This is a genomic window from Blautia massiliensis (ex Liu et al. 2021) (genome assembly GCF_052064225.1).
In the GTDB taxonomy this organism is placed as follows: Bacteria; Bacillota; Clostridia; order Lachnospirales; family Lachnospiraceae; genus Blautia_A; species Blautia_A fusiformis.
In genome coordinates this window covers 1-46,605 of the sequence record NZ_JBQHWA010000025.1, presented here as the reverse complement: position 1 = coordinate 46,605, position 46,605 = coordinate 1, and the positions used below count along the sequence as shown (strand labels likewise).

At 45.8% G+C, this 46,605-nt stretch carries 39 protein-coding genes; 34 read left to right on the top strand and 5 right to left on the bottom strand.

Annotated features, from left to right (window positions below; all coding sequences use genetic code 11):
- Positions 1-59 precede the first annotated feature (59 nt).
- A complete protein-coding gene (locus tag ACTNDQ_RS11085; protein ID WP_441064616.1) occupies positions 60-407 on the bottom strand; it encodes a hypothetical protein in 348 nt (115 codons plus the stop codon).
- Between the two features lie 603 nt (positions 408-1,010).
- Between ACTNDQ_RS11085 and ACTNDQ_RS11080 the strand changes: the two genes are divergently transcribed.
- The 14 genes from ACTNDQ_RS11080 to ACTNDQ_RS11015 all read left to right on the top strand — a co-directional run bounded on the left by ACTNDQ_RS11080 (position 1,011) and on the right by ACTNDQ_RS11015 (position 18,590).
- Positions 1,011-3,269, top strand: coding sequence for a hydratase (locus tag ACTNDQ_RS11080; protein WP_118608884.1), 2,259 nt, complete (start codon positions 1,011-1,013; stop codon positions 3,267-3,269).
- Between the two features lie 2,229 nt (positions 3,270-5,498).
- Complete coding sequence (locus tag ACTNDQ_RS11075; protein ID WP_441064615.1) at positions 5,499-6,197, top strand: RluA family pseudouridine synthase; 699 nt, start codon at positions 5,499-5,501, stop codon at positions 6,195-6,197.
- Positions 6,198-6,337: 140 nt separating this feature from the next.
- Entirely contained in the window at positions 6,338-7,435 is a 1,098-nt protein-coding gene (locus tag ACTNDQ_RS11070; protein WP_278794915.1) for a substrate-binding domain-containing protein, read from the top strand.
- A 278-nt stretch (positions 7,436-7,713) separates the two neighbouring features.
- On the top strand, positions 7,714-8,049 hold the full coding sequence (locus tag ACTNDQ_RS11065) for a hypothetical protein (protein WP_441064614.1): 336 nt from the start codon (positions 7,714-7,716) through the stop codon (positions 8,047-8,049).
- Between the two features lie 16 nt (positions 8,050-8,065).
- Complete coding sequence (locus ACTNDQ_RS11060; protein WP_278603467.1) at positions 8,066-10,072, top strand: V-type ATP synthase subunit I; 2,007 nt, start codon at positions 8,066-8,068, stop codon at positions 10,070-10,072.
- A 4-nt stretch (positions 10,073-10,076) separates the two neighbouring features.
- Entirely contained in the window at positions 10,077-10,547 is a 471-nt protein-coding gene (locus ACTNDQ_RS11055; RefSeq protein ID WP_015526259.1) for a V-type ATP synthase subunit K, read from the top strand.
- 19 nt (positions 10,548-10,566) lie between these two features.
- Entirely contained in the window at positions 10,567-11,160 is a 594-nt protein-coding gene (locus ACTNDQ_RS11050; protein ID WP_015526258.1) for a V-type ATP synthase subunit E, read from the top strand.
- A 30-nt stretch (positions 11,161-11,190) separates the two neighbouring features.
- On the top strand, positions 11,191-12,162 hold the full coding sequence (locus ACTNDQ_RS11045; RefSeq protein ID WP_015526257.1) for a V0D/AC39 family V-type ATPase subunit: 972 nt from the start codon (positions 11,191-11,193) through the stop codon (positions 12,160-12,162).
- Complete coding sequence (locus ACTNDQ_RS11040) at positions 12,155-12,475, top strand: V-type ATP synthase subunit F (protein ID WP_441064613.1); 321 nt, start codon at positions 12,155-12,157, stop codon at positions 12,473-12,475. Before ACTNDQ_RS11045 ends, ACTNDQ_RS11040 begins: the two co-directional genes overlap by 8 nt.
- 24 nt (positions 12,476-12,499) lie before the next feature.
- Positions 12,500-14,269, top strand: coding sequence for a V-type ATP synthase subunit A (locus tag ACTNDQ_RS11035; RefSeq protein ID WP_278794927.1), 1,770 nt, complete (start codon positions 12,500-12,502; stop codon positions 14,267-14,269).
- Between the two features lies 1 nt (position 14,270).
- Positions 14,271-15,644: a V-type ATP synthase subunit B gene (locus tag ACTNDQ_RS11030; RefSeq protein ID WP_278794930.1), complete on the top strand. Its 1,374-nt coding sequence runs from the start codon at positions 14,271-14,273 to the stop codon at positions 15,642-15,644.
- A 14-nt stretch (positions 15,645-15,658) separates the two neighbouring features.
- A complete protein-coding gene (locus tag ACTNDQ_RS11025) occupies positions 15,659-16,333 on the top strand; it encodes a V-type ATP synthase subunit D (protein WP_022427340.1) in 675 nt (224 codons plus the stop codon).
- A gap of 354 nt (positions 16,334-16,687) precedes the next feature.
- Entirely contained in the window at positions 16,688-17,242 is a 555-nt protein-coding gene (locus tag ACTNDQ_RS11020; RefSeq protein ID WP_021652681.1) for a phosphatase PAP2 family protein, read from the top strand.
- A 157-nt stretch (positions 17,243-17,399) separates the two neighbouring features.
- Positions 17,400-18,590 (top strand): pyridoxal phosphate-dependent aminotransferase, encoded by a 1,191-nt coding sequence (locus ACTNDQ_RS11015; protein WP_092069757.1) that lies wholly within the window; start codon positions 17,400-17,402, stop codon positions 18,588-18,590.
- Between the two features lie 155 nt (positions 18,591-18,745).
- Here the strand turns inward: ACTNDQ_RS11015 and adhE are convergent, their stop codons facing one another.
- Both adhE and typA read right to left on the bottom strand, forming a co-directional pair.
- Complete coding sequence (gene adhE, locus ACTNDQ_RS11010) at positions 18,746-21,382, bottom strand: bifunctional acetaldehyde-CoA/alcohol dehydrogenase (RefSeq protein WP_288788217.1); 2,637 nt, start codon at positions 21,380-21,382, stop codon at positions 18,746-18,748.
- Between the two features lie 788 nt (positions 21,383-22,170).
- Positions 22,171-24,003, bottom strand: coding sequence for a translational GTPase TypA (typA, locus tag ACTNDQ_RS11005; protein WP_278794972.1), 1,833 nt, complete (start codon positions 24,001-24,003; stop codon positions 22,171-22,173).
- 201 nt (positions 24,004-24,204) lie between these two features.
- Here typA and ACTNDQ_RS11000 point away from each other — a divergent pair, with 201 nt between their 5' ends.
- The 17 genes from ACTNDQ_RS11000 (at position 24,205) to ACTNDQ_RS10920 (ending at position 41,427) form a co-directional block, all read left to right on the top strand.
- Positions 24,205-24,831: a single-stranded DNA-binding protein gene (locus ACTNDQ_RS11000; RefSeq protein WP_278794936.1), complete on the top strand. Its 627-nt coding sequence runs from the start codon at positions 24,205-24,207 to the stop codon at positions 24,829-24,831.
- 131 nt (positions 24,832-24,962) lie between these two features.
- A complete protein-coding gene (locus ACTNDQ_RS10995) occupies positions 24,963-25,469 on the top strand; it encodes a cob(I)yrinic acid a,c-diamide adenosyltransferase (RefSeq protein ID WP_015526247.1) in 507 nt (168 codons plus the stop codon).
- 35 nt (positions 25,470-25,504) lie between these two features.
- The gene (gene dapA / locus ACTNDQ_RS10990; protein ID WP_227588624.1) at positions 25,505-26,401 is read left to right on the top strand and encodes a 4-hydroxy-tetrahydrodipicolinate synthase; all 897 of its coding nucleotides are present in this window, start codon (positions 25,505-25,507) and stop codon (positions 26,399-26,401) included.
- A gap of 35 nt (positions 26,402-26,436) precedes the next feature.
- On the top strand, positions 26,437-27,192 hold the full coding sequence (gene dapB, locus ACTNDQ_RS10985) for a 4-hydroxy-tetrahydrodipicolinate reductase (protein ID WP_015526245.1): 756 nt from the start codon (positions 26,437-26,439) through the stop codon (positions 27,190-27,192).
- A gap of 178 nt (positions 27,193-27,370) precedes the next feature.
- Positions 27,371-27,829, top strand: a complete 459-nt coding sequence (locus ACTNDQ_RS10980) for a hypothetical protein (protein ID WP_278794939.1) — start codon at positions 27,371-27,373, stop codon at positions 27,827-27,829.
- Positions 27,830-27,909: 80 nt separating this feature from the next.
- Positions 27,910-28,680, top strand: coding sequence for a phosphoribosylformimino-5-aminoimidazole carboxamide ribotide isomerase (gene hisA / locus ACTNDQ_RS10975; protein ID WP_015526243.1), 771 nt, complete (start codon positions 27,910-27,912; stop codon positions 28,678-28,680).
- Between the two features lie 247 nt (positions 28,681-28,927).
- Positions 28,928-29,455, top strand: a complete 528-nt coding sequence (gene hpf, locus ACTNDQ_RS10970; RefSeq protein WP_015526242.1) for a ribosome hibernation-promoting factor, HPF/YfiA family — start codon at positions 28,928-28,930, stop codon at positions 29,453-29,455.
- A 201-nt stretch (positions 29,456-29,656) separates the two neighbouring features.
- Entirely contained in the window at positions 29,657-30,505 is an 849-nt protein-coding gene (locus ACTNDQ_RS10965; RefSeq protein WP_441064612.1) for a hypothetical protein, read from the top strand.
- A 138-nt stretch (positions 30,506-30,643) separates the two neighbouring features.
- Positions 30,644-31,912, top strand: a complete 1,269-nt coding sequence (locus tag ACTNDQ_RS10960; RefSeq protein ID WP_441064611.1) for a hypothetical protein — start codon at positions 30,644-30,646, stop codon at positions 31,910-31,912.
- Between the two features lie 103 nt (positions 31,913-32,015).
- Positions 32,016-32,375 (top strand): fibronectin type III domain-containing protein, encoded by a 360-nt coding sequence (locus tag ACTNDQ_RS10955; protein WP_441064617.1) that lies wholly within the window; start codon positions 32,016-32,018, stop codon positions 32,373-32,375.
- A 232-nt stretch (positions 32,376-32,607) separates the two neighbouring features.
- Positions 32,608-35,187 (top strand): preprotein translocase subunit SecA, encoded by a 2,580-nt coding sequence (gene secA, locus ACTNDQ_RS10950; protein ID WP_278794948.1) that lies wholly within the window; start codon positions 32,608-32,610, stop codon positions 35,185-35,187.
- A 254-nt stretch (positions 35,188-35,441) separates the two neighbouring features.
- On the top strand, positions 35,442-36,275 hold the full coding sequence (locus tag ACTNDQ_RS10945; protein ID WP_278654890.1) for a carbon-nitrogen hydrolase family protein: 834 nt from the start codon (positions 35,442-35,444) through the stop codon (positions 36,273-36,275).
- Between the two features lie 73 nt (positions 36,276-36,348).
- Positions 36,349-37,468, top strand: a protein-coding gene (gene prfB / locus ACTNDQ_RS10940) for a peptide chain release factor 2 (protein ID WP_110104007.1) whose coding sequence is annotated in 2 segments (ribosomal slippage) — positions 36,349-36,423 and positions 36,425-37,468 — 1,119 coding nt in all. Because the reading frame shifts where the segments join, the coding sequence is not laid out codon by codon here.
- A 171-nt stretch (positions 37,469-37,639) separates the two neighbouring features.
- Positions 37,640-38,092, top strand: a complete 453-nt coding sequence (locus ACTNDQ_RS10935; protein WP_118168718.1) for an ACT domain-containing protein — start codon at positions 37,640-37,642, stop codon at positions 38,090-38,092.
- A gap of 4 nt (positions 38,093-38,096) precedes the next feature.
- Positions 38,097-39,308 (top strand): homoserine dehydrogenase, encoded by a 1,212-nt coding sequence (locus tag ACTNDQ_RS10930; protein ID WP_441064610.1) that lies wholly within the window; start codon positions 38,097-38,099, stop codon positions 39,306-39,308.
- Between the two features lie 21 nt (positions 39,309-39,329).
- The gene (locus ACTNDQ_RS10925) at positions 39,330-40,538 is read left to right on the top strand and encodes an aspartate kinase (RefSeq protein WP_173733504.1); all 1,209 of its coding nucleotides are present in this window, start codon (positions 39,330-39,332) and stop codon (positions 40,536-40,538) included.
- Between the two features lie 100 nt (positions 40,539-40,638).
- A complete protein-coding gene (locus tag ACTNDQ_RS10920) occupies positions 40,639-41,427 on the top strand; it encodes a DUF975 family protein (protein ID WP_287084544.1) in 789 nt (262 codons plus the stop codon).
- Between the two features lie 1,057 nt (positions 41,428-42,484).
- Here the strand turns inward: ACTNDQ_RS10920 and ACTNDQ_RS10915 are convergent.
- Complete coding sequence (locus tag ACTNDQ_RS10915) at positions 42,485-42,973, bottom strand: Gx transporter family protein (protein ID WP_022426176.1); 489 nt, start codon at positions 42,971-42,973, stop codon at positions 42,485-42,487.
- Positions 42,974-43,088: 115 nt separating this feature from the next.
- On the bottom strand, positions 43,089-43,463 hold the full coding sequence (locus tag ACTNDQ_RS10910; RefSeq protein WP_279201203.1) for a NusG domain II-containing protein: 375 nt from the start codon (positions 43,461-43,463) through the stop codon (positions 43,089-43,091).
- 446 nt (positions 43,464-43,909) lie between these two features.
- On the opposite strand from ACTNDQ_RS10910, the gene ACTNDQ_RS10905 reads away from it, so the two are divergent.
- Genes ACTNDQ_RS10905 through ACTNDQ_RS10895 form a run of 3 tightly spaced genes read left to right on the top strand, consistent with a single transcriptional unit; the run spans position 43,910 to position 46,350 of the window.
- Complete coding sequence (locus tag ACTNDQ_RS10905; RefSeq protein ID WP_441064609.1) at positions 43,910-44,512, top strand: FMN-binding protein; 603 nt, start codon at positions 43,910-43,912, stop codon at positions 44,510-44,512.
- The gene (locus tag ACTNDQ_RS10900) at positions 44,509-45,282 is read left to right on the top strand and encodes a 4Fe-4S binding protein (protein WP_279201206.1); all 774 of its coding nucleotides are present in this window, start codon (positions 44,509-44,511) and stop codon (positions 45,280-45,282) included. The genes ACTNDQ_RS10905 and ACTNDQ_RS10900 overlap by 4 nt, the downstream gene beginning before the upstream one ends.
- 3 nt (positions 45,283-45,285) lie before the next feature.
- Positions 45,286-46,350, top strand: a complete 1,065-nt coding sequence (locus tag ACTNDQ_RS10895; protein ID WP_441064608.1) for an FAD:protein FMN transferase — start codon at positions 45,286-45,288, stop codon at positions 46,348-46,350.
- Positions 46,351-46,605: the final 255 nt, after the last annotated feature.

Sequence of the window (46,605 nt, the reverse complement as noted above, 5' to 3'; positions counted from 1 at the left end):
AATACGAAATAAAAAGTGCTTCAAATGAATCTGTAGTGAGTATAACAAAAAAACTTCTGTTATGCACTACGCCCTCTTTTGAAGCACTTACATTCTGGATTACCGCTTACATCAAGACAGCCGTTTATAGTAGCTCCCTTCGAATTCAGAGTTCCACCATCCAGATAAAGATTTCCATTTACGACTGCACCTTTTTCCAAGTTAAATACATCATCCGGCTGAAAATATGTAAGGGTATTCACATTTAATGTACCGCCATTTTTTACTGTCAGGTTATCAAAAGTAACCGATTGACTAGGTGCATCATTTTTATCTATCGTCAGCGCACCGCCCTTTTCTACGACTACAGTGCTGTAGGAACCGCCGCCGGAATTCCATTTACCCTGAATATCCAGGTCCATCTCCATATGCCGAAACTGCAATTTATTAGGATTATAATTATAATTTATTGTGATCTGAGATGGAATTTTCCAGGTTATATGATCATCATTCCTAAGCTCCGGTAAAACATTCACCGTGGTTGCTGTTTTTGGCCAGCCAAAATTAGCTGCCGGGCTGAAATAAGCCAGACCACCCGGATGATTCTTCTACTCCTGATAAGTCTGAATATGTGACATATCAGCAGAAACCGTTACTGGCGATATCAGCATCGCTACGACAGATATCGCGGCCGTTAATTTGGCCCATATTTTTTTCTTTTTCATAAGCAAAAATCCTCCCTGCCTTTTCTTTTAATGTTACTTTGAAAATAATGGAAAGTCGATTAAAATAATCCAGATCTCAATCAAATCAAGGAAGTTCTCGTTATTGTTCACTGGCAATATCCTTGCGAGGCTGCGAATATCCGCTTGGCCCTGATGAATTACAAAATAGAAAAAAATTCATACGCCCGGATTTTGTACATAAAACAATGCATCAGCCCACCTCACTTTTATTGACTAATGTGTAAAAATCCTCTATAATAAACGAAATTATGAAAAAAAGAATCATTACAGATTGGAGGAACCGAAATGAAACTTTACGATACCGGCGTTTATCTTCAGAACGGACAGGAAATCATTCCCGAGAACCAGGCTGATCTGCCTGTAGCGAAAGAAGAGGCTGCTAAGAATACCATCGCATATTCTATTCTCAAGGCTCATAATAAATCCGATAACATGGAGAAACTTCAGATCAAATTCGATAAACTGACTTCCCATGATATTACATTTGTGGGAATCATCCAGACTGCAAGAGCTTCAGGACTTGAGAAGTTCCCAGTACCATATGTACTGACCAACTGCCATAACTCCCTCTGTGCAGTAGGCGGAACCATCAATGAAGATGACCACATGTTTGGTCTCACCTGTGCCAAAAAGTACGGCGGAGTTTATGTACCGCCTCATCAGGCAGTTATCCATCAGTTTGCAAGAGAAATGCTTGCAGGCGGCGGAAAGATGATCCTCGGTTCCGACAGTCATACAAGATACGGAGCACTTGGAACCATGGCTATGGGAGAGGGCGGACCGGAGCTTGTAAAACAGCTTCTCTGCCAGACATACGATATTAATATGCCAGGAGTAGTTGCTATTTATCTGAAAGGTGCTCCACGTCCGGGTGTAGGACCGCAGGATGTTGCGCTTGCCATCATCGGCGAGGTTTTTGCCAACGGCTATGTGAAGAATAAGGTTATGGAGTTCGTTGGACCAGGCGTTGCCAGCTTAAGCGCAGATTTCCGTATCGGTGTTGATGTTATGACAACAGAAACCACATGTCTTTCCTCCATCTGGCAGACAGATGCGAAGATCGAGGAATTCTATGCGATCCACGGAAGACCGGAGGATTACAAAGAACTGAAACCGGGCAACGTTGCATACTATGACGGCTGTGTAGAGATCGACCTCAGTGAGATCAAACCAATGATCGCAATGCCGTTCCACCCAAGTAACACCTACACCATCGATGAGCTGAAGGCAAACCTTGACGATATCCTTGCAGATGTGGAGAAGAGAGCACAGGTAAGCCTTGACGGAAAGATTCCGTTCACATTGAGAGACAAGGTAGTTGATGGCAAGCTTTATGTTGAGCAGGGAATCATCGCCGGCTGTGCAGGCGGTGGATTCGAGAATATCTGCGCTGCAGCAGATATCCTCAAGGGCAAAAATATCGGCCATGATGCCTTCACCTTAAGTGTATACCCGGCAAGTACTCCAATCTACATGGAACTGGCTAAGAATGGTGTTCTTGCAGAACTGATCGGAACAGGCGCAGTTGTGAAAACTGCATTCTGCGGACCGTGCTTCGGCGCCGGAGATACACCTGCAAACAATGCATTCAGTATCCGTCATACAACCAGAAACTTCCCGAACCGTGAAGGCTCCAAGATCCAGAACGGTCAGATCTCTTCGGTTGCACTTATGGATGCACGTTCCATTGCAGCTACAGCAGCAAACAAGGGATTCCTTACCTCAGCAGAGGAGTTTGACGGAAGCTATTCCGAGCATAAATACTACTTCGATAAGTCTATCTACGAGAACCGTGTATTTGACAGCAAGGGCGTGGCAGATCCAAGCGTTGAGATCCAGTTTGGCCCGAACATCAAAGACTGGCCGGAGATGGCTGCACTTGCAGATAACCTGATCCTGAAGGTTGTTTCCGAGATCCACGATCCGGTTACTACCACTGACGAGCTGATCCCGTCCGGTGAGACATCCTCCTACCGTTCCAATCCGCTTGGACTTGCAGAGTTCACACTGTCCAGAAAGGATCCGGCTTATGTTGGCCGTGCAAAAGAGATCCAGGCAGCACAGAAGGCAATCCAGGCAGGTAACTGCCCGGCAGAGGCTGTTCCGGAACTGAAACCGGTTATTAAAACCATCAACAAGACTTATCCGGATGTAGATAAGACCAACCTTGGCGTAGGAAGTACTATCTTTGCAGTGAAACCGGGCGATGGCTCTGCCAGAGAGCAGGCTGCATCCTGCCAGAAGGTACTTGGCGGATGGGCAAACATTGCCAATGAGTATGCAACCAAGAGGTATCGTTCCAATCTGATCAACTGGGGTATGCTTCCATTCCTGATCCCGTCCGGAGATCTTCCGTTCAAGAACGGTGATTATCTGTTCTTCCCGGGAATCCGCAAGGCGGTTGAGGAAAAAGCAGACGTGATCAAGGGATATACTGTTGAAGGTGACGCTCTGAAGGAGTTCGATGTAACTCTGGGTGAGTTGACAGATGATGAGAGAGAGATCATCCTTAAGGGTTGTCTGATCAATTATAATCGTAAATAGATGCAGGGATTGAACACATATAGAGCGTGAAGGTGATGGAAGTGTGTTCATGAATATGCTGCAGAGCGGAATATAGTAATTTAAGAATTTCCGTGTTGTTTTGCAGACTGGTGACCGTTTTGATCGAGGTTGCCGGTCTGCTTTTTGTTTTTGGGGTGTGGTTTTGGGAAGTTTTTAGGGTTATGGATACTTATTTATGGGATGTGGATGATGCGGACGCGTGAGGTGTCCTGTGGTGAGCAGAGGCTGTCGTTTCGCCTGGTCATACTAAGCGTCTGAGGCAACCTGTGAAAAGGCCGGCCCATAACTCGCCATGTACGCTGATGCGTACCTGGCTCAGACAGATGGGCCTTATTCTGCGGCCTGTATCCGCAGAATACCTTTCCACAGGTCACCTCAGCCGCCAAGTATGACCAAAGGCTCACTCCGAAGCCTCTGCTCACCACAGGACACCTCACGCTGACATTCCCAGAGACAAACCCCAGCCCCGGTAAAAATATCAAGAAAAGCTCAACAACATCTCAATCCCCTGCAAACATTGCAATGTTTGCAGGGCCAATACAGTCACACAGAAACTTTTCTAACTAACTTTCCATGTTCGAAAGTCAGGCCGGGAAGGACGGGCGGGGCGGGTGACTCTGCAGGAGTCGTAGTACTTCTTAGGCCGCGGGGAGGCTGCGTTGCTGGAAAAATCCCAGCTGTTTGAGCGTTAGCGAGTTCTGGGATTTTTTCAGCGGTTTTAGCAGAATCCCTGCAGCCTCAGAAGCACTAGACCTCCGAAGCCTCACTCGCCCCGCCCGTCCTTCCCGGCCGTCCGTTCGCGACATACCCTACCTTCACAACTTCACAATAGTATAAATTAACAGAAAATAATAAAAAATACAAACAAATTATAAAATATAAACACCTAATAAAACAAATAAATAAAAATAATAGCATAAAAACACAAAAATGTATTGACAAATACCCGCAACGATGTTATTATAAGACCATCAAAAACAACAAGAGAAAAACAAAAAACAAAAAAGAAAATCATTCAATTCATAGCATAGATGCACATGAAGGATGAAGAAAGGAAAAGGTGATTCCAGTGGGAACATAAACAAACACCATCATCAATATGAGAGTGACAGGAACCGGATTTCCTGCAAGAAAGACCTGATACAGATCACATATGATACACCTTAAGAAAACAGAAGTTTCTTTTATGAAATATAAATAAGATCCTCTTAAATCTTACTTATATTTTAAGAAATCAGAAACAAAAGGAAATCAGTATTTCAGGTAATATAGAATCGGTAACTCATATTGAACAACTGTCACACACCTGATACAAAGATTTCAGGAAATATGTAAAGAAATATTTCCCGAAAGAGTAAAACCCTCAACTCACCGGTTCGTTGGAAAGAAGAGATTCCAAGAACAAACGTGAAGATGAGAACGATACTTTGAAATGCATATCAGAACCATTAGGATATGGATTGAAGCTTTGCATCAGAAGAATATCTGAGAGGATATTAAAAACAGAAGAATCGGGCAGGAACTTTTTTTCAGGATACTTTAAAGAACTGCAGAGGAGAAAATCCCAATAGGTCGATTTGAATCAGCAGATCGCAAAGTACAGAGATGACAAATGGTTTTGAATTTAAGAAGTTAAGTCCAGAATTGTTTAGTGAACAGGAAAAAGTATAACCACCGAAATTCTTCAGATAAACAGGAAATCAAACATCGTAAAAAATGATTTCTGATCTATAAAACTTTCTAAATAATCGAAGAGATATACTTACATATATCAGTCGTTTATGAGCAGGAAATAAAAAAGAAGAGAGAATCTGAAAAAGAAAAATTTCAAAATTGAATAAAGAGAATCGAAATTATTTTATAAAGTATATAAAATCAAAGATTTCGATTGATAAGTATAATAAGTATAACAAGAAAACTTTATTCGAAAGAACGAAGAGGAAGAAAAATTGAATAACGAAGAGTGTTGAGACGGTCATCATTTTTGGAAACTGTAAAAGTAAAAAAAGTGATGACCGTCTCGTTGTGTATATAAGATTGCATATATTAAGTATATAACCGTTCCGAAAAGCCCTGGATAAAATAATATGATCCGAGCAGAGAGCAAAATTTTCAATCAGAGATTTTTACGGACAGTTATATTTATCAGTTGCCATCAAAAACATCATCAGTTATACTTCTGTGAGAAAGGAAGTAAGATGAGAAAATATGTGGAATTATCAGATTGAAGAAAATATTTTATATGAAGACAAAGAGATCCTTGTGTGCAGAAAAACAGCAGGAATGCCGGTGCAGGCAGCAAAAATAGGAACAATGGATATGGAAAGTGCCCTGAAAAATTATCTGGCACAAAAAACACCGGGAAAGATTCCATATCTGGGAGTAGTACATCGCCTTGATCAGCCGGTAGAAGGCATTCTTGTATTTGCGAAAACATTCGAAGCAGCAGGAAATTTGAGTAAACAGATGATGGCAGGAGGCGCCGGAAAATATTACCTGGCAGTAACAGAGGGAAAAGCAAAGAGCTCAGAAGGGACTCTTACAGACTATCTGAAAAAAAATGGAAAAGCCAACATGTCTCAGGTGGTGTCTGCCAATACACCGGGAGCAAAAAAAGCGATCCTTCACTATAAAGTTCTGGATCAGCAGGAGATAAACGGAAAATCCCGGACACTTCTTAAGATCAGGCTGGAAACAGGTCGGCATCATCAGATCCGTGTGCAGCTTTCTCATGAGGGACTGCCCCTTCTCGGAGACCAGAAATATAATCCTTCGGGAGAAAAAGGTACATCACTGGGACTTTGTTCCAGTTGTCTGGAATTCAAACACCCCAGAACAGGAAAAATGATGAAGTTTGAAACAGAGCCACAGGGAAGCGCGTTTCTGGATTTTGTGAAAAAAGTGTAAAAACTCTGGACGGAAATACGAAAAAGTGTATAATGTAAAAAGCAAGTAACCAAATGTAAGATTTTTGTAAAGTATAAGTTACTGTGGACGGACAAGGCAGACGATAAAGAACAGTAACCAGCGAGGAAGAGGAGATTACAATGAAAAGAGCTGCAGTAGCGTCAGCAGCCTTGTTGGCTGTGGCAACCCTGCTGACAGGCTGTCAGAAAGAAGAAGTAGAAAAGCTTGTTGCACCGATTGTAGCAGATGTCCAGGAAACCCCTGAAGCAACCGAAGTGGAAGAAGAAAAAAGCCCGCTGATCCCTGAGATCGATGACACTCTTTCTATTGAAGAAGGTGCCAGAATAGCTGTTGTCAGCAAAAGCAAAAAAGGCGAGTTCTGGAATAAAGTAAAAGAAGGAATGGAAGCTGCTGTCAAGGACGTAAATGAAGCGTATGGTTTCAAAAAAGACAAGCAGATCACGATGACCTTTGAGGGTCCGGATGATGAAGAGGACGTAGAAAGTCAGATTAATACTCTTGATGCAGTGATCGCTGAGAATCCATCTGTAGTGTGTCTTTCTGCCGGAGATATGGATTCCTGTCAGGCACAGCTGGAAGCAGCGAAAGAGAACGGAATTCCGGTGGTCGCATTTGATTCCAATGTCAGTGATACGAAGCTGGTCAGAGCTTTCCGTGGAACAGACAATACACAGATCGGCAAATATGCGGCATATAAGCTTGGCAGCGCCATTGGAAAAATGGGAAATGTGGCTGTTTTTTCCGCACAGGAGAAAACACAGAGCGCGCAGGAGCGTGTAAAGGGATTTCTGGATAATATTGCAAATTATACGGATATTAAAGTGGTGGAAACAGTATATTCTGACCAGGTTGATGATATGAAGGAAGCCATGAAGGAAGTTCTGGATAAATATCCGGCATTGGATGGCGTTTTCTGCACCAATGCCGAGGTTTCTGAAATGTTTCTGGAGGTAAATAAGGACACAGGAGAAAATAAAGTTGCTATGGTAGGCGTAGATGCAACCAGCAAACAGCAGGAAGCGATCCAGAAAGGGGAAGAGCTGGGAGTGCTTTCCCAGAATCCTTATGCGATGGGATATCAGACAATGTGGGCGGCTATTCAGTCTACTGCACCGAAGAAGGAAACAAAGATTGATAAGAAGGTTTTACTTGATCCGGTATGGATCGATGCTGAGAATATTAAAAGCGAAGACATTACAAATTATCTGTATAATTAACAGATAGCGGTTGTAATTTGGTCGGATGAGGCAGTTCACATTTATTGCCTGTTCATAACTGAAAGCCATCAGCCCGATGAAGATGTAAAAAACATTTTCATCGGGCTGATGGCTTTTTTGAATAAAAATAAAAAATATGAATAGAATAAACAAATAAAAAGTGTGCGAAAAAATGGCAAAAAATATAACATATATGACGACTTTTTGACACAATACAAATAAATTTATCGTTAAATTGCATAATAAACATTGTTTTGAAAAAGCGATTGTGGTACAATTTGGATATGCAGAGAGGCGGTGATCAGATGATCCAGGAAACGATCAAGGCAGTGAAAGAGGCGGAGGCAAAAGCACAGCAGAAGATAAAGGATGCATCCGTCCGTGCACAGAGTATCATCAGCGAAGCTGAGAAAGAGGCAGAGAATATTATCAGAAAGGCGGAAACAGCCGCCGGCGAACAGGCGGCATCTGATATGAAAGCAGCCGAAGAACGTGCACACAGTACAGAGAACACTGTCGTTGGACAAGTAGAGGAGGAGCTTGCAGCTTTGAAAAAGAAAGCGGAGTCGAAGCACGAGCAGGCGATACAGGCAGTAATGGACAGTTTGTTCTGAGAGGGGGAGTGCGAAAATGGCAGTATTGCAGATGCAGCGAATCAGTATCTGCGCAATGAAAAAGAACCGTAAGGCCATATTGGAAGAACTGCAGTCACTTGGAGTATTGGAGATCGATGCAGCGGAATTGGATCCGGAGCTTAAGACGATGGATACTATGAATGCCCGGCTGATCTTTGAGAAGAACGCATCCCTTTGTGATCAGGCAATCGAAATACTGGATGAATTTTCGAAGGAAAAGCAATCCATGCTGGCATCCCTGGCAGGGAAACCGCTGATCGGAAGGAAGCAGGAGGAAGAAGCTATCCGGGATCAGGAAGAGATCCTGAGAACAGCCAGAGAAATCCAGGGATACCGGAAAAAGCTTACAGAGAACAGTGCGGCGGCAGTTAAGCTAGAACAGCAGGAAGCAGCTCTTGCTCCATGGCTGAAGCTGGATATTCCGATGAACTTCAGCGGTACAGCGAAAGCAGCGGTACTTGTGGGAAGTATTGACGGAAATATAACTCTGGATCAGGTATACAGTCAGCTGGCAGCGGATGCACCACAGCTTGAAGCCTTTGACATTCGGGAAATCTCAAATGACGCCGGTAAGCTGAGCCTGGTGGTTGTCTGCCTGAAAGCACAGGCACAGGAACTGGAAGAAGCGCTTCGGATGCAGGGATTTGCAAGACCGGCACAGCTGGTATCAGAGGTTCCGGCACAGGAGCTGGAGAACCTTAAGAATGAAGTGGTACGCATTCAGGAAGAGTCCGAACAGATCCGGGAACAGATACGCGCTCTTCATGACAGGAAGAGCTCTCTTCAGCTTTTGTCCGATTATTTCCGGATCCGTGCACAGAAATATGAGGTATTAGGACAGCTCCGCCAGTCGGAGAGCACTTTTTTTGTGACAGGATATCTTCCGAAGAAACAGGTTTCTGCAATGGAGAAACGGCTTACGGAGAAGTACGATATTGTTTTTGAAGCAGAAGATGCTGAGGGAGAAAATGTTCCGGTTGCCCTTCAGAACGGTAAATTCGGAGCAGCAGGAGAGGGAGTTCTGGCAGCGTTTGGTCTTCCCGGAAAGGGAGAGATCGATCCTTCCACGATCATGACAGCCTGCTATGTATTTCTTTTCGGACTGATGCTGTCAGACGCAGCATATGGACTGATCGTCTTTGCAGTCTGTCTGGGAGTACTTCTGAAGTTCCCCAGGATGGAGAGCGGAATGCAGAAATCCATCCGGCTTTTTATGTACTGTGGATTGTCCACTTTGTTCTGGGGCGTGATGTTTGGCGGATATTTCGGAGATTTTATCGATGTATTTTCGAAGGTATATCTGCACAGGCCGGTCACGGTGAAGCCGGTATGGTTTGCACCGTTAAATGAGCCAATGCGACTTCTGGTGTTCTCCATGCTGTTTGGCCTGATCCATATGTTTCTGGGAATGGGTCTTAAGGGCTACATGTTGTTACGTGACAGAAAATATCTCGACTTTTTCTGTGACGTAGTACTCTGGTTCCTGCTTCTTATGGGACTGATCCTGATCTTTATCCCAAGCAGCATGTTCCGTTCTATTTCTCAGATGGATCTGAACCTTTCACCGGCAGTGATACAGGTCGGAAAATGGATGGCGATCATCGGTGCGGTGGGAATTCTCTTTATGTCAGGAAGAGATAAGAAGAATCCATTCCTGAGGCTGGCGCTTGGAGCCTACGATCTTTATAATATCACGGGATGGGTCAGTGATATCCTTTCCTATTCCAGACTTCTGGCCCTGGGACTTGCCACCGGAGTTATCGCATCAGTTATGAACCAGATGGGAAGTATGCTGGGAGACAGTATTCTGGGATGGATCGTATTTATCCTTGTATTTGTGATTGGTCATATCTTTAACCTTCTGATCAATCTTCTGGGTGCATACGTGCACACCTGCCGATTACAGTACGTAGAGTTTTTCGGCAAATTCTTTGAGGGCGGAGGAAAAGAGTTCCACCCCTTCCGCGAAAATACAAAATATGTAGATATTAAGGAGGATTAATATTATGAGTGGTATCGTTTGGGCATTATTGGGAGCAGCAATTTCCGTAGCTCTTGCAGGTATAGGTTCCGCCATCGGTGTTGGTACAGCCGGCCGTGCAGCAGCAGGTGTTGTAACAGAAGACCCGGACAAATTTGCTAAGGTTCTGCTTCTTCAGCTTCTTCCCGGTACTCAGGGTATTTACGGACTGCTGGTAGCATTCCTTGCACTTTCCAAGGTTGGTATCCTGGGCGGCGGTGTTGCTGATATTTCCCTGGAAACCGGTCTTATGATCTTTGTGGCTTGTCTTCCGATCGCTATCGCAGGTCTTCTTTCTGCAATCCATCAGGGAAAAACTTCCGTAGCTTCCATCGGTATCGTAGCCAAGAAGCCGGAGCAGTTCGGTAAAGCCATGCTTTTCCCTGCAATGGTTGAGACATATGCGATTCTGGCTCTTCTGATCTCCATTCTTGCAGTCAGCGGAATTCAGGTTTGATTCATCAGGAGGGCAGAGCATGACAGGATTAGAGAAGATGGTAAGCCAGATTCTTGAAGAGGCCGATGCTTCTGCAGCCGTTACGATCAGTGATGCGGAAAAAAAAGCCGCAGAGATCCTCAGGGAAGCCGGAGAAAAGGCAGATAAGATCCGGCAGCAGAGAGAAGAACAGTCCAGGGCAAAGGTGAAAAGCTATGAAGAGCGGACAGCTTCCGCTGCAGATATGAAGAAGCGTACCGCAGTTCTTGCAGCCAAGCAGGAGCTGATCGGAAATGTGATCGCAGATGCCTGTGACCGTGTGAAGAATCTGGATGAAGAAAAATATTTTGGGATCCTTAAGAATATGGCTGAGAAATATCTTCTTCCAAGAGAAGGAGAGATCTGTTTTTCAAAAAAGGATCTGGAACGTATGCCGGCAGGTTTCCGTGAGGAAATAAAGAGCCTGGCACAGAAAAAGGGTGGTGTGCTGGAAATTTCCGGTGAAACCCGAAACATAGACGGAGGTTTTATCCTGATATACGGCGGCATTGAGGAAAACTGTTCCATTGATGCCATGTTCGCAGAGAAGCGGGATGAGCTTCTGGATCAGGTAAGAAAGATTTTGTTTGCGTAAAACACCATCGCAAAAAGGAGGGCGTGAATGATGTTTGGTGAAGATTATGCCTATGCGGTGGCGCGGATACGTGTTCTGGAGACCGGACTTCTGAATCAGGCAGCGATTGAGCAGCTTCTGGCATGTCAGGATGAGCAGCAGTGCCTTCAGATCCTTACAGAGAAGGGCTGGGGAAACGGTGATCCTGCAGCCGGTGCGGATGCCATTCTTTCCCGGGAGAGAGAAAAGATCTGGGAGATCATGGATTCGCTGGTAGCGGACCGATCTGTGTTTTCTGTTCTTTCTTATCAGGATCTTTTCCATAACCTGAAAGCGGCTGTGAAGGCAAGCATCCTGCAAGGGGCAGCGCCGAATATTTTTTTCAGCGACTGTTCCATTGACGGAGAGGATATGGTGAAATTCCTGAAGGATAAGGAATATGATCGTTTTCCTGAGGATATGCGGGAAGCGGCAAGAGAAGCCTATGAGACCTTTTTGCACACAAGAGACGGACAGCTTGCGGATATTATCGTAGACAGGGCAGCACTGGATGCCATAAAAAAAGCCGGAGAACGGTCAAAAGAAGAGATCGTCCGGCAGTATGCGGAATCCACGGTAGCGGTAGCAGATATCCGGATCGCAGTCCGTGCCTGCAAAACAGGAAAAAGTTCGGACTTTATGAAAAAAGCCATGGCAGAATGTGACACACTGGATAAGGAGAGACTGATCCACGCGGCAGTAAGCGGAATGGATCAGATCATGGGTTATCTGGCAGAAACGAAATATGGGGACGGAGCTCTGGCACTGGCGGAATCAGCTTCCGCTTTTGAGAGATGGTGTGATAACCAGATCATGGAGACCATCCGCCCTCAGCTGTACAATTCATTTTCACTGGGACCGCTGGTAGCCTATGTGCTTGCCCGTGAAAATGAGATCAAGACGGTGCGGATCATTCTCACCGGAAAGCGCAGCGGCCTTCCGGAAGAGTTTATCCGGGAAAGGGCAAGGGAAATGTATGTATAAGATCGCAGTTTTAGGTGATTATAACAGCATTTACGGGTTTGCGGCTCTTGGCCTTGATACTTTTCCGGTGGAGGATCCCGCAGAAGGTAAAGAGAAGCTTAACCGTCTGGCGACCGGTGAATATGCGGTTATTTATATTACGGAACAGCTGGCGGCCCAGCTTTCCGCAGAGATCAATAAATACAGTGAGGAGCTGATGCCTGCGATCATTCAGATTCCCGGAATTTCCGGAAATACAGGTGCAGGTATCGAAAATGTAAAGAAATCCGTGGAGACGGCAGTTGGCTCCGATATTCTTTTCAGTAATGAGTGACAAGAAAGCAGGTGATTGGTTCAGATGAGCAGAGGAACCATTAAGAAGGTGGCAGGACCGCTGGTAATTGCCAAGGGTATGCGGGATGCAAATATGTATGACGTGGTTCGTGTAAGCAGCCAGCGTCTGATCGGTGAGATCATTGAGATGCATGAAGATGAGGCTTCCATACAGGTATATGAGGAGACTTCAGGACTTCGTCCGGGAGAACCGGTAGAGTCCATGGAGGTGCCCCTTTCCGTGGAGCTTGGTCCTGGCCTTATTACAAGCATTTACGATGGAATCCAGCGTCCGCTGGATGACATCATGAAGGTAGCAGGCAGCAACAACCTGAAACGAGGCGTTGAGGTTCCTGCCCTGAAGCGGGACAAAAAATGGAATTTTATTCCGGTTGCGAAGGTGGGAGATCAGCTGGAGGGCGGCGATGTTCTTGGAACCGTTCAGGAGACTATCGTTGTTACACAGAAGATTATGGTACCTCCCAATATGAAAGGTACTCTGAAGGAAATTAAATCCGGCGAGTTTACCGTGGATGAGACCGTTGCAGTTCTTTCCACAGCAGACGGCGATAAAGAGCTGACCCTGATGCAGCACTGGCCGGTACGACGTGGCCGTCCATATAAGAAGAAACTTCCGCCAGCCAAGCCTCTGGTAACAGGACAGCGTGTTATTGATACCATGTTCCCTATTGCCAAGGGTGGTGTGGCAGCAGTTCCCGGCCCGTTCGGAAGCGGCAAGACGGTTATCCAGCATCAGCTTGCAAAATGGGCTGAGGCAGATATCGTGGTCTATATCGGCTGCGGTGAGCGTGGAAATGAGATGACAGACGTTCTGAACGAGTTCCCGGAGCTGAAGGATCCGAAAACAGGACAGTCTCTGATGGAGCGTACGGTTCTGATCGCCAATACCTCAGATATGCCGGTTGCAGCTCGTGAGGCGTCGATCTATACAGGTATTACAATTGCGGAGTATTTCCGTGATATGGGATATTCCGTAGCATTGATGGCAGATTCTACTTCCAGATGGGCTGAGGCTCTCCGTGAGATGTCCGGACGACTGGAGGAGATGCCAGGTGAGGAAGGTTATCCTGCATATCTTGGTTCCCGTCTTGCACAGTTCTATGAGCGTGCCGGACATGTGATCTGCAGTGGAAAAGACGGAAGAGAGGGTGCCCTGACAGCAATCGGCGCCGTATCTCCTCCAGGTGGTGATATCTCCGAGCCGGTTTCCCAGGCGACACTTCGAATCGTAAAGGTATTCTGGGGATTGGACGCAAACCTTGCATACAAACGTCATTTCCCGGCGATCAACTGGCTGACCAGCTATTCTCTGTATCTGGACAGCGTTGGCGGATGGTTTGACGAAAATGTAGCGAATGACTGGATGAAGCTCCGTCAGAGAATGATGACCCTTCTTCAGGAAGAGGCAGAGCTGGAAGAAATCGTAAAGATGGTAGGTATGGATGCGCTTTCTCCGGGTGACCGCCTGAAAATGGAAGCAGCCCGTTCTATCCGAGAGGATTTCCTCCACCAGAACTCTTTCCACGAGATCGATACCTACACATCTCTGGAAAAACAGCACAATATGATGCGTCTGGTACTTGCATTTTATGATGCGGGTCTGGATGTGCTGAAACAGGGCGCAGATATTAATGATATCGTAAAGCTTCCGGTACGTGAGCAGATCGGTCGTTATAAATATACAAAAGAAGATCAGCTGGCAGCAGAATATGAGAAAGTAACCCGCCAGCTGGCAGCAGAGACTGCAGAACTTCTGGGAAAGGAGGGCCTGTAAAATGCCAAAAGAATATAGGACCATACAGGAAGTTGCCGGCCCTTTGATGCTGGTACGGGGCGTTGAAGATGTAGCATTTGACGAGCTTGGTGAGATCGAGCTTGCCGATGGCGAAACAAGAAGATGCCGTGTTCTGGAGATCGACGGAAGCAATGCTCTGGTGCAGCTGTTTGAGAGCTCTACAGGTATCAATCTTTCCAACAGCAAGGTACGTTTCCTGGGACGGAGCATGGAGCTTGGTGTATCCGGCGATATGCTGGGTCGTGTTTTTGACGGACTGGGACGTCCCATTGATGACGGCCCGGAGATCCTTCCGGAGGAAAGAAGAGATATCAACGGACTTCCCATGAATCCGGCGGCCAGAAGCTATCCGGAGGAGTTTATCCAGACGGGTGTATCTGCGATTGACGGCCTGAACACCCTGGTACGCGGACAGAAGCTTCCGATCTTCTCCGCATCCGGTCTTCCCCATGCACAGCTTGCGGCACAGATCGCAAGACAGGCGAAGGTTCGCGGAAAAGATGAGCAGTTTGCCGTTGTATTTGCAGCCATGGGTATCACTTTCGAGGAGTCAAACTTCTTTGTAGAGAGCTTTAAGGAAACCGGAGCTATAGATCGTACTGTTCTGTTTGTGAACCTGGCAAATGACCCGGCTGTTGAGCGTATCGCTACTCCGCGAATGGCACTGACAGCGGCTGAATATCTTGCTTTCGAAAAAGACATGCACGTATTGGTAATCCTTACGGATATCACAAACTATGCGGATGCGCTCCGTGAGGTTTCCGCGGCTCGTAAGGAGGTTCCGGGACGTCGTGGATATCCCGGATATATGTACACAGATCTTGCTTCTCTTTATGAGCGTGCAGGCCGTCAGAAAGGAAAATCAGGAAGTATCACCATGGTTCCGATCCTGACTATGCCTGAGGATGATAAGACCCATCCGATCCCGGACCTTACCGGTTACATCACAGAGGGACAGATCATCCTGAGCCGTGAGCTTTACCGTAAGGGAATCACACCGCCCATCGATGTTCTTCCGTCTCTGTCACGACTGAAGGATAAGGGTATCGGTGAAGGCAAGACAAGAGCAGACCATGCAAACACCATGAACCAGCTGTTTGCTGCATATGCCCGTGGTAAAGAGGCCAAAGAGCTGATGACCATTCTTGGTGAGGCAGCTCTCTCCGATATTGACCTGATCTATGCAAAATTTGCGGATGCTTTCGAGAAGGAATATGTTTCCCAGGGCTATCAGGCTAACCGTGATATTGAGGAAACACTGGCCATCGGCTGGAAGTTGCTTTCCATTCTTCCGAGAAGCGAGCTGAAACGTATCGATGACAAATTCCTTGATCAGTATTACGGAAAATTATAAAGGGGGGATGATTTGTGGCATCAACACAGGTGAATCCTACCCGTATGGAGCTTACGAAGCAGAAAAAGAAGCTGGTGACTGCAGTACGTGGCCATAAGCTTCTGAAGGATAAGCGGGACGAGCTGATGAGACAGTTCCTGGATCTGGTACGGGAGAATATGGAGCTGCGAAAAAAAGTAGAAGCCGGTATCCGAAGCGCCAACACCAATTTTGTCATTGCAAAAGCAGGAATGTCGGAGGAGACGCTGAATACGGCACTGATGGCTCCCAAGCAGGAAGTTTATCTGGAAACCGGAAAAAAGAATGTCATGAGTGTGGATATTCCTGTTTTTGAATACAAAACAAGAACACCGGATGCTAACGATATCTATTCCTATGGCTTTGCTTTTACATCCAGTGATTTGGACGGAGCGGTAAAATCCCTGGCAGATATCCTGCCGGATATGCTTCGTCTGGCAGAAGTGGAAAAGGCCTGTCAGCTTATGGCTTCCGAGATCGAAAAAACAAGGCGTCGTGTAAATGCCCTGGAGCATGTCATCATACCGGAAGCCCGGGCAAACATTAAATACATCACCATGAAGCTGGATGAGAACGAGAGAAGTACTCAGATCCGACTGATGAAGGTGAAAGATATGATGCTGGAGGAGGCACATCATTATAAGGAGCGGGAGGCAGAGCGCGGAGCGTAAAGCGCAGCCATCCTGAAAGAAAAAGAAAAGTTTATATAGAAAGTTTTAAGTAACGGGAAGGAGATGTCCCTGTACTGTGTGAAATTTCGGCAGTGCAGGGGCGTTTTATTTATAAAATATTTAGCTTTTGTTATCAGAAAATCAAGAAAAATACAGTATAATAGATAATAAGTAAATCAGACAGCTGCAGATGCAGAAATATAAAAGAAAGCTGCTCTGTCTGCTGAAAAATAAAGAAATGAAAAATAAAGAAAGAGGAGAAAGCTGATCTGACCAGGTAAACTGCCGGGCAGCTGCATGGCTATGAACAGCTGGCAAAGCAGATTGCGGTAGCGTCTGATCAGTAAGAGGTATATGAATATTTTACAGTCAATACAACAGCTGGACGGAGAAATCCTTCTCCTGATCCAGCGATATTTAAGAACGGATATGCTGACACCATTTATGAAATCTGTTACATTTCTGGGAAACGGAGGATGGTTCTGGATCCTCTGTGCAGTTGTTCTTCTTGCTGTTCCAAAGACAAGAAAAACAGGCTATGCGGCAGCCTTGTCCCTGATCTTCGGGGCGATCGTTACCAACCTGCTTCTCAAAAATATAGTGGCAAGACCAAGGCCTTTTGCGGAAATTGAAGCTCTCATCCCTATGATCACCAAACCGAAGGATTTCTCTTTTCCGTCAGGTCACACCACAGCATCCTTTGCCGTTGCTCTGGTAATGCTTCGGATGCTTCCGAAGAAATTCGGAATCCCGGCAGTAGTCCTGGCAGCACTGGTGGCATTTTCCAGACTGTATCTTGGTGTCCATTATCCGACAGATGTTCTGGCCGGATTCGTGATCGCGCTGGTGGGAAGCACGTTGTCAGTATGGATCGTGCGAACGAAACCGGAAGATAAACAGGTACACTAGCATTGTCCATAGGAAAATATGAAGCACTTTACCTGGACAAAGTATTGACACGCTGAAGCAAGACGGGGTAAAATTGTAGACAGTACAACAGATTCTGACTATGGTAGAAATAATGATATGAAACCCTGTAAAATCGGATAAAAGGAGAGAGCACAAAATGATATCAGAAAAAATGAAACCCTACGTAAAAAATAATTCCGCCATCCGTATGATGTTTGAGGAAGGAAACCGCCTCCGTGCGAAATACGGCGCAGACAAGGTTTTTGATTTCAGTCTCGGAAATCCAAGTGTACCGGCACCGGACAGCGTCCGCGAAGCAATTATCGAGCTTGTAAACACTACTGATCCGACAGTTCTTCACGGATATATGAGCAACGCAGGCTTTGAGGATGTACGCCAGACCATCGCAGAATCCCTCAACAGACGTTTCGATACGAAATTTTCCGCAAAGAATCTGATCATGACTGTCGGTGCTGCAAGCGGACTGAATGTGATCCTGAAAACAATCCTGAATCCTGGAGAAGAGGTGATCGTTTTTGCGCCATATTTTCTGGAATACGGTGCATATGTCCGCAATTATGATGGTGTCCTTGTGGAAATCTCTCCGGATACCACAACCTTCCAGCCAAATCTCGCTGAGTTTGAGCAGAAGATCACACCGAAGACAAGAGCGGTTATCGTAAACACCCCACACAATCCTACCGGAGTTGTATATTCAGAAGAAACGATCAAGAAGCTTTCCGCAATCCTGGAAGCAAAACAGAAAGAGTTCGGAACCGTGATCTACCTGATTTCCGATGAGCCATACCGTGAGCTGGCTTATGATGGCGTGGAGGTCCCATACCTGACAAAATATTATAACAATACTGTTGTGGGCTATTCCTACAGCAAATCTCTTTCCCTTCCGGGTGAACGTATCGGATATCTGGTGATCCCTGATGAGGCAGACGGAAGCGAAGAGCTGATCTCTGCAGCAACCATTGCAAACCGTACACTTGGCTGTGTAAATGCACCGTCCCTGATCCAGAAGGTAGTTGCAAAATGTGTAGACGCCAAGACGGATCTTGCAGCTTATGATAAAAATCGGCAGGCACTTTATAATGGCCTGAAAGAATGCGGATTTGAGTGTATCAAACCACAGGGTGCATTCTATCTCTTTGTAAAATCTCCGGTTGAAGACGAAAAAGCCTTCTGTGAAGCCGGTAAGAAATATAACATCCTTATGGTACCGGGAAGCTCCTTCGCATGCCCCGGTTATGTGAGACTTGCATATTGTGTATCCTATGAGACAATTGTGAATTCTCTTCCTGAATTTAAAAAACTTGCAGCAGAGTATGGCTTGAAATAAACGATCATTACAAAGCAGTTGAATAAAGGATCCCCGGTACAGTCTGTTCATGCAGCCCTGTATCGGGGATCTTTTGCAAGAGGGAATAAGCAAATGAAACGTAGCCGGGAGTGAATAGACTCCCGACTGTGTTTCATTAAAAGGATGTTCCACATTTATTTGGCTTTTTTCTTTTCTTTATTTGGCATTTCTCCGTAATAAGCTTTCAGATAGATATCTTTCAGCTCGGATACAAGCGGATATCTCGGGTTGGCACCGGTACACTGGTCATTGAAGGCCTGCTCGGACATCTCATCCAGAGTTTCCAGGAAATGCTTCTCATCTACGCCGTAATCACGAATCGTCGGCAGGATCTCGATAGTTCTCATAAGCTCATCCAGTTTAGTAAGAAGTTTTTCGAATACTTCTGCATCGTTCTTGCCTGTAAGACCTACAGAACGTCCAATCTCAGCGTAGCGTGCAAGTGTCTTCGGATACTGATACTGTGGGAAAGTACCCATCTTAGTCGGAACCTCAGCACTGTTGTAACGCATAACATCCAGAAGAACAACTGCATTTGCGATACCGTGTGGCAGGTGGTGGAAAGCACCGAGCTTGTGAGCGAGAGAGTGGTTAACGCCGAGGAATGCATTGGCGAATGCAAGACCTGCCATGCAGGAAGCGTTAGCCATATGATCTCTGGCCTCTACGTCATTGCCATCTTTATATGCACGCGGCAGATACTCAAATACAAGCTTGATCGCTTTCAGTGCAAGACCATCGGTGTAATCGGAAGCCATCATGGAAACATAAGCCTCAATGGCATGTGTCATAACATCGATACCGGAAGCACGGGTAAGTCCCTTCGGTGCGCTCATCATGTTATTGGTATCTACGATCGCCATATCCGGGAGAAGCTCGTAATCAGCCAGCGGCCATTTAACGCCGGTATCCTGATCTGTGATGATGGCGAAAGGAGTAACCTCGGAGCCTGTACCGGAAGAGGTCGGGATCGCTACGAAGTAAGCTTTTTTACCCATCTTCGGGAATGTATAAACTCTCTTACGGATATCCATGAAGTCCATGGACATATCGGAAAAGTCAGCGTCCGGATTCTCATAAAGCATCCACATAACCTTGCCGGCATCCATTGCGGAACCGCCGCCAAGAGCGATGATGCAGTCTGGCTCAAAGGCTGTCATAGCCTTGGCACCGGCTTTGGCGGAAGCGAGAGACGGGTCAGGAGCTACATCAGAGAAGCATGTATGAACGATGCCCATCTGATCCAGTTTATCTTCGATCGGTTTGGTGTAGCCATTCTTGTAGAGGAAGGAGTCTGTTACGATGAAGCAGCGTTTCTTGCCCATAACAGTACCGAGCTCATCAAGAGCAACCGGCATACAGCCCTTCTTAAAGTAAACCTTTTCCGGTGTTCTCATCCAGAGCATATTCTCTCTCCTTTCAGCAACAGTCTTGGTATTGAGAAGGTGTTTGACACCAACGTTCTCGGATACGGAGTTACCGCCCCAGGAACCGCAGCCAAGAGTAAGGGATGGAGCAAGCTTGAAGTTGTAAAGGTCACCGATACCACCCTGGGAAGAAGGGGTATTGATAAGGATACGGCAGGTTTTCATAGCTGCTTCGAATTTATCCATCTTCTCTGTTTCATTTACGTTGATGTAGAGGGAAGAGGTATGACCATAGCCGCCGTCTGCAACGAGCTGCGCAGCCTTTGCAACAGCATCGTCAAAATTCTTGGCCTTGTACATGGCAAGTACAGGGGAAAGCTTCTCGTGTGCGAATTCTTCGCTGATATCAACGGACTCAACCTCACCGATCAGGATCTTGGTCTCAGCCGGTACAGTAACGCCTGCCATTTCAGCGATAGTAGCAGCCTTCTGTCCTACGATCTTGGCATTCAGTGCGCCGTTGATAAGGATGGTCTTTCTGACTTTCTCGATCTCGTCTTTTTTAAGGAAGTAGCATCCTCTGTAAAGGAACTCTTCCTTCACTTCTTTATAAATGCTCTCCAGAACAGTTACGGACTGCTCGGAAGCACAGATCATACCATTGTCAAAGGTCTTGGAGTGGATGATGGAGTTAACTGCAAGACGGATATCTGCGCTGTCATCAATAATGGCAGGTGTATTTCCGGGTCCTACACCAACAGCCGGTTTACCGGAGGAGTAAGCTGCTTTGACCATTCCGGGACCACCGGTGGCAAGGATGATATCTGCATTCTGCATTACCATGTTGGTAAGGTCAAGGCTTGGGATATCGATCCATCCGATGATTCCTTCCGGCGCACCTGCGGCAACAGCTGCTTCCAGAACAACTTTTGCAGCTTCAATAGTGGATTTCTTAGCACGCGGATGCGGGCTGATGATGATCGCATTACGGGTTTTCAGGGAAATAAGAGATTTATAGATTGCTGTGGAGGTCGGGTTGGTTGTAGGGATAACTGCAGCGATCAGTCCTACAGGTTCCAGGATCTTCTTGAGTCCGTATGCCTTGTCTTCTTCTACAACACCACATGTCTGAGTGTTCTTATATGCATTGTAAACATACTCTGCTGCGTAATGGTTCTTGATAACCTTGTCTTCCATGATACCCATGCCTGTTTCCTCAACAGCCATTTTGGCAAGTGGGATACGCATCTTGTCAGCAGCAGTAGCAGCTGCCTTAAAGATCTTGTCGACCTGCTCCTGTGTGTAGGTAGCAAAGATCTTCTGTGCCTCTTTCATTGCAGCCATTTTCGCGGTCAGGGCTTCTGGAGTGTCGATGATGGTAGGGATAGTTTCTTTCTTTGCCATGTGGAATCCTCCTGTTTTCATATGATAATGGTCTGTGGTCCTGCGGGCTTATCCTTTTTTCGCCGGCAGATGCTGCAGAGTTTTTGTAAGTCCCCGCGCTGCGTTTCGTTGTTGATTCAATCTGATTGAATTTTCAGTTTCGATACTGATATGGTATCAAAATTCTGAAAAAAACGCAAATTCTGAATTTTGCCACTATGTGCAAAATGACGAATAGAAAATTCGGGGAAAATACTGTAAATTTTACTTTGCAGAACGCTGAATTATTGGAAAAATCTTAAAAAAAATTTTTGAAATTCAGCACTGTGCACAAAAAACATGTTAAAAAATTGTCAGCACTGACAAAAAACATGCACACATATGAAGGGTGGGCAAAAGATAAAACGCAACATGTGGTTAAAACATTAACGTTAAACTTTTGTCAAACGATCATGTACACATTATAATTTAACTGATTTCAGACGTCAATAGAGAATTCGATAAATAATTCACAAAAATACGGAGCAATTTTGATAAAAAAATCACAAAAATATTGTGGCAAAGTAAAGCGTGATAACATAAGAAATCAAAAAACTTGAAATTATTTAAATTTTCAGAATAATTAGGCGGAAATTATCGTGATTTTTTTCAGAAATGCAGAAAAAAACTGCCATACAGGAAATGCTTCCCATATGGCAGTTTATATAAATATAGGTCAGGCGGATAAAAGCATCCGCATTCACTATGCGGCTTTGCGCCGAATTACTGTAAAAGGTTTCTGCTCAACAGTAAATGATAGCCAGGTTCGATCAGCTCTTGCGGAATGCGGCACGTTTTCTGTCTCTGGAGTCCAGAATACGTTTACGGATACGAAGGCTTGTCGGTGTTACCTCAAGAAGCTCATCCTGGTCGATGAACTCAATGGCCTGCTCAAGACTTAAGATCTTTGGCGGAACAAGCTTCAGTGCATCGTCAGCGGAAGAGGAACGAGTATTGGTAAGGTGCTTGGTCTTGCAGACATTCAGTTCGATATCCTCGGCCTTTCCGTTCTGTCCGATGACCATACCGCTGTAAACCTTCTCGCCAGGTCCGACAAAGAGAGTACCACGCTCCTGAGCAGAGAAAAGACCGTAGGTAACAGTTTCGCCTGCCTCGAATGCGATGAGGGAACCCTGTTTACGGTACGGGAAGTCTCCCTTGTATGGTGCATATCCGTCAAACATGGTATTCAGGATACCGGTACCCTTGGTGGAGGTAAGGAATTCATTACGGAATCCGATCAATCCACGGGAAGGGATGGAGAATTCGAGACGTACACTTCCGTCGCTTGCTGTGCTCATACCCTGAAGTTCTCCCTTACGCTCGCTGAGCTTCTGAATGATAGTACCGGAAAATTCCTCCGGAACGTCAACGTATGCGATCTCGATCGGCTCAAGCTTACGTCCGCGATCATCTGTGTGATAAAGTACCTCCGGTTTGCTGACTGCAAACTCATAGCCTTCACGGCGCATATTTTCGATAAGAACGGAGAGATGAAGCTCACCACGTCCGGAAACCTTGAAGCACTCGGTTGTGTCTGTGTCTTCCACACGAAGGCTGACATCGGTGTTCAGCTCACGGTAGAGACGGTCACGAAGGTGACGGGAAGTAATGTATTTACCTTCCTGTCCTGCAAGAGGGCTGTCATTTACGAGGAAGTTCATGGAGAGTGTCGGCTCGGAGATCTTCTGGAACGGGATTGCTTCCGGATTGTCTCCTGCGCAGAGAGTATCACCGATGTGGATATCCGCAATACCTGAGATCGCAACGATAGCACCGATGGTAGCACTTTTAACCTCAACCTTGTTCAGACCATCAAACTCATACAGCTTGCTGATCTTCACACGTTCACGTTTGTCAGGGTCATGATGGTTCAGAAGCATCAGATCCTGGTTTACGGAAATAGTTCCGCGTTCAACCTTACCAATACCGATACGTCCCACGTATTCGTTGTAGTCAATGGTGCTGATAAGAACCTGTGTATCTCCGTCCGGATCTCCCTCCGGAGCAGGGATCGCATCAAGGATAGTCTCAAAAAGAGGAGCCATATTCTCAGGCTTATCATCGAGGTTACGAACTGCGTAGCCGGCCTTTGCGGAGGCATACAGGAACGGGCAGTCCAGCTGTTCGTCAGATGCGTCCAGATCCATGAGAAGCTCCAGAACCTCGTCGACAACCTCCTCCGGACGTGCTTCCGGACGGTCGATCTTATTGATGCAGACAATAACATGCAGGTTCAGTTCGAGAGCTTTACGAAGTACAAATTTAGTCTGAGGCATGGCACCCTCGAAGGCGTCCACAAGAAGAATAACGCCGTCTACCATCTTCAGCACACGCTCTACCTCGCCGCCGAAGTCCGCATGACCTGGAGTATCGATGATATTGATTTTTACATCCTTATAATGAACTGCGGTGTTTTTGGAGAGAATCGTAATGCCGCGCTCACGCTCAATATCGTTGGAATCCATGACACGTTCCTGGACTTCCTGGTTCTCACGGAAAACACCGCTCTGTTTCAAAAGCTCGTCAACAAGTGTTGTTTTACCGTGATCGACATGGGCGATAATGGCCACGTTACGAACATCTTCACGCTTGGTCTTCATATAATCCAAATCCTTTCTTTCCATATATAAGTAATCTTTTTTGTTAAAAATGATGTCCAAATTTATAGTCTATCACATTTTTGTGAGATTACAAGACATAAAAAAATATTTTTGGTTTTTCATTTTTCAGGCATATTATACCGCAAATACACATAGATTGATATAGACGAAATACACGAAGAGGAAGGAGAGCTACTTATTATGGCAGATAAAATTATTGAAAACAATCAGGTATCCGTTATGGGACGGATCGCTACGGGGTTTACTTTCAGCCATCAGGTCTTTGGAGAAGGATTTTACATGATGGATATCCTGGTAAAACGTCTCAGCGATTCGGAGGACAGGATCCCGGTGATGGTGTCTGAGCGACTGATCGATATCACACAGGATTATGTGGGAAAATATATCGAGATCCACGGACAGTTCCGATCCTATAACCGTCATGAAGAAAAGAGAAACCGGCTTGTGCTTTCAGTCTTTGCCCGGGAAGTGAAGTTTGTGGGGGAGGAAGAAGAAACTGTGCCGGTCAATCAGATTTTTTTGGACGGATATATCTGTAAACCGCCTGTATACAGAAAAACACCGTTGGGAAGAGAGATCGCAGATCTTCTGATGGCAGTTAATCGACCTTACGGAAAATCCGATTACATACCATGTATATGCTGGGGAAGAAATGCCAGATATGCTTCTGCTTTTGAAGTAGGCGGGCATGTACTGATCTGGGGCAGGATCCAGAGCAGGGAGTACATGAAACGGATTAGTGAAAACGAAACAGAAAAAAGGATTGCCTATGAAGTTTCGGTGAGTAAATTGGAATATGTTGAGTAACATTGGATATATTTTGGAATAGTGGTGAGAACATTAAGGTAACACTTGCATTTCCAGCCAATCTGCGGTAATATTAAAAAAATCAGAAAAATGGGGAATTACCGGTTTTACTAACAGTAAGAGGAAAAATCATGGAAAGAGAAATAACAGAGGTTTATTGCGGGAACGGGAAAGGAAAGACAACTCTGGCTGTAGGCCGGGGGCTGCGCTTTGCTACACAGGGAAAAAGTGTGATCATCATACAGTTCCTCAAGGGCAGGGAACGCAGAGAACTGGATTTCCTTGAGGAACTGGATAATTTTGATTTCAAGATTTTCCGTTTCGAAAAAATGGACACCTGCTATAATGACCTGAGTGAGCAGGAAAAGGCAGAAGAGAGAACCAATATTCTCAATGGCCTTAATTTCGCACGGAAGGTAATTGCTACCAGAGAGTGTGATTTTCTGCTGCTGGATGAGATCCTCGGGCTTATGGATAAAGGAATCGCTCCAGTTGAGACGATCATCGATATGCTTAAGCAGAAGGATGAAAGTATGCATATAATTATGACCGGACGCTGGCTTCCGGATGCTTTGAAGCCCTATGTGGATAGTATTACCACGATAACAACAGAGCTGACTGACCAGGAACGGGAATAAGCAATATTTCACAGAAGAAAGAAGGAGGAAGACAAATGGCAATTTTTAAAGGAACAGGCGTTGCAATCGTAACACCTATGCATGAAGACGGTAAGGTGAATTTTGAGAAACTTGAGGAGATCCTTGAGGATCAGATCGCGAACAGTACAGACGCCATCGTTATCTGTGGAACAACAGGAGAATCTTCTACTCTGACACACGGAGAGCATCTTCAGACAATTAAGTTCACAATTGACAAAGTTAACAAACGTGTGCCTGTTATCGCAGGAACAGGTTCCAATTGTACAGAGACAGCGATTATGATGTCCAAGGAAGCAGCTTCCTATGGCGCAGACGCTCTTCTTATTGTAACACCTTACTATAACAAGGCTACACAGAAGGGTCTTATCGCTCATTACACAGCAATTGCCAATGCAGTTCCGGAAACTCCGCTCATCATGTACAACGTACCGAGTCGTACAGGCTGCAACATCCAGCCGGCTACAGCAGCTTACCTTGCAAAGAATGTAAAGAACATTGTCGGAATCAAGGAAGCAACGGGAGATCTTTCCCAGATCGCCAAGATGATGTCTCTGGCAGACGGACAGCTTGAGCTTTACTCCGGAAATGATGATCAGGTACTTCCGATTCTTTCTCTTGGCGGACTTGGAGTTATCTCCGTACTTTCCAACGTTGCACCGAAGTTTACACATGACATGGTCATGAAATATTTCGACGGCGACACCAAGGGAGCAACAGAGGATCAGCTGAAAGCTCTTCCGCTGATCAATGCGCTGTTCAGCGAAGTAAATCCGATTCCTGTTAAGACAGCTATGAACCTTATGGGAATGAACGTAGGGCCGCTTCGTATGCCGCTCTGCGAGATGGAAGAGGGCACAAAGGCCGCTCTTGCAAAAGAGATCGAGAAATTCGGCCTTAAGCTTGCTAAATGATCTGACTGTAAGCGAAAGGTAAAGGAGAATATACTATGGTAAAAATCATCATGCACGGCTGCAACGGACATATGGGCCAGGTCATCAGCGGCATTGTGGAGAAAGATCCGGATGCTGAGATCGTAGCAGGTATTGATATTGCAGATCAGGGAAAAAACAGCTATCCGGTATTTACCGATATTGACGCATGTCAGGTAGAGGCAGATGCGATCATTGATTTTTCTTCCGCAAAGGCAACAGACAAGCTTCTTGAGTACAGCGCGGCACGCCAGATCCCGGTTGTTCTGTGCAGTACCGGTTTAAGCCAGGAGCAGCTTGCAAAAGTGGAAGAAACATCCCGAAAGGTAGCAGTGCTGAAATCCGCAAACATGTCTCTTGGTATCAACACACTTCTGAAGCTGGTTCAGGACGCAGCTAAGGTTCTTGCAGCTGCAGGCTTTGATATGGAGATCGTAGAGAAGCATCACCGCCTGAAATTAGACGCACCAAGTGGTACTGCACTTGCGCTGGCAGACAGCATTAATGAAGCTATGGATAACCAGTATCATTATGTATATGACCGCAGCCAGAAACGTGAAAAACGCGATGATAAGGAGATCGGTATCTCCGCAGTTCGCGGCGGAACTATCGTAGGTGAGCATGAGATAATTTTTGCAGGTCAGGACGAAGTGATCGAGTTCAAGCATACTGCATATTCCAAGGCTATTTTTGGAAAAGGTGCTGTAGAAGCAGCCAAATTCCTTGCAGGCAAACCGGCAGGACGTTATGATATGAGTGACGTGATCGGCTGATTCTGACAGATTGAGCCGCAACAGAATAAAATACAGGTAATACAGACGGAGTTCGTGTAAGATCGGACCCCGTCTTTTTTGGATGAAATTGCGGTTTTTGAAATTTTTCCCAGAATAGGATAGCGGAAAAAGTGCCATATTAGGAATACAGAATTTTTTAGAAAAAGGAGAAGATCATATGAAAAAATGGAAGGCGATTCTTTTTGGTACTTTGCTTACCCTGTCTCTGTGTACATTTACAGCCTGCGGCACAGAGGTAAACAATGCGGATGAAACAGTGGATGAAAAAGATAAAAACACGAAGGATAAGGAAAAAGATACAAACGAAAATACTGCCGCAGAAGATGAAACTATGGAAGAAAAAGCAGACAATGACGGTGTGAAGGACAATGGAGAGAGCATTAAGGATTCCGGCATGGATAACAATGAGATGTCCGATGGAAATATTACCGTGACGCCTGCAGGAAATGGAAATAACGGGACAGCAGCACCCGGAGCTGCGGATGCTGACAGAAACGAAAATGACGGAACTGTATCCGGTGAGCTGGGTGACAGTGTAAAGGACCTTGGCGACGGCGTAGGTAATGCAGTGGATGATATCGGAAACGCAGTGGGAAATGCGGTAGAAGGAAGATAACAGATATTTTACCACAGCATTGCATAAAACTGTTTCAGATGCTATTATCAGTGCATGGAAAGAAAATGGAGGACAGGATTATGAAATTCAGACCATGCATTGATATACATAACGGAAAAGTAAAACAGATCGTAGGAGGAAGCCTGAAGGATCAGGGGGATCAGGCGGCAGAAAATTTTGTGTCAGAGCAGGATGCGGCATTCTATGCAGAGCTTTATAAGAAGGCAGGATTAAAGGGCGGTCATGTGATCCTTCTGAACGGAAAGGATTCCCCGAACTATGAAGCGACGAAAGCCCAGGCACTTCAGGCTCTGGGAAAATATCCCGGAGGGCTTCAGATCGGAGGCGGCATCTGCCCGGAGAATGCGGCAGAATATCTGGAGGCTGGCGCCAGCCACGTGATCGTAACCTCCTATGTGTTTAAAAACGGAGTGATCTCCTGGGAAAATCTGGAGAAGATCCGTGATGCAGCGGGAAAAGAACATCTTGTACTTGACCTGAGCTGCCGCAAAAAAGATGGCAAATATTATATTGTCACAGACCGATGGCAGAAATTTACAGAAGAGATCGTGACACCGGAGCTGATGGAAAGGCTTGGAAGCTTCTGCGACGAATTTCTGGTCCATGCAGTGGATGTGGAAGGAAAGGCCCGAGGTGTGGAAACAGAGCTTGCAAAGCTTCTGGGACAGTATACAGCCCATCCGGTGACCTATGCAGGCGGTGTGGGTTCTATGGCAGATATTGAAGAGCTTCGAAAAGCAGGTCAGGGCAGACTGGATGTGACTGTTGGCAGTGCTTTGGATATTTTTGGCGGAAGTATACCCTTTGAAGCTCTGGCTAAAATGAAATAGTATATACAAATAGTGAAGCAGATGCTTTTGTCCCATCAATCTTCTGGCACTGGTGTGCAGATATACATTTGTAATGAATTAATTAGATGAAATACTCTAATAGTTGCGCATTCACGACAAAAAAAACATTTTGAAGGAATATATCGAATAAATTTGGAAAAAATTTATGAAATTTTTGAAAAGTGATGTTAAAATTCAATTTAATATGTTATAATAGCAACATAAAACAGCAAAGGGGATGGAAGTCATGAAATTTATTATTAGTGGAAAGAATATAGCAGTAACCGAAGGACTTAAAACAGCTGTTGAGGACAAGCTTGGTAAACTTGAAAGGTATTTCACTCCTGAAACTGAGATTTCAGTAACCTTAAGCGTTGAGAAGGATCGCCAGAAGATCGAGGTAACGATCCCTGTGAAAGGTAACATTATCCGTTCCGAGCAGGTAAGCAATGATATGTATGTATCCATCGATCTGGTTGAAGAGGTAATTGAGCGTCAGCTTCGTAAATACAAGAACAAGATCGTTGACAAGCAGCAGGAATCCACAAACTTCCAGAAGGCATACCTTGATAAGGATTATGAAGAGGATGAGGAAGTTAAGATCATCCGTACCAAGAAATTCGGGATCAAACCAATGTATCCGGAAGATGCATGCGTACAGATGGAGCTTCTCGGACATAATTTCTTTGTATTCTTTAATGCTGAGACAGAGCAGGTTAACGTAGTTTATAAACGTAAAGGAAATACTTACGGACTGATCGAACCAGAGTTCTGATAGGGGATTTTATTATCACAACTGAATATTGAATGGAAGGCTCCGGGAATCTGTGTGAGAAATCGGCAGGTTTCCGGAGCCTTTTATGTCACAGCAAAATCAGGCTTCTTTTCTGTTGCAAGCAATAGGGGAGAATTATATAATGAAGACATATGCGAAAGGAGGAAGGAAAAATGAAAAAGAAAAAAGAAGCTTCCTGTGGTGATCTTAAGTGCAGCTCTTGGTATGACCATGATACCGGCTACCTGTATGGCAGCGGAATTTAACAGTGGTGACACCATAAAAGAACAGACTGTGGAGGACCTGGAACTGAGTTCCGGAGAAAACAATACAAAGGATTCCCAAAAGTCAGAAATACAATGGACAGGATTTAAATGGGACAGCTATTCCCAGGCAGAGATAACGCTTACGTCAGCCGTTAACGGCGTCTGCTATTATAAATGGGCAGAGCGGGGGGAAGACGGAAATCCCCAGGTGCCTCAGATCGAGACCGGAAATACCGTGAATGATGAGGTTTTGATCAGTGAGGATGAAGAGTTCGGGATCACACTTGCAGACCTGGATACAGACCAGGCAGTTGATCTGTATATCCAGATTGAGGATGAGAATGGGAAATTAAGTGATCTGAAGCGGATGGAGCTGGATCAGGACAGCCGCCCGGCGAAAAAAACAGATTCTGAGAAAAAACATAAAGCATCCAAACCAAAGGCAGAGGACAGTACGGTAGAGGGGCTGGATTCTCCTCTGGAATTCTACCCGGATACATTTTATGATTTTAAGGTTATCGGTGCAGGTACCGATAATGAGGATCCGGAAAACGGAGACATTAAGTGGGTGCCTGTTTACTGGAGCACATCTGCGAATCCGAATTCCAACCGGATCCGAAGCACCTGGAAGATCGGTTCCAAGGAAGGAATCGACCAGGAGGGAACTTTTAATCTGTATGTTTTCTTCCGCAAATATACCTGCAAGGATTCCAAATGGCAGTCTACGGATAAGATACAGTCTGTACAGTACAAGTTTCAGTCAGCCCCACTTTCTGAAAAATAATACTGTGTGGAGTGCGAATATCTCCTTGACATAACAAATATGTAACTCACGGAGAAAAGGAGGAAGGTAAATGAAGAAAAAAGTTCTGGCACTTTTTTTAGTGTTGCACTTTGTGTGACGGTGCTTCCGGCAACCGGTATGGCTGCAGAGTTTGGCAGCGGTGATGCAGAAATCACAGAAAATGCTGGGGACAGCCAGGAGCTGTTTTCCGCAGAGGAAACTACAGAACCTGTGGGAGAGACTGAGCAGCCTGCAGAAGAAAGTGAGGATATTTCTGAGGAAATGGTGGATAACTCTTCCGATGCAACCATGGAAGATGTGGAAAACGCGGAAAATGCGGAGAACAGCGAGGATGCTTTCGGCGGAGCTGAGGAAGGAGTTTCAGAAGAGATCTCCAGTGAGGATGATCCGGAAGTATTATTGACAGAACTGATACCTGAAGAAGCAGGAGACGGTATGGAAGAAGAAAACGCAGAAGCTATGTCAGCGTCAGCTCCGGAGCTGACAGTGACACCGACAGCGGGTCCGGAACCGACAGTGACACCGATAACGGATCCAGAACCGACAGTGACACCGACAGCGGATCCTGAACTGACAGTGACACCAACACCGGTGCCAAAAATAAACGTAAAATGGACCGGAGAAAAATGGGTAAGCCGCAGTTCTGTAAATGTGACACTTAAAGTTGATGCAAACGGAGCCTGCTACTACAAAGCTGTAGCGAGAAAAAAGGACGGAACATCTGATGTTCCGAGGGTCGATACGGGAAACTCTCGTGTGGCGGTTACTGCAAACAGAAGCTTTGTGATATATCTTAAGAATCTGGATACAGAGAAAGAATTTGATCTGTATCTTAAGGTATTGGGTTCAGACGGAAGAACCAGCAACCTGAAAAAATTAAAGTTGAATTACAGGGGAACCCGCCCGAAATATGATGTGACGCCGACACCGACCTATACACCTTCTATACCAGATGTCAAAGATAGTTTTGTAAGAGGGCTGGATTCTCCGCTGAAATTTACTCCGAATAAATATTATAATTTTACCGTGACCGGTGCGGGAACTACAAATTTAAATCCCGGGCCCGGAGATGTGAAGTGGGTGCCGGTTTACTGGAGTACTTCACCAAATCCAACCGATAACAGGAAGAATACTACATGGCGGATCGGATCTGCCAAAGGAATAAATAAAGCCGCAACTTATAACATGTATATCTTTTTCCAGAAGTATGTTTATCAGAAATCTGAATGGAAAAAGACTGATGAAGTACAGTCAGCCGTATACCAGTTCCGGTCCGCGGCCCTTAACAACTGTAAAGCTCACCACTCCCGGGTTATCCGGCACTTCCAACAGCCCTGCCGGCATCGTCTTCAAATGGAAAAAAGCTGCAAATGCTTCCGGCTATAAGATTTATCGAAGGACCGGAAACAGCAGCAAGTGGGGCAATATCGCTACCGTAAGCGGAAGCAATACGCTGGTCTATACAGACGGATCAGTAAAATCAGGAACCATGTATACTTATACAGTCCGCGCATACAAGGGCTCTGCTTTAAGTGCTTATAACAAAAACGGCAGCCGGATCGTCCGTCTGACAGCTCCGGTGCAGTACAAACCGTCCAGCAAGGCTTCCGGGAAGCTGACTGTCCGCTGGAAAAAAGCAGCTGGTGCTTCCGGCTATCAGATCCAGTATGCGGCCTCAAGGTCCATGAGAGGAGCCAGGACAGTGTCCGCCAGTGCACTGACCCGAACACTTTCCGGTTTGAAAAAGGGAAGCACTTATTATGTTCGTATCCGTGCATACAAAAAAGTGAGCGGAAAGACATATTACAGTACCTGGAGCAGTGTGAAAAATGCAAAAGTAAGGAAATAAGATCTGTAATATCCCGCGGGATCCTTGAAAACAGGATCCTATGCGGGATATTTTCTGTTGTTCCTGACATGATTTGTTAAATAATTGTTCATTGTTTTTATAACAGGAAAGTGGTAGAATATATACCATATGTGATCCAGTATAACGGATATCAACAGAGAACTGGAATGATCCAAAATTGGACAGATCAGAGACAGCAGTCTTATTCGAATAAAATGATTGGAGCAGAAACATGAATGTTTTTTCAAAAGTATTTGGAACCCGCAGCCAGCGTGAGGTAAAACGTATCATGCCGCTGGTTGAAAAAACCGAAAGCTATCAGTCTCAGATGCAGCAGCTTACGGATGAGCAGTTACGAGACAAGACAAGAGAATATAAGAAACGTCTTGCAGAAGGTGCAACACTGGATGATCTTCTTCCGGAGGCATTTGCCACCGTACGTGAGGCAGCCAAGCGTGTACTTGGAATGGAGCATTACCGTGTACAGATCATCGGTGGTATCATCCTTCACCAGGGCCGTATCGCCGAGATGAAAACAGGTGAAGGTAAAACTCTTGTTTCCACACTTCCTGCATATCTGAATGCCCTTGAGGGTAAAGGTGTCCACATCGTAACCGTCAACGACTACCTGGCAAAACGAGATGCTGAGTGGATGGGTAAGGTTCACGAGTTCCTTGGCCTGACTGTAGGCGTGGTACTTAACGACATGAAGCCGGAAGAGCGTCGTGCGGCATACGGATGTGACATCACATACGTAACAAACAACGAACTTGGATTTGATTATCTTCGTGACAACATGGTCATCTATAAAGAACAGCTTGTTCAGAGAGATCTTCACTACTGTATCATCGATGAGATCGACTCTGTCCTGATCGATGAGGCACGTACACCTCTGATCATTTCCGGACAGAGCGGCAAGTCCACCAAGCTTTATGAGGTGTGCGATATCCTTGCACAGCAGCTGGAGCGTGGTGAGGCCAGCCATGAGATGACCAAGATGGCAGCCATCATGGGTGAGGAGGTTATCGAGACCGGTGACTTCGTTGTAAATGAGAAAGATAAGATCGTCAACCTTACCGAGCAGGGTATCAAGAAGGTTGAGAAATTCTTTAATATCGAGAACCTGGCAGATCCGGAAAACCTGGAGATCCAGCACAACATCATCCTTGCACTTCGTGCACATAATCTGATGCACAAGGATCAGGATTATGTTGTAAAAGATGACGAGATCCTGATCGTTGATGAGTTTACCGGACGTATCATGCCGGGCCGTCGTTACTCCGATGGTCTTCATCAGGCGATCGAGGCGAAAGAGCATGTGAAGGTTAAGAGAGAGAGCAAGACTCTCGCAACCATTACCTTCCAGAACTTTTTCAACAAATATGACAAAAAAGGTGGTATGACAGGTACAGCCCTCACCGAAGAAAAAGAGTTCCGTGATATTTACGGCATGGACGTTGTAGAGATCCCGACCAACCGTGTAGTACAGCGTAAAGACCTTGACGATGCTGTTTACATGACAAAGAAAGAGAAATTCAACGCCGTTGTAGAGGCAGTTAAGGAAGCGCACGCAAAACATCAGCCGGTACTGGTTGGTACGATCACCATCGAGACTTCCGAGCTTCTCAGCAGAATGCTGAAGAGAGAGGGAATCCCCCACAATGTATTGAATGCCAAGTTCCATGAGCTTGAGGCTGAGATCGTAGCTCAGGCAGGACAGGCAGATGCCGTTACCATCGCGACCAACATGGCAGGCCGTGGTACCGATATCAAGCTTGACGATGTGGCAAGAGAGGCCGGCGGTCTGAAGATCATCGGTACCGAGCGTCATGAGTCAAGACGTATCGATAACCAGCTCCGTGGACGTTCCGGACGACAGGGAGATCCGGGTGAATCCCGTTTCTACATTTCCCTTGAGGATGACCTGATGCGTCTGTTCGGTTCCGAGAGACTGATGAAGGTGTTCACATCCCTTGGTGTTGAGGAGAATGAGCAGATCGAGCACAAGATGCTTTCCAATGCTATCGAGAAAGCCCAGGAGAAGATCGAGTTCAACAACTTCGGTATCCGTAAAAATCTTCTCGACTATGATCAGGTTAACAATGAGCAGAGAGAGATCATCTATGAGGAGCGCCGCCAGGTACTTGACGGTGAGAATATGCGTGATGCCATCTACAAGATGATCACAGATATCGTAGACAGCATGACAGACATGTGCTTTTCCGATGACATGGATTCTTCCGAGTGGGATCTTAATGAGTTCAACACTGCGATCACTCCGATCATCCCGATCCACCCGCTGACCGCAGAGAAGGTAAAAGGCCATAAGAAAGATGAGATCAAGCACATTGTGAAGGAAGAGGCTGTGAAGCTTTATGAAGCAAAAGAGGCTGAGTTCCCGGAACCGGAACAGCTTCGTGAGCTTGAGCGAGTTGTCCTTCTGAAATGCATCGACAGCAAATGGATGGATCACATCGATGATATGGAAATGCTCCGTCAGGGTATCGGTCTGATGGCATACGGCCAGAGAGATCCGGTTGTTGAGTACAAGATGAACGCATTCGAGATGTTTAACAGCATGATCAGCTCCATTCAGGAAGACACTGTACGTATGCTGTATCATGTTCATGTGGAGCAGAAGATTGAGCGTGAGCAGGTTGCTGAGGTAACCGGCACAAACAAAGATGACAGCGCAGGTCCGAAGAAACCGGTTCAGCGAAAAGAAGATAAAGTATACCCGAATGATCCATGCCCATGCGGAAGCGGCAAGAAATACAAACAGTGCTGCGGACGTAAGACTGCCAGGATCTGAGAAGGAAGATAAAAATAGTCTCACCCGGATGATGCGGTGGGGCTATTTTTTCTGGAATTTCTGTTACACAGGAACAGAGTACAGCGAATATTAAATAACCGTCATATAGACTTGTCTGATTTTTTATATGCTGCGTTGTCGTCAATCGCCGTAGCCACCGCTACGCTTCATTTCCTCGCCCTGCATATGAGAAAGTCATCCTGCGTCAATATAACAGATACTAATTTTCGCTGTAAGAGAAGGGACATGATAATATGGCAATTATAAAAACTGCAATTCTTCAGACACATGTATATACTGATAAATTTCGCAATATCACCCAGGCGGCAGAACTTCTTGCCAGCCCGGAGCTTCAGGGGATCGATCTGGCAGTCCTGCCCGAAATGTTCTGCTGCCCCTACGAGAACAAATACTTTCCGGAATATGCGGAACCAGAGAGGGGAGATACCTGGGAAAAATGTTCCCGACTGGCGGCAGAACACGGAATTTATCTCGTAGCAGGAAGTATGCCGGAGAGAGATGAAGCCGGCAATATTTATAACACTTCCTATGTCTTTGACAGAAATGGTCATCAGATCGGTAAGCACCGGAAGATGCATCTTTTTGACATTGATGTAAAAGGCGGTCAGTATTTTAAAGAATCCGATACCCTGACACCGGGAGACCAGGTGACGGTTTTTGATACAGAATTTGGTAAGATGGGCCTTTGCATCTGCTACGACTTCCGTTTTCCGGAGCTTGCCAGGCTGATGGTGGACGAAGGCGCCCAGGTAATCATCGTGCCGGCTGCTTTTAACATGACAACAGGGCCCCTTCACTGGGAGCTGATGTTCCGCCAGAGAGCCGTGGATAACCAGGTATACACCATCGGAGCTGCACCAGCCAGAGACCTGAACGCCGGGTATCATTCCTGGGGTCACTCCATTGCCGCAGACCCCTGGGGAAAAGTCCTCATGGAAATGGAAGAAAAGCCGGACGTGGAGATAGTGGAACTGGATTTGGACGAGGTAAAAAAAGTCCGGGAGCAGCTGCCACTTCTGAAGCACAGGAGAGGGGATATTTACGCCCTGACCACGTTTTCGTTGTAATTTCCATGCCCATATGGTATTGTATAAGACAGGCAGGAAATCCTGTATCAATATATAGAAAGAAGGTGAAGCTGTGGTTGAGTTAGATCAGTTCAAGAGTATTCTTGCAACATACACAGAGCCATTAGTGGAAGTGAGGGATTCACTTTGACCTCGCTAACAAAGAGCAGAAGGTCGAAGAATTAGAGCGCGAGATGGAGGCGCCTGATTTCTGGGATAATGCGGAAGCATCCCAGATGAAGATGAAACAGTTAAAGAGTCTCAAGGACGATATTGAGACATACCATAATCTGGAAACGCAGATGGAAGATATGGAAACTATGATCGAGATGGGATATGAGGAGAATGATCCTGAGATCGTCCCTGAGATCCAGGAAATGCTGGATGAGTTCCAGGCAAGCTTTGACAGCATCCGTGTGAAGACGCTTCTTTCCGGAGAGTACGACGGAGAGAATGCCATCATCAAGCTGAACGCAGGAGCCGGCGGAACAGAGGCCTGTGACTGGTGCGGAATGCTTTATCGTATGTACAGCAGATGGGCGGAGAAGAAAGGCTTTGCGCTGGAGGTCCTGGATTACCTTGACGGTGATGAGGCCGGTGTGAAATCCGTAACCTTCCAGGTGAACGGAGAGAACGCCTACGGTTATCTGAAATCCGAGAAGGGTGTTCATCGTCTTGTACGTATTTCTCCGTTTAATGCAGCAGGAAAGAGACAGACCTCATTTGTATCCTGTGATGTTATGCCGGATATCAAGAAGGATCTGGACGTAGAGATCAATGACGACGATATCCGTATCGATACCTACCGAAGCAGTGGTGCCGGTGGACAGCATATCAACAAGACATCCTCTGCGATCCGTATCACCCATTTTCCGACAGGAATCGTGGTACAGTGCCAGAATGAACGTTCTCAGCACATGAACAAGGACAAGGCCATGCAGATGCTGAAGGCCAAGCTGTATCTGCTGAAACAGCAGGAAGCCGAGGAGAAGCTTTCCGGCATTCGAGGCGAAGTGACAGATATCGGCTGGGGAAACCAGATCCGTTCCTATGTCCTGCAGCCATACACCATGGTAAAAGACCATAGAACCAATGAAGAAACCGGTAATGTTGACGCAGTTCTGGACGGTGGTATTGACATTTTTATCAATGCATACCTGAAATGGATCGCGCTGGCGAAAAAGAAAGAATAACATTACTGTCACGGAACCCCATAAATTCAGAGAAAAGGACTCCGCAGGCAAAAAAGCGCTTGTGGAGTTTCTTTTATTATGATAATATATCTCTTGTACAAAAACAGTTGTCTTTATGAAACGGACAGGAGGCTGCTGGCCACAATGTGAACAGCAGTCAGAGAGGTTGCTATGCAGAAACAGGTTGAAAAGAAAAAATACTATGTAGTAAGAGAACGGGCAGTGCCGGAGGTACTTCTCAAGGTGGTTGAGGCCAAGAGACTGCTGGAATCCAACCGGGTGGCTACTGTTCAGGAAGCTGCTGAAAGGACCGGGATCAGCCGCAGTTCTTTTTACAAATATAAGGACGATATTTTTCCTTTCCACGAGGAGACCAAGGGAAAGACCATCACCTTTATCATTCAGATGGACGATGAGCCGGGGCTTTTATCAATGGTGCTGCAGACGATTGCCCGTTTTCACGGTAATATCCTGACCATACATCAGAGTATTCCCATTAACGGAGTCGCAACGCTGACGCTGAGCGTTGACATCCTTCCGGGAGAAGGCGACGCAGAGGCTATGGTGGAGGATATTGAGCAGAGAGACGGTATACACTATTTGAAAATTTTAGGCAGGGAGTAAGCATATGATAAACATAGCAGTATTAGGCTACGGTACAGTAGGAAGCGGAGTTGTTGAAGTCATCAACACCAATCATGAGAGCATTAACAAGAGAGCTGGAGATGAGATTAACATCAAGTACGTTCTTGATTTAAGAGATTTTCCGGGAGATCCGGTTGAGAAAGTTCTGGTTCATGATTATGAAGTGATCGTAAACGATCCGGAGGTAGATATTGTTGTTGAGGTTATGGGCGGGATCGAGCCGGCTTATACCTTTGTAAAAAGAGCGCTTCAGGCAGGAAAGAGCGTAAGCACATCCAATAAGGCTCTGGTAGCCAAGCATGGTTCCGAGCTCATGGAGATCGCAAAAGAAAAAAATATCAATTTCCTTTTTGAGGCAAGCTGCGGCGGCGGTATCCCGATCATTCGTGCACTGAATTCTTCACTGACAGCAGATGAGATCGATGAGATCACAGGAATCCTTAACGGAACCACCAACTACATGCTTTACAAGATGAGCACAGAGAACTGTGATTTTGATACGGTTCTGAAGGAAGCTCAGGCAAGGGGCTATGCAGAGGCAGATCCGACTGCAGACGTAGGAGGTGCTGACGCATGCCGTAAGATCGCCATCCTTTCTTCACTTGCATACGGAAAATTCCTGAATTACGAGGATATTTATACAGAAGGAATCACAAAGATCACACCGGCAGATATGGAATATGCAAAAGAGCTTGGCATGACCATCAAGCTTCTTGCCACAAGCCGCAGGATCGGAGATGCTTTCTATGCAATGGTAGCGCCGTTCCTGGTAGGCCAGAGCAGCCCGCTTTACAGTGTAAATGATGTGTTTAATGCAGTATTTGTGCACGGAAATGTTCTTGGAGATGCCATGTTCTACGGAAGCGGAGCAGGTAAGCTTCCGACTGCAAGTGCAGTAGTTGCAGATGTTGTGGATGAAGCAAAGCATCTCCACAGAAATATCATGACAAACTGGAGCAGCTATGCTTTGAAGCTTATGGATATGGATGAAGTTGAGGGACGTTTCTTCGTACGTGTGTCTGATACTACTATGGATGAAGTGGAAAAAGCTTTTGGTGATGTACAGACCATCGAGCCGGATGACCTTCCGGACGAATTCGGATTTATCACACCGGTGATGAAGCAGGCTGAATATTATGAGAAGATCAGCAAGCTTACCGGAAAAGTACTGGCAATGATCCGTGTAAAGGATTGATGCCGAAGGGAAGAAAAGAACATGTTGATTGTAAAAAAATTCGGCGGTACTTCTGTGGCAAACAAAGAGCGTATCTTTAATGTTGCCAGAAGATGTATCGAAGATTACAAAAAAGGAAACGACGTGGTGGTCGTGCTTTCTGCAATGGGTAAGTATACCGATGAGCTGATCACCATGGCAAAGGATATCAATGACAAACCTCCGAAACGTGAGATGGATATGCTTTTTACCATCGGAGAGCAGATGTCAGTGGCACTGATGTCCATGGCTATGGACAGTCTGGGAGTACCGGCTGTTTCTCTGAACGCCTTTCAGGTAGCTATGCACACAACAAGTGCACATGGCAGCGCACGCCTGAAAAAGATCGATGCGGCACGTATCCGCAGAGAGTTGGATAACCGCAGGATCGTTGTGGTCACAGGCTTCCAGGGCATTGATAAATATAATGACTATACCACACTTGGACGTGGCGGTTCTGATACCACAGCTGTAGCTCTTGCGGCAGCGCTTCATGCAGATGCCTGTGAGATCTATACCGATGTGGACGGTGTTTATACCGCTGACCCGCGTAAGGTTCCGAATGCCCGCAAGCTCAAGGAGATCACTTACGATGAGATGCTTGATCTGGCAACTCTGGGTGCGGGAGTGCTTCATAACCGTTCTGTGGAGATGGCAAAGAAATACGGCGTGCCGCTGGTGGTACGTTCCAGTCTCAACAACAGCGAAGGAACTGTGGTAAAGGAGGAAGTAACAGTGGAGAGAATGCTGATCAGCGGTGTTGCTCTGGATACAGATGCAGTACGTATTGCTGTGATCGGACTTAAAGATTCACCAGGAGTGGCATTTAAGCTTTTTGATACCCTGGCTAAGAAAAATATCAATGTGGATATGATCCTTCAGTCTATCGGCCGTGCCGGAACCAAGGACATTTCCTTTACTGTTGATAAAAATGATCTGGACGATGCGATGGGTGTTCTGGAAGCTAACCAGGCACGCATCGCCTATTCTGAGCTTCATGCGGAGAAAAACATTGCCAAGCTTTCTATTGTAGGAGCAGGTATGATGAGCAATCCGGGTGTTGCTGCAAAAATGTTCGAGAGCCTTTACAATGAGGGTGTGAACATCAATATGATCGCAACATCTGAGATCCGTGTGACGGTTCTCATTAACGAGAAAGATGGCGTACGTGCCATGAATGCGGTACATGATGCGTTTAATCTTGCAGACTAAACAGATGTGAAATATGAGAATATGATATATCTGAAGTAAAAAATGACGGGGCGGAGGCTTGGATGAGTCTCCGCCTTCTATAACGAAGGGATACAGAATTATGAGAAAAAATCTGAAGGGCTGTAAGAAGCTGGCAGGGGAAACTCTGGCCGGTAATTTTACGGTCCCTGTGATCGGGAGTATTGCGGTTGCGGCGATGAGCGCAGTTTCAAGCTATATTTCCACAGCACTTTTTCCGGGAGATTCCCTGTATGCGATCATTGGAGGAGAGGTATTCAGCTTTGTCCTTTCTCTGGTGATCTGTATTTTTTCCGCAGGACTTTACCGGATCTATCTGAATATTTCCAGAAGGGAAGCCTACTCTTTCGGAGACCTTCTGTACTTTTTCAGCCATCAGCCGGATCATGTGATCGTGGCATCCTTTGTGCTGGCATTGATCAATCTGGTGACATCACTTCCACTGGCGTGGTTTTCTTTTACAAGCAATATGGGAAATACAACGGAGGAGCAGATGAACTGGGCAGTAACTTACATGCTGCTCACACTTCTCGGGTTCGCGCTGAACCTGCTGGCAGCTATGCCGTTCACCATGAGCTATTACATCCTGTCCGATAATTCGGACATAAAAGGAGTGCAGGCACTGAAAGCCAGTGCAAAGCTTATGAAGGGACATTACTGGGAATATATGAAAATGCTCTTAAGTTTTGTTCCGTGGATCATTTTTTCCATATTTACATTGTATCTGGCACTGATCTGGCTGGTGCCTTATATAGAAACCTGTATGGCAGTTTTCTATCGGAATATTTCCGGAGAGTTTGATGAACCTCCGGTGGATCCTTATCCTCCGGTAACTCCGATCCCGCAGTTCCATGATGAAACCGAAGCCTGATCGCCTTCCGGAGGATGTTTTCCCTTTCCGGGAGGATGCATGAAACGCAGGTGATGCCCTTTCCGGGAGGATGCATGAAACGCAGGTACTTTCCCTTTCAGGGGGACCATTTTGGCATGGGCAGGTACGAGGGGGAAAGCACTCAAAGTTGCGAAGCCCGCTTTTCCCCCTCGAGCTCCCCCTTTCCGGGCACGCAGCTATTGTAGGCTGTAGAAATATGTGAAGATATTGGAGGGGCGATGGATTCTACTACGTTGGCTGTGGAAGGTTGAGCCGATTTATGCTGACGTAAATATATTGGCAAAGCCTGTTCCTGAATAACAGCGATACACCACAATTCAGAGAACAGGCCCGCTACGCAGGCCACTTTCCCATTCAGCCAGAAGCAACAAACAGTGCAGAAGTAATAATCAGCGCCGAATCAATAATCGGCTCAGCCTGCTACTGCCAGTGAAGCAGAATACAGTGCCGAAGCAATAATCGGCTCAGCCTGCTACTGCCAGTACAGCAGAATACAGTGCAGAATCAATAATCGGCTCAGTCTGCTACTGCCAGTGCAGCAGAATACAGTGCAGAATCAATAATCAGCTCAGCCTGCTACTGCCAGTACAGCAGAATACAGTGCAGAATCAATAATCGGTTCAACCTGCTACTGCCAGTGCAGCAGAATACATGGCAGAATCAATAATCGGCTCAGCCTGTCACTGCCGATACAGCAGAATACAGGACTGAGCCGATACATTTACACATTCCACAACGCATCACAGCGGCGTGGCCAGGAGGGGAAGAGCGCGAGAAGGGGAGACGGCCTTCGCAACTATGAGTGCTTCCCCTTCTCGCAAATTACCCACTTTCAAAAAGTGAAAACTATAATCCAAAAAAATCAAACCATCCAATTTCCTCTCACTTCAAAAGGTGAAAACTACAATCTCAAAAAATCAAACTACCCAATTTATCTCACTTCAAAAAGTGAAAACTATAATCTAAAAAATCAAACCACACAATTTCCCCTCACTTCAAAAAGTGAAAACCATAATCCAAAAAGCAAACCACATAATTATAGATTCAAAGGAAGTCGTCCCACAACCTCCTTTGTCAACCCACCTATGAGAATCCCCGCCAGGACACCTGCCACCAGCAGTGCCGGTGCATAAACCATCAAACTCGTATTGCTCACCACGATCATGGCAACGATCAGCTGCCCGATATTATGTGTGACACCACCGGCCACACTGATACCGATCAGACTGAAGCCGGAATGTTTTTTCAAAAGATCCATCACAGTCAGGCTAAGCGCAGCGCCAGCCAGACTATACAAAATACTGAACAGATTTCCAAACATAAATCCGATCACCAGGATTCTGACAACGGACACGAGAGCCGCTTCTTTAAAGGAATATCGGTCCAGTATAAAAAGCACCGCCAGGTTTGCAAGCCCGAGCTTGATACCCGGAATCCCTGTAAATACAGGGACCAGAGACTCCACATATCCAAAAATGATCGCTACTGCGGCAAATAATCCGAGATAAGCTGTTTTTCGTTTCATAAATAAATCCTTTCATTTGTTGCAGGAATATCGTTGCAGGAATAGCACAGACAGAATACCATCTGTCAGAGAAAAATCTACGGAGAACACGCATTACGCATATTCTCCGGAAATTTTATGTCACCGCATCAATTTTAGGCGAACTCTCCGAATCCGAATCCTCTGCAGTATTTTCCCCTTCTATCACAACCTTATTAGGAAGGCAGATGATGGAACCGCCGTGCTCGTCCACAGCCTTCTGTTTCATACAGTAATGATCCGGGCAGGTTGCTTCGATCATTGTAACTTTTCCATCTTTGATCTCGCAGACATTGGTGTCTCCGATGTGGATGATCTGGTCCTGGGAAAGCGAATAGGTTCCGAATTCTTTTCCGTCAACGGTAATACGGATCGTATTATGGGAACGTTTCCCCGCAATCTGAAAACCAAGCCAGAGCCCCCCCGCCAGAATCAGGATCCCGGCAATAAAAATCAATTCTTTTTTCTTCAAAACAAATCTCCATTTCTGTTACAGATTCAGAAAAAATCATATCATAATCGAAATTAAAAGGCAAACATAAGTTAATGATATCTAACCATAATTCATACAGCTGTTCCCAACGGAAAGGGAGGAGTGGCGATGATTTTTCTTTTATAAAAGACATAAAACAGAAAAATTCATATTGGAAAAAGTTATAAACTACTAACAAAAGTGTAGACAAGAAAAAAACAGGTGATATAATACCTAACTGTAAGTTAACATCATCTAATTTTATAAAAAAGATTAATCAAAACTAATTTATGTATATGGATAAAAACTATATAATTTGTCCAAAAGACAGTTATACGCAGATTGAAGGAATAGATCGAGAGCATCTGACGCAGCAATATATGTTCGCACAGTTGAGCCTGATGCAGCAATTTACGGAATTGTTATAAATACAAGGGAGAAAAGAGATGAAAAATCAGAATTTTTATATGAGAGTGATCTCATTGCTGTTAGTGGTTCTTGCTGTGCTTTTTTATAACAGCAGCATGAAAGCCCAGGCAAATGAAAAAGAAATCGAGACTCTGACAGATAAGGTAGATACACTTCAGGAGCAGCAGAATGAACTTCTCAGTGCGCTGGAGACGAGTTATGTAAATCGTATGCAGAATCAGGCAGCATCTGCAGGATCAGGCAGCAGTGATGCAGATGCAGCAGGCGATGACAAAACAACAGACACTTCAGACGGCAATGTATCCGATGCAGACGCAGAGGACACAGCAACCGCAGATTCCGATAATGTATATAAAGATGGAACCTATACAGGAGAAGCCGAGGGATACGGCGGGACCATTCAGGTGGAGGTGACACTTACCGGTGATGAGATCACATCCATCAACGTAGTCAGCGCCCCAGGTGAGGACAGTGCATATCTTTCACAGGCAGAGAGCGTGATCGATTCCATCCTGAGTGCTCAGAGTACAGATGTGGATACCGTATCCGGAGCAACGTTCAGCTCCACAGGAATCCTGAACGCAGTGGATGCGGCACTTGGAAAGGCGGAAAACTCATGAAAAAAAGACAGCGGGAGGTAAGGCTGATGCGTGCGGGAATACAGCTGGCATTTTTTATTGCCGCCCCGTCTCTGTTTTCAACAGCCTTTGCAGGAATCAAATCGATCTTTCTTGCCATTGCGGCCGGTCAGCCGGTGGAGTGGAATTCCTTTCTGACTGTAACGGCAGTGCTTCTGATCTTTACCTGCTTTTTCGGAAGACATTTCTGCGGATATGCGTGTACATTCGGATCTTTCGGAGATGCCGTATATGAAGGCTTTTTCTGGATCCGGATGAAATGCTTTCATAAAAAAAAGAAACCGGCTCTTTCCGAAAAAATGGTTCACGGGCTTCAGAAAGTCAAATATATCGTACTGGCACTGATCCTGCTTTCCTGCCTTACAGGTGTATACGGAAAGCTTACGGGAACCAGCCCGTGGGATGTTTTTTCCATGCTCACGGCAGGACGGCTCCCGAACAGTAAATATCTGGTGGGAATTGTGCTCCTGGTGCTGATCATTGTGGGAATGTGTACACAGGAAAGGTTTTTCTGCCAGTTTCTCTGTCCCATGGGAGCGGTTTTTGCATTAATGCCAATCCTTCCGGGTGCACTGTTTCGGAGAAACCGTGAGAAATGTCCGCCGAAATGTGGTCTCTGTAAAAAAAGATGTCCGGCTCATCTGGATATCGACGGCGACACAGGCAGATCCGGCGAATGTCTTTGCTGCCACGCATGTGCCGCAGCATGCCCGAGAAAAAATATTCACATTGGAACAATTGAGGAAAAATGATCTATGAGATATCAGGCTCTGAAAAAGAAAACTTTTCTGGCAGCAGCTACATTTACAGGAATTGCGGTGTTGTTTCCTGTGCTGTGCATGGCTGCTTCGGAAAATGATGTACAGACATATACCGATACAGATTTTGCAATGGATACTGTGGTATCAGAAACACTCTATACCACAGGTAACGATATAAACAGTAAGCTGACAGCTGTGCTGACAGATGTGGAGACGAACCTTCTTTCCTGGACCAATGAGAAGTCCCAGATCTATAAGGTGAATGCAGACAGCGGAAAAGATACGGAGATTTCCGACGAGCTTTCCGGATACCTGAAACGTCTTCTGAAGATCGCAGAGGATTCTGACGGAGCCTTTGACCCAACCATCGGGAAGCTGATCCGCCTGTGGGATATTGGAGGGGAAAACCAGAAAATTCCGGAAGAAGCAGAAATTAAGAATGTTCTGAAGGATTCCGGATATCAGAAAATTTTTCTTGACGGAAATACGGTCCACATGGAGGAGGGCTGTTCTCTGGATCTTGGAGCAGCGGGAAAGGGTATTGGCTATGACCGGATCCTTAAAGAGCTGGAAACACAGAAGGATGTAACAGCAGCACTTATGAATCTGGGAGGAAGCAGTGTCATGACCTACGGAAGCAAGCCGGATGGTTCTTCCTGGAATGTGGCAGTGACAGATCCCAGAGCTGAAAATGAGGATGACTATCTTGGTGTGGTTGCCTTAAATGGTACAGAATTTCTTTCCACATCCGGAGATTATGAGAAATATTTTATCGAAAATGGTGTAAGGTATCACCACATTATGGACCCGTCTACCGGCTGTCCGGCAGAAAGCGGAGTGACCGGGGTAACGGTAGTCTGTGACTCAGGTCTGGAGGCAGATGCGCTTTCCACAGCATGTTTTGTGCTGGGGGTGGAAAAAGGGACACAGCTGTTGAAAGCTTACGGTGCAGACGGACTTTTTGTGGATGAAGACCATCATGTATATCTCACTGAGGGGATGAAAGAGCGGTTCAGCCTGATTGCAGATTCCTACAGTGTGGAGGATATTGCAGAGTGAAGCTGATCTCCCGGCGATCCGGTTTATGACTGTTTGGCAGAGGGGAATGCTCATATCCGCAGTACTTGCGATAGTAAACCTGGAAAGGGTTCTATAAATATATCATATTTTTAGGACAATAAGCGGGAATCCTCGGCAATTCAATTACCGAGATGAAAGCGCAGGATTGTGCATATCTGCACATTGAAATAATATAATAATCTCCCAATCCCTTGATATTAATGCCGTAACCGGCATATAATCATTCGAAAATAT

What these genes read in the sequence shown, in the direction of transcription:
- ACTNDQ_RS11085 (WP_441064616.1), bottom strand. Translation starts at nt 407, where the DNA reads ATGGAGATGGACCTGGATATTCAGGGTAAATGGAATTCCGGCGGCGGT.
- ACTNDQ_RS11080 (WP_118608884.1), top strand. Translation starts at nt 1,011, where the DNA reads ATGAAACTTTACGATACCGGCGTTTATCTTCAGAACGGACAGGAAATC.
- ACTNDQ_RS11075 (WP_441064615.1), top strand. Translation starts at nt 5,499, where the DNA reads ATGTGGAATTATCAGATTGAAGAAAATATTTTATATGAAGACAAAGAG.
- ACTNDQ_RS11070 (WP_278794915.1), top strand. Translation starts at nt 6,338, where the DNA reads ATGAAAAGAGCTGCAGTAGCGTCAGCAGCCTTGTTGGCTGTGGCAACC.
- ACTNDQ_RS11060 (WP_278603467.1), top strand. Translation starts at nt 8,066, where the DNA reads ATGGCAGTATTGCAGATGCAGCGAATCAGTATCTGCGCAATGAAAAAG.
- ACTNDQ_RS11055 (WP_015526259.1), top strand. Translation starts at nt 10,077, where the DNA reads ATGAGTGGTATCGTTTGGGCATTATTGGGAGCAGCAATTTCCGTAGCT.
- ACTNDQ_RS11050 (WP_015526258.1), top strand. Translation starts at nt 10,567, where the DNA reads ATGACAGGATTAGAGAAGATGGTAAGCCAGATTCTTGAAGAGGCCGAT.
- ACTNDQ_RS11045 (WP_015526257.1), top strand. Translation starts at nt 11,191, where the DNA reads ATGTTTGGTGAAGATTATGCCTATGCGGTGGCGCGGATACGTGTTCTG.
- ACTNDQ_RS11040 (WP_441064613.1), top strand. Translation starts at nt 12,155, where the DNA reads ATGTATAAGATCGCAGTTTTAGGTGATTATAACAGCATTTACGGGTTT.
- ACTNDQ_RS11035 (WP_278794927.1), top strand. Translation starts at nt 12,500, where the DNA reads ATGAGCAGAGGAACCATTAAGAAGGTGGCAGGACCGCTGGTAATTGCC.
- ACTNDQ_RS11030 (WP_278794930.1), top strand. Translation starts at nt 14,271, where the DNA reads ATGCCAAAAGAATATAGGACCATACAGGAAGTTGCCGGCCCTTTGATG.
- ACTNDQ_RS11020 (WP_021652681.1), top strand. Translation starts at nt 16,688, where the DNA reads ATGAATATTTTACAGTCAATACAACAGCTGGACGGAGAAATCCTTCTC.
- ACTNDQ_RS11015 (WP_092069757.1), top strand. Translation starts at nt 17,400, where the DNA reads ATGATATCAGAAAAAATGAAACCCTACGTAAAAAATAATTCCGCCATC.
- adhE (WP_288788217.1), bottom strand. Translation starts at nt 21,382, where the DNA reads ATGGCAAAGAAAGAAACTATCCCTACCATCATCGACACTCCAGAAGCC.
- typA (WP_278794972.1), bottom strand. Translation starts at nt 24,003, where the DNA reads ATGAAGACCAAGCGTGAAGATGTTCGTAACGTGGCCATTATCGCCCAT.
- ACTNDQ_RS11000 (WP_278794936.1), top strand. Translation starts at nt 24,205, where the DNA reads ATGGCAGATAAAATTATTGAAAACAATCAGGTATCCGTTATGGGACGG.
- ACTNDQ_RS10995 (WP_015526247.1), top strand. Translation starts at nt 24,963, where the DNA reads ATGGAAAGAGAAATAACAGAGGTTTATTGCGGGAACGGGAAAGGAAAG.
- dapA (WP_227588624.1), top strand. Translation starts at nt 25,505, where the DNA reads ATGGCAATTTTTAAAGGAACAGGCGTTGCAATCGTAACACCTATGCAT.
- dapB (WP_015526245.1), top strand. Translation starts at nt 26,437, where the DNA reads ATGGTAAAAATCATCATGCACGGCTGCAACGGACATATGGGCCAGGTC.
- ACTNDQ_RS10980 (WP_278794939.1), top strand. Translation starts at nt 27,371, where the DNA reads ATGAAAAAATGGAAGGCGATTCTTTTTGGTACTTTGCTTACCCTGTCT.
- hisA (WP_015526243.1), top strand. Translation starts at nt 27,910, where the DNA reads ATGAAATTCAGACCATGCATTGATATACATAACGGAAAAGTAAAACAG.
- hpf (WP_015526242.1), top strand. Translation starts at nt 28,928, where the DNA reads ATGAAATTTATTATTAGTGGAAAGAATATAGCAGTAACCGAAGGACTT.
- ACTNDQ_RS10960 (WP_441064611.1), top strand. Translation starts at nt 30,644, where the DNA reads ATGGCTGCAGAGTTTGGCAGCGGTGATGCAGAAATCACAGAAAATGCT.
- ACTNDQ_RS10955 (WP_441064617.1), top strand. Translation starts at nt 32,016, where the DNA reads ATGTATACTTATACAGTCCGCGCATACAAGGGCTCTGCTTTAAGTGCT.
- secA (WP_278794948.1), top strand. Translation starts at nt 32,608, where the DNA reads ATGAATGTTTTTTCAAAAGTATTTGGAACCCGCAGCCAGCGTGAGGTA.
- ACTNDQ_RS10945 (WP_278654890.1), top strand. Translation starts at nt 35,442, where the DNA reads ATGGCAATTATAAAAACTGCAATTCTTCAGACACATGTATATACTGAT.
- ACTNDQ_RS10935 (WP_118168718.1), top strand. Translation starts at nt 37,640, where the DNA reads ATGCAGAAACAGGTTGAAAAGAAAAAATACTATGTAGTAAGAGAACGG.
- ACTNDQ_RS10930 (WP_441064610.1), top strand. Translation starts at nt 38,097, where the DNA reads ATGATAAACATAGCAGTATTAGGCTACGGTACAGTAGGAAGCGGAGTT.
- ACTNDQ_RS10925 (WP_173733504.1), top strand. Translation starts at nt 39,330, where the DNA reads ATGTTGATTGTAAAAAAATTCGGCGGTACTTCTGTGGCAAACAAAGAG.
- ACTNDQ_RS10920 (WP_287084544.1), top strand. Translation starts at nt 40,639, where the DNA reads ATGAGAAAAAATCTGAAGGGCTGTAAGAAGCTGGCAGGGGAAACTCTG.
- ACTNDQ_RS10915 (WP_022426176.1), bottom strand. Translation starts at nt 42,973, where the DNA reads ATGAAACGAAAAACAGCTTATCTCGGATTATTTGCCGCAGTAGCGATC.
- ACTNDQ_RS10905 (WP_441064609.1), top strand. Translation starts at nt 43,910, where the DNA reads ATGAAAAATCAGAATTTTTATATGAGAGTGATCTCATTGCTGTTAGTG.
- ACTNDQ_RS10900 (WP_279201206.1), top strand. Translation starts at nt 44,509, where the DNA reads ATGAAAAAAAGACAGCGGGAGGTAAGGCTGATGCGTGCGGGAATACAG.
- ACTNDQ_RS10895 (WP_441064608.1), top strand. Translation starts at nt 45,286, where the DNA reads ATGAGATATCAGGCTCTGAAAAAGAAAACTTTTCTGGCAGCAGCTACA.